Raw genomic sequence first — 56,517 nt, forward strand, 5'->3', positions numbered from 1 at the left:
CCAACGCGTGATCAGCCGGCTCGGCCGCAGCGCTGCCGCCCGGCGGCTCGACCTGCGTGTGACTGTCCCGGCGGGCGCCAGCGGCGTGCTGATGTGCACCGGCGGCACGGAGATTTCATGTCCGTCAGTCCGGAGCGAACTGTCCGCCTACCCAGATTTTTGCGTGTCCGCTGGCAGTCGACGGCGGGTGTCCGGAGTGCGGCACACAGGGCCGTTGCTGGACGTACGCCATGGCGTTCGGAAACCTCGTTGCCCGAGGCGGGTCGATATGAGCATCCCCGCACACGTGGCGCTGTGCCTGTCCTGTGCGCTTGCCCGCGAGCGCCACCTCACGTCGCACCAGCGGTGTACCGACACCGCCGGCCATCAAGGCAATTTCGTGCCCTGCTCTCGCCAACAGCGCTGGCCGGACGGTGGCCAGCCGACGCCGCAGGGAATGCCCGAGTTCCGGCCGACCCATGCCCAGACCCGACGAGTCCGGCGCAGCAACGGCCCAGCCCGGGCTGATAGGTCGGCGGCATGAGCGCCACCGAGCCGGAAGATCGGCGACGTATCCGCACCGAGTTGTGCGAGCTGCGGCGGTTGTGCGGCATGACCCGGCAACAGGTCGCTGACAGCATGGATTGCTCCGTCAGCAAGATTCGCCACATCGAGGTCGGGAACGTCGGCGTCGACCAGATCACCCTCCGGGCCCTACTTGACGTGTACCGCGTCAGCGACCGGGCCCTCATTGCCGAGCTGGTCGACCTGGCCCGTACCCACCGGGGCCGAGTCCGCGCGGCGATGCGACCTCGGCGCCAGACATGACCGTCATCCGCCGACCGGCACCGGCCGAGATTATCGCCCGACTCGTGCTGATCGGCCACCTCACCGTCCAGCAGCACCCCGACGATTGGTGCCACATTTGCCGGCAGTCGGCGTGCGGGATGCGGCGGGCAGCGCTCGAATTCCTGGCGCTGTACGACCCGCCCGCCGCAGTCGCCGAGGACGCCCCGATGTGCCTACCGTGCGCGGTCGGGACTGCCTTTGGGCTCGTCGAGCATCCCGAGTGCGCCGGCCTGTTTGATGGCGATGACGGGCCAGCCGCCTGCCGCTGCCCGACCTGCCGGCCAGGGTGGTGGCCATGACCGTGCCGCGCTGTCCGACCGACGAGATGGACGGACGGCGACCCGGCCCGCCTTTTCCAGCTCATGCCCAGGCAGACCGGTCGCTACCGGGCGAACTTCCGGTTCACCTTCACCACCTGCGCCTGCGCCTGCGCCTGCAACCCGAGCTGGTACTACGAGGACTGACTCGTTCTCGTGGCCAACGGCCAGATCAAGACCGACGGGTTCCTCCGGCGTGACCCCGACCATGACGTTGACCACGGAGTCCACCTCTACGGCAGGTCGCGACGGCGGTAGCACGTCTCCGCCAGCAACGCTCTGTCCGCGGCAGTTGAGGATGCTCATCTCACTGGTACGAAACCCCAGCCAAGTGTTCGGCCAGTTCAAATCCGGTGCCGCAGTTTGGACAGTTGAGCCGGCCAAAAAGGTAGGTGAATGCGGTTGCCACCGACTCCCGGCCCGCCTGAAGGGCCTCAGCATGCAGGCGGACCGCCAGATCTGAGGAGAGCCCGGGCTGAATCGGAGGGTCCTCCGATGGCAGGTCGAGCAGCAGTTCCTCCTCGCATTCGGGGCACTCTACGTCGACCTCCCCGTCGTTGATGCGGTCGAGTTCTTTACCCCAAATCTCGTCACCCTCGAAGGCGAGGACGGCCTGTTGGAGGTACACGAACATGCTGTCATTGGACGCGCACGGCAGGCGGTCCAATGCGAGCGCGCCTGTGATCTCATCCGCGTATGCGGCGCGGTCGGTGTCGCTGGCATCCACGGCGATGGACCCAGCAAGCACCACCGCATTCTCTCGGTTCTCTGGTATGAAAGCGGCGCAGGTCTGCGCCAGCCAAGGCAGCAGAACCACGCTGGCGGGGTCGCACGTGCCCTGGTGACACGACTCTTGCCAGATATGGTCCCAAGCTGGAGACGCCGGGTCGGCGGCAGCAGAATCCAGGACCTCCGAGGGAATCGTCACGTGACGAAGCTTCGCATGCCCCGATATCCGACGCACTCTTCTCGGCACGGCCGGACGGCTTCGGCACGGCAGCCGGTCACTCAGCGCGACGCCCGATCGGCGGCATGAGCGTGCGTCCAACCTGAAGCGCCAAGTACGCCACCACGACCGGCCACACCTGAGGCGGCGTGTCCCGCCCGAGGTGGTGCATGATGATGCCCTTATGTTCGTGGATCAGCAGCAGTTCGCCTTCTTGGCCGATATTCGAGCGCGGTGGGAGTCCATCCGGGCCGAATGCCTCGCTCTCCCGCGTGAGACCTATCAGCCGTGGGTGCAACGCAAGATGTACGGCCAGGGCTGGAGCGTGTACGGCCTGGTCGCCTTCGGGGAACGAATCGAGGAAGCGCTCGAAGCCTGCCCGAACACCGCCTCCGCCTTGACGAAGATCCCTCATCTTACGACCGCCGGGTTCTCCCGGATGGCTCCTGGCACGCACATCAAGCCACATCAGGGATGGGTCACCACGGTTTACCGCGCACATCTCGGACTGGTCGTGCCGCAGGACTGCGCGCTGCGGGTAGGCGACGAGATCCGGCCGTGGCGCGAAGGCGAGACCTTCGTCTTCGACGACACCGTCATGCACGAAGCGTGGAACTACGGCGCCAGCGACCGCGTCGTGCTGCTGTTCGACTTCGCCCGTCCTGGCTGCGAGGACCTGCCACAGGACCATCTGCCAGCCTCCGTGGCGGGTTTCGTCCGCCGTGGTAAATGAGCGAGGCACCTCGGAACGCTCTTGCACGCCTGTACGCCGTTGGACGCCCTCCTTCGTCACCTACCGTGACGCTCGGTTCGCGGCAGATGCGTGCGCCTGAACTTGGTTGGCGTGCGTCGACCGGCAGGGGTTGCCCGCCCGATACCCTGCGTTTGTGATCCGACCTCGACCTCATGACACACGCCGCTCACATCGGACTCGGGTGCGCCGTGGATGAGGTGGAGGAGGTGTGGATGCGCGCCGGCCAGGATGAGCTAAACATCATCTGGAATCGTGCCGCTGACTACGGCGCAGATGGCGAGGCTCCCGAGGGCACTCCACGAGGCATCGTGCAGCTCTCGTACTTGCTGCGTGTCTACAACTCAGCGATGGGTGGTGGCTTGGGCTTCGCCGTCGAGGTGAACGAGCCCTTCCGTCTGAAACGAGCCCTGGACGCGCTGCGGTACTTCGGATTGGCGGAACTCGCCGAGCTAGTAGCAGACCTCATCGAGCACGACTTGGACGGTGACCACGCCGAGTCCAGGCAAGATGATCTGGATATCCTCCTCGGCCACCAAGACGAGACCCTAGAGACTGCGTTCAGAGTCAAAGCTGCCGAAAGGCCCGCCGACTTCGGCCTGTAATGACGGGTCTCCACTTCCTGCTTGGTGAGCGGACGAACTCAAGTCGGCTATGAGAGTGAACCCCGACCGACGAGTTGCGACGCGCGTTCGGCCACGACACTGACGGCGTCCAGAGGCGTGCCTGCCGCTCAGCCCTCCAGACAGTCGACGGCGGCGCCAGCACAAACCTGACCAGGCAAGTCAGGATGGCCCGGGGTGCCGACGGGAAGAACCGGCCACGCCGGACGGACAGGAGCAGCCGGTCACCGGATTCCCGCACGATCTTGTGAACCCCGCTGGCAGAGAGTCCGGCGGAAGACGCTCGGACCGCCTGAATCAGATGGGTCGTCGTCACCACGGCCACCCCGGGGGCGCGGGCGCGGGACCGCCTCCAGGCCGAATCCGGCCGCAGGTCAGCGGCGGCCGGCCGCCCTGGAAGCACCCCGCCAGCGAAGATCGACGAGCATGACCATGGTGGACAGACACGGAGAGTCAGCGCGCCCTCTCCCCAATCATGATCCAGACCAGGCGACACGGAAACGCACTGGTCAGCACGGGCGAGCACCCAACCCCGGCCGAACAGCACGGTGACAACGGAGCACCAACCGAGCACCAACGTCCCACCATGTGGAAGACCGCGGCACATCCCGGGAAACAATCAAGGCCGCAACCTGCGTTTCCGCTGGTCACGGCCTTGAACGTACTGCGCGCCCGAAGGGACTCGAACCCCTAACCTTCTGATCCGTAGTCAGATGCTCTATCCGTTGAGCTACGGGCGCAGGTGCCCGGCCAGTTTACACACCCGGCCGAACCGCGGAGACTCCGGGATTCGAACCCGGGAGGGGCGGTTAACCCCAACCGCATTAGCAGTGCGGCGCCATAGACCAGACTAGGCGAAGTCTCCCCGGTGGCGACACACCACCGACGCCCGAGGATACAGGGCGTCCGGCGACCTGAGCAAAGCACCTCCCCGACCACCAAGACGATCTTGATCTCATCAGGGTCATCGGCACATCCCGTGGCCGAGGGCGTCGTCGCCGGCAACCCTTTCTATCTCTGGGGAGGTGGGAACGGCCGCCTGATATTAGGCTCCTGCCATGGAGGAGCAGCCGGGCACCGATCCGCCCGACCGACCGACCCCACGATCGCGACCCCGAGGCCCGCAGCCGGCGTTCACCCCGCCTCCCGCACCGCCCCCACCCACTCCGGCCGAGCCGCCCCCACCCAACCGGCCACGCCGCCGGGGCGCCCCACCGGCTGTCCTCTTCCAGCCCCCTTCCGGCGACGAGGCCGCGACCCGCCCAGCCGAGGCCGCTACACCGGGCGGCCGGAATGACGACGCCCCACCGCCCGGCCGGAACCACAGCACCTCGACCGGGGCTCGCCGGTCCGGTCGGACGACGCTGCCCGCTCCCCGATCGCCCGCCGATGCGGAAGGCCACGGGCGGACACCGTCAGGCGTCGACCGCCGACCAGCCGCGCCCGAGGCCGAGTCGACAAGCGCCGCGCAGGAGCCACCGCCGACAAGCCCGCCAGCGAAGGAGGCAGTTCCAGGGAAGGCGGCAGTTCCAGGGAAGAAGACAGCTCCAGCGAAGAAGGCGACCGCTGGCACGAGAACGACCGCCGCGAAGAAGGCGACCGCTGCCAAGAAGATGGCCGAGACGGCGGCACCGACCGACCAGCCGGACCCGACGACGACACCGGTCCGGGAGCCGGCGCCCGCGAAGAAGGCCCCCCGCGCAAAGAAGGCGGCGCCGACAAAGAAACCGGCGCCCGCGAACGAGGCCACGCCGACGAACGAGGCCACGCCGACGAAGAAACCGGCGCCCGCGAACGAGGCCACGCCGACGAACGAGGCCACGCCGACGAAGAAACCGGCGCCCGCGAAGAAGGCGGCGCCCGCGAAGAAAACGACCCCCACGAGCAAGGTCGTCGCCAGGGGTACGTCCGCGAGGAAGACCACCGAGCCGGTCGACCCCCACGAGCCGGCGCCGCTGGCGGGGACGGCGCCGCCCACTGACTCGCCGGCGCCCGAAGCGACACGCGAACACACACCCCCACCCGAACCGGCAAGCCCACCCGGCCCAGCACGCGAACACGGACCAGCACACCCACCCGAATCGACACGCGAACACGAACCGGCAGCGTCGGTACGGCCGAGCACGGCAACCCCCGCCGAGGTGGCACCAGCCACGGCCCGACCCGCCAGTGAGGCCACCCGCCCCGCGGGGGACACCGCACCGCGTACCCGGACCTCGGCAGCGTTGCGCGTACTCGACGATCCTGGTCGGGCTCCAGAGCTGATCGCGCTCGCGGCGGTCGACCTGCTCGGTCCCCCCGCCCGGAACTGGGTCGAACGGACCCGCGCGGCGCGTCCGGAGGCCGGCCCGGACGAGCTGACCCGGTTGGCCGCCGCCCGGTTCACCCGACTGGTCGGCGTCGGGGGCGCCCTGGCAGCCCGCACCGGCGTCCTCGCACCGGTCGCCGAGATCGCAACGGTGACCTGGGCGCACGCCAGCCTGGTGCTGCACGTCGCCGCCGCCCACGGACACGATCCCACCGATCCGGAACGCGCGGTCGACCTGTTGGTGCTGACCGGCGTACATCAGGACGCGCCGGCCGCGCGGGCAGCGCTCGGGGCGGTGGACACGGATCATCCGGTGCTCGAACCGCCGCTGCTCCGGCTGGCGGTGGCGGGTCGCCGGCTGGCCGGGCCGTTCGTCAACCGGCTCGCCGGCTGGTTGGCTCTGCGATTCGTGGTGCGCGGAATACCGGGGGCCGCGCCGTTTACGGCCGCCGTGGGTTACTCGATGTCCGCACGCCGGCTCGCGGCCCGCGCGGCCACCCGATTTCAAACCACCGCCTCACCGAGGTGATAAACCCATCCTTCAGCGTTGATCTTGCATTTCTGGCTGCGACAAAACGGCATGAAAGTCGCATAGAGCCAACCCAGAATGCAAGATCGCGCGACCAGGGGGCTATAGCCAGTCGAGCCAGTCGGGCGGGACCAGGGCGTAGCCCACGAACGCCACGATGTCCAGCAGCGTGTGGGCGATGACCAGCGGCAACACCCGGCGGGTGCGGAGGAACACCAGCGCGAACACGACGCCCATCACGGCGTTTCCAACGAATGCGCCGATGCCCTGGTAGAGGTGGTAGGAGCCGCGAAGCACCGCGCTCGCCGCGATCACTGTGGCGGTCCGCCACGCCAGTTCCCGGAGCCGGGTGACCAGATAGCCGACCACGACGACCTCCTCCAGGATGGCGTTCTGCGCTGCGGCCAGGATCAGCACCGGCACCGCCCACCACAGGTCCGGCAGCCCGGCGGGCACCACGGTGGCGTTGATGCCGAGCCGCGCTGCGGCCCAGAACAGCGCCAGTCCCGGTAACCCGATGGCGGCGGCCAGCGCCGCGCCGAGCGCCAGATCCGTGCCCGGCCGCCGGGCGTCCAGGCCGAGCAGCCGCCGCGCGTCGCCGGGGTCCCGGTTGAGCAGGTGTACGGCGAGCAGCACGGGCACCAGCGCGAATCCGATACCGAGCAACTGGTATGTCAGGTCGAGCCAGGGTCGGTCGGACTGGGACGCGTTGAGGGTGGCCGTCTGCTGGGAAAGGGGCCGGTCCTCGGTCAGCCGGGCGATGATCCGGACCAGGGCGTAGATCGCCGACTGGCCCAGGGACACCCCGAGTACCAGCAGCACCTCGGTGTTGCGGGTCCGCCGGGCCATCGGTCCGTGGAGATCAACGGTCACCCTGTCACTCTGCCCGACAGCAGGTCTTCCCGGCGACCGTCGGCGCACTTAACGGACAGATCAGGCGAATGTGACGGACACGATGTGCCATCCCGTGAACGGGACTCTCGATCGCACAGCCTGTGCGACTCCGGTCCGCCACCCGTACCCATCCTTGCAACGAGCACCCAACGGAACCATCTCGTCACTCACCGCGAACTGATCGACCAGTCCGTGCGCGCATCGACGCACCACGATAGCGAGAAGGACATCAATGGACAACCTTGCGCGGTCACTGAAGGAGAGCTGGAGTCTCGTCGAGGACCGCAGGGACCTGCTCGCGAAGCAGTTCTACGCCCGGCTGTTCGTTATCAGTCCGTCCCTGCGGCAACTGTTCCCGGTGCAGATGACCGACCAACGGGACCGGCTGCTCGAGGCCATCGTCCGAGCCGTCCAGACGATCGAGGATCCCGTCCATTTCGACGACTACCTCCGCGGCCTCGGCCGGGACCACCGCAAGTACCACGTCCAACCCGAGCATTACGACGTCGTCGGTCGCGCCCTGCTGGACGCCCTGCGCGCCCTGACCGAGGGGCAGTGGAACCTGGAGTACGACCAGGCTTGGCGGGAGGCGTACGCGGTCATCGCGGAACGGATGATCGCGGGCGCGGCGGAGGATTCGAACCCGCCGTTCTGGCACGCCGAGGTGATCACCCACGAACGGCTCGGATCCGAGATCGCCGTACTGACCTGTCAGCCGCTGCAGTATCCGCTGCCCTACCTGGCCGGTCAGTACGTGAGCGTCGAGGCCCCCAGACACCTGCCGCGGGTGTGGCGGACGTACTCGGTCGCCAACGCGCCGACCGAGGACAACCTGCTGGAGTTCCACGTCCGGGCGAAGAGTTCCGGCTGGCTCTCCGGAGCCCTGGTGCGTCGGGTCCGCGCCGGTGACCTGCTCCGTGTCGCCTCCCCGATGGGCACCATGACGCTGGATCCGCGATCGACCCGGGACGTGCTCTGCGTCGCGGGTGGGGTCGGACTGGCGCCGATCAAGGCGCTCGTGGAGGAGTTGGCGCGATACAACCGGACCCGCTGGGTGCATGTCTTCGCGGTTGCCCGCACCGAGGCCGACATCTACGGCCTGGAACCGCTGTACCGGCTGGCCGCCCGCCATCCCTGGCTGTCCGTGCTGCCGGTGTGCACCGACGACCCGCACTACACCGGCGATCGCGGAACGATCAGCGACCTGCTGGACCGGTACGGCCCGTGGACCGGGCACGACTGCTTCGTGTCCGGCTCGACGGCGACGGTCGGGGCGACCCTGCGCGTCCTCGCCGCCCAGGACGTGCCGGCCGAGCTGATCCGGTACGACGTGTTCGGCGACACCTGAGAGACAGCGGTTCCCAAGACCTCCCTCCCCCCAAAAACCGGGTCCCGGGTCCTGCTCGCGGGCAGGGCCCGGGACCCGGCCCCCGATACGACGCCCGGTCAACCGGGGATGCCGGGTCGGGCCCGATACCCGGCGGATGGATCAGTAGTGCCAGGGCTGGCCGGTCTCCCGGTACTCCTCCACCGACACCAGCGGCACCCCGGCGGCCATCCGGTCGACGTACAGCCGCCCCTCCAAGTGGTCGATCTCGTGCGCCACGAGCCGGGCCATGCCGAGGTCGAACGATGTGATGACCGGTGAGCCGTCGTACTGCACATGTTCGACGTCCACCCGCAGCGCCCGCGGGACCAGGCCACGGACATCGAAAAAGGACAGGCAGCCCTCGTACTGCTCGTCGGTCTCCGGCCCGGCGTCCACCACCCGCGGGTTGAGCAGGACCACCGGTTCCGCCTCCCGATCGGGTGGGTGGATGACCGCCGCCGAGCGGGCCACCCCGATCTGCGGTGCGGACAGGCCCACTCCCTTGCTGAACGGGTGCAACTCGTCCACCTTGTCGAGCACCGTCAACAGCCGGGACACGACCGCCCGGGCGGCCGGTTCCTCGCGCGGCAGGTCGAACCGGGTGGTGGGCCGGTGCAGCATCTCGCTGCCGCGTTGCAGGATGCCGGCCGACCGCATCCGGTCGCTGGCCCGTTCCCCAGGCTGCTCGTCCGGCACTCCCTCGACTTCCGGTGCCCGGAACCGCCACTCCAGCTGGTAGCGGGAATGCATCTGTGGGTAGTCGGTGCTCCACTCGAACCTGACCCGCTCTCCCTCGACTCGACGGTCGATCGGGGTCCGCAGCGGCGTCTCCTCCGTGGACAGTGACGCCTCCACCCCCCAGACCTGCGGGTCCAGGCCGGCGGGTAGGTCGAGCGCGATGGTGAGCCGGCCGGTGGGCAGGCGCACGGCTCGCTGGAACCACTGCCCCCATTTCTCCTCGGAGACCGCGTACGTGTACTCGATGGTGGCCCGGCGCCGCGGGTAGAGCGGGAAACGCCCCTCGTTGTTCTCGAACAGCAGCCACGCCTCCTTGAAGGCGTCCCGGTCGCGTTTCACCCGGCACTCCATGGCCTCGACCCGGCCGTCGTCCTTGCACCAGGCTCGCAGGCCCAGTTCGTCGAAGCTGAGCGGGTGCTCCCGGTGATGTCGGTTGGAGCGGTCAGGTTCGTGCGGGAACCTGTCCACGGCCACCCGGATGAGATAACGGCTGACCGGTTCGTTGCCACCGTTGTAGAGCTGCCGGCGAATCCGGCAACGGTACTGCCCGTCGGCGTAGGTGAGGGTGGCCGTCTCGTGCTCCACGAGCAGTCCGGTGCCGGGCGGCAGCCACTGCTCGGGCGACACGGTGGGCCGCCGCTGGCTGGGCACGGGTCGGGACTGCCGCAGTTCGTCGTACTCCTGGAAGCGCTGCCATATCGCGCCGCTCGCGCCGAGTACCGCCTCGGCACGTCGGGCGAAGTCCTCGGTGGGCCGGTGTCGGCGGCCCTCGACGTGGCTGACGTACGACGGGTCGAAGCCCATCCGGGCGGCGAGCTGTTTCTTGGTCATCCCACGGGCCACCCGCCGCCGGGACAGCTCGGCCGCGAACGAGTCGGCGGCCCGATCCAATGGCGAGAGGGTCATCATCGTCCTCAGGTGCCGGGAGTTTCCAGTGTGCTGGCCGGGACGCCCGAGGCGCAGGGAACTGCAGCGTTACCGACATCTATATTGACAAATGGGCCACTGTGTCCGAGACTGGACGCTCCCGTCCGCCCACAGCTCGGGTGCCCACGGACGCGCCTATCTGCCTCCCGCTCGGGTACCCCTCGTCACAGGACGCCGCGCCCGCGCGTCCCGGTTAGGTTTGCCTAACCGAATAGCACGGGTTAGCCTGGCCTAAGTTGCGGTTTCCAGACGGCGAGAGGGCGGAATCGGTGATGGCGAGGACGGCGGCGGGACCTGGTCCCCAGGGCGGCGGTAACCCGTCATGACCGCCCTCACCAGCGGGGTGGCCACCGTCACGTCCGACCTGACCGACCGCCGGACCGGTAGGTTCTCGATCGCCGCACCGCTGACCCCGATCCTCACCACCCTGCGGGGAATGTTCGGCACCGACCGCCTTCCCGGGCTGGCTCCCGGGCTGGTCGTCGACGACGAGTCCGGCTGGACCCCCGTCACCCGACTGATCGACGGAGAAGGGCTACCCGAGCTGCTCGCCGCCGCCGCCCACCGGTGGGACGCCCAGCCACACGCCGCAGCCGCCCTGCTCTGGAAGTCGTACTCGTACTACGCGACCCTGCCGGTGGTGCTCGGATGGGCAGCCGCCCGCCGTGTTCCGCTGCTGGAGCCGGCCGACGTACTGGTGCGCGCCGACGCCGACGGTCCCCTGGTCACCATCGGCCTGCGCCGCCGCGCCCGGGTGGCGGTGCTGCCCAGCGACCCGTTGGCGCTGACCGGCCGGGCCGACGTCCGGGTCGTCCGGGACGACGCCGAACTCCTCACCCTGCTGCGCGAATCCCTGCTCGATCGACACCTGAACCCCCTGATCGAGGCGATCCGCGGCCAGGTCCGGCTCAACGCGCGGACGCTGCTCGGCTCGGTCTCCTCCGCCGTGGCGTACGGGGTGCTGCGAGCCGCCGGCAGCCTCCCCGGCGCGTCGGTGGAGTCGGTCGGGACGTTGCTGGACGCGCTGGGCCTGGCCGAGCTGATCGAGTTGGTCCCCGGCCCCTCGGGTGAACCGACGGTCCAACGCAAGACCTGCTGCCTGGCCTTCACGCTGCCCAAGCCCAAGCTCTGCGCCGGTTGCTGCGTCCGTCCGTCCTGATCCGGTCGACGCTGCCCGCCGGAGAACCGATCGCAGCGAGCCGATCGGCGCAGTCACGTTCGGTCAGTAGAGCAGCGACCGGACATCCCACACCCACACCCCGCCCCGCCATACCGGTTCCCTGCCGATCAGCTCGGTCATCGTCTGGCGCATCGGCTCGGCGCGCCAGTGCGGGGCGAGGATCACCACCCCCGCCTGCCAGAAGCGCAGGTCGTCAAGGGCGTCGGAGCGGTTGGCAGCGGTGATGGGCGGCACCTTGCCGGTCCGGCGGACGTGGAAGAACAGATCGCTTGTGGGCCGCGACGGCGCGGTGAACCGGGCGGTCCGGTCCGTCCCAGCGGATGGTCCGAGGAAGTAGCCGCGCGGCAGCCGCAGGTCCAGCCCGGTGCCGGCGGACCAGCGTATCGGCTCCGGGTATCCCGAGTCAGGCAACGGCAGCGGCACCACCGACCGGTTGCCGTCGACGTACTCGCGCCACATCCCCGCCCGGACGAACTCCGGCACCGGCTCCGGCGCGACCGCCGGCAGCGGAGTGGGCAGCAGGGGCACCAGCGCCACGGCAAGCACGGCGGCCGCCGCGAGGCGGATCCCGCGCCGTCGCTCCGGCCGGGCACGGGCGAGGTCGGCCACCCGGTCACCGCCGTACGCCAGGAGCACCGCGATCAACGGCGCCATCGCCAGCGCCCAGCGGGTGGGCAGCACCGCCTCCAGCACCGGCAGCCGCTCCAGGTAGGCCCACGGCAACCGGATCCCGGTTTCCCGTCCGGCCACGACCACCTGTGGCCCGAGCGAGAACAGCGCGAACACCAGCCCTGCGACGGCCAGGCCGAGCACCTCCGCGCGGCGTCGCAGCCACCAGACCAACGCGGGGAGGAGCAGCAGCAGCGGCAGGCCGAAGAACGAGTTCTCCTCGGTGGCGTTCGGAGCGAGCCGGCCGACACCCCCGGGCAGGGTCAGCCCGGCCGCGCGGGCGACGCCGACCGCGAGGGATTCCCGCGCGTACGCCGCGAAGGACGCCGCGTCGGCCCCGTAATGTCCGACGGACCGCGGCAGGCCGGCGTAGCTGCCCGGCCCGGTGAGCGCGAAGACCAGCGGCCAGCCCAGCACGATGGCCACCCCGAGCACGGCCACCCCGAGGCCCGCGAGGAACCGTGGCATCCGGGCCCGGGCGGTCGGTCGTAGCACCGCCAGCGTCGCCATCACGATGCCCGTGCCCACCGCGGTGACCACCAGCACCTCCGGGTTGATGAAGGCCTGCCCGACGGCCACCAGGGCGAGCAGCAGCCCGTTGCGCCACGCCGGGCCGGGTCCGGCCAGCCGCAGCGTGCGCCAGACGAGCAGCGGTACGAGGAACTGGGACACGATGTTCGGATGGCCGTTGGCGTGGGACACCATGCCGGGGGCGAACCCGGCGAACGCCGCACCGGTCCAGGCCGCGAACCGGGAGCGCACCAGCACCCGGGACAGCAGGAAATACCAGGCGGTGGCGGTGCCGGCCAGGCCCAGGGTGAGGAACGTGAGCAGCGCGACCGCCGGACCGAACAGCAGGGTGACCGGGGTGAGGGGGATCGAGACGGCGAGCACCGAGGTGTTGGCCATCAGGTTGACCCCGTCGGGCACGTTCATCTGGTCGGTGTAGAGCGGGTCGGTGAACCGGGTGACGACCCGTGCGCCGTGGGCCATCATCCACTCGAACAGCGCCTGATCCTTCTGGTTGACGGCCACCCTGCGCTCGGGGTGTCGCCACAGCTGTGCGGTTACCCAGCCCGCGGCGAGGAGGAAGGTGAACACGGCGGCGGCGTCCGGCAGCCAACGGCGCGCAGACCCGTCAGCGGGCGTTTCCGGCCGTTCGCCCGTACCGTCGGGAGATGGCGGCGGGGTGTCGCGTCCCGGGTCGGAGGTTGTCATACCATCGCGGAGCCTATCGGGATGCCGAGCAGGACGTGGGGGCGACCCGGCGACAACGTGAGCAAAACCCGCTTTAGCCCACATTATCCACCTCGATTTCCGTAGAGTCCGGGGTAAATGGTTGACTCTGTCGGTCCAGTGCAGGGCCCTGATCCAGAACGCGAGGCTTCGACGCATGGCAGAACTGACCGGAGATCAGCAGGTCCAGTCCGAGGTACTCGAGGGCCTGGCCACCGCCGTGAACCACCGGCGGTGGTTCGTCGAGCTTGCCCTCCCGTACCTGGGTGACAACCCGATCGAGATTGGCAGCGGGCTCGGGGACTACGCCCTGGAGTGGGCGCCGCACCTGAGCCGGTTCACCGCCACCGAGGCCGACCCGGAGCGCCTGATCGCCCTGAAGGAACGCCTCGCCGTCGAGCCCAAGATCGAGGTGCGGGAGATGCTGTTGCCGCACGCCGAGCGTGCCGACTACAGCGCCGCCGTCTCGTACAACGTGCTGGAGCACATCGACGACCACGTCGGCGCGTTGCGCAGCATGCGGGACCTGGTCCGGCCCGGCGGCGCGGTGGTGCTGATCGTGCCGGCCTTCGAGTTCGCGATGGGGCCCGCCGACATCGCCACCGGGCACGTCCGGCGGTACACCAAGAAGACCATGCGGGACGCGCTGACCGCGGCCGGTCTCCGGGTCGAAACGCTGCACTACGCCAACGCGCTCGGTCTCATCGGCTACTTCATGGCCACCAAGGTGTTCCGGCTGATGCCCAAGGAGGGGCCGATGGTCAAGGTGTACGACACGCTCGTACTGCCGGTGACCAAGGCCGCCGAGCAGCTCGTCCGGCCACCGTTCGGCCAGTCCGTCTTCGCGGTCGCCCGCGTCCCCGACTGAGGTGAGCAGGAAGGGCCCCTTGACGACGCCACACGTCGACCAGGAGCCCTTCCGCGGTTACTCCTTGATCTGGTACGTCGGCCGGATCGTCGCCCGGGCCAGGGTGTGGAACGCGAGGTTGAAACCGACGTAGGCCGGCGTGGCGTCCGGAGTCACGTCCAGCTTGTCCACGTCAAGCGCGTGCACGGCGAAGACGTACCGGTGGGGCCGGTCACCGGGCGGCGGGGCCGCTCCGCCATAGCCGTGCGTGCCGAAGTCGTTGCGCACGCTGAACGCGTCCTCGACCCGGTCACCGACGCCACTGGGCAACTCGGTCGTCGAGGCCGGCAGGTTGACCAGCACCCAGTGCCAGAATCCGCTGCCGGTGGGGGCGTCCGGATCGAAGCAGGTCACCGCGAAACCGCGGGTCTCCTCCGGAAAGTCCGACCAGTTCAACTGCGGCGAGCGGTTGCCCCCGCCGACGCTGCCGTGCGCGAACTCGCTGTCCATCGGCTCGCCGTTGGCGACGTCCGAACTGGTAAGCGTGAACGCCGACACCGGCGGCAGGGTCTCGTACGGATCGGGTGCGATGGGTCGGTCCAGGCTCATGTGGTGATCCTTCCGAAAGATGGGTCCCGCTGACCTTCTTACCCGATCGGTCGTCCGCCGCACGACCAGCGAGGCAACTCCATTGCCGGCTCAGCCAGCCAGCTTTCCTGGCCCGACGACGACGTTCGCCAACGGGTCACCGGTCACGTACCGCCGGGCCTGGTCGACAAGCAGCCGACGGGCCCGAGGAGGATCGATGATCCCGTAGGGCATCGCGTAGCACTCGACGTCGTCCAGTCGCTCCGGCAACGATTGACTGCCGTCGTAGAGAGCGACATCCAGGTCGCCAAGCTCGGCCGCCGCGTCCGGGTGAGAGATCAGGTAACGCATGGTGCCATGATTCTCGTCCGACGATCCGAACCGCGACCGCCCGACGCTCGGCGCGGGGACGCCAGTGATCAGGACTCAGGGCTTGTGGTGCCCGCGACTCGCGGCGTGCCGCCGGGTCGCTGCGCAGTCGGCGGAGGGTGTGGGATTCGAACCCACGAAGACATCGCTGCCTTACCGGTTTTCAAGACCAGCGCCATCGGCCACTAGGCGAACCCTCCCGGCGGTCGACCCGGCTCCCCGCGCCGCCGCGTGCCCTAGTGTGCCATGGCTGCCCCGAGCATCGCCGACCATGGCCGGGACAGACCGGATCACGTCGGGTAAGACTGAGCCATGCGTGCGATCACGATTCCCGAGCCCGGTGGTCCCGACGCCCTCGTCTGGGCCGAGGTCCCCGACCCCGAACCCGCCCCGGGTGAGGTGTTGATCGACGTGCGCGCCAGCGCGGTCAACCGGGCCGACCTGTTGCAACGGCAGGGGCACTACCCGCCGCCGAAGGGCGCGTCGGCGTACCCGGGACTGGAGTGCGCGGGGGTGGTGGCCGCGCTCGGCGCGGGGGTGACCGATTGGGAGGTCGGGGCTCCGGTCTGCGCGCTGCTGGCCGGTGGTGGGTACGCCGAACAGGTCGCCGTGCCGGCCGGGCAGGTGCTGCCCGTGCCGGACGGGGTGGATCCGGTGGACGCCGCCGCGCTGCCCGAGGTGGCCTGCACGGTCTGGTCGAACGTGGTGCGGCAGGCCGGTCTCACGCACGGTGAGACGGTGTTGGTGCACGGCGGCGGCAGCGGGATCGGCACGTTCGCCATCCAGCTCGGTGCCGCGCTCGGCGCCACTGTGGTGGTCACCGCGCGGGCGGCCAAACACGCGAGGCTGCGCGACCTGGGTGCCGCGCACACCATCGACTACACGGATCGGGATTTCGTCGAGGAGACGCGCCGGGTGACCGACGGCCGTGGCGCCGACGTCATCCTCGACATCGTGGGCGCCGCCTATCTGGGCCGGAACGTCTCGGCCCTGGCCACCGGCGGGCGGCTCGTGGTGATCGGCATGCAGGGCGGTCGCAAGGGAGAACTCGACCTCGCCGCGCTCCTGGCCAAGCAGGGCAGCGTCGCGGCGACCGCGCTGCGGTCCCGGCCGGTGGAGCAGAAGGCGATGATCGTCCGAGGCGTCCGGGACCAGGTGTGGCCGCTTGTGGAGTCCGGCGCGATCCGCCCGGTCGTCCACGAGCGTCTGCCCATGGAACGGGCCGCCGACGCACACCGGCTGGTCGAGACGGGCGACCACCTCGGCAAGGTGGTGCTGGTGCGGGGCTAGCGCCGGAACCATCCGGCAACCGGCGGGCAGCGGTCAGGCGCCCGGGCCGGTGGATGGCGCGGGCCGAGGACCGGCCGGCGTCGCCGCGTCCTCGGCCGGCAGGATCCGGCGAGGGCCCGGTCCCTGGGCGGCAAGTTCGTCCTCCGGGTTGTAGAGCTTGCAACGCTGCAGCGACAGGCAGCCGCAGCCGATGCAGCCGGTCAGCTCGTCGCGCAGCCGGTGGAGCAGTTCGATCCGCTGGTCCAGTTCGTGGCGCCACAGCCGGGACAGCCGGGCCCAGTCCGCCCGAGTGGGGGTACGGGAATCGGGCAGTGAGTCCAAGGCTGACCGGATCTTGTCAAGGGACACCCCGACCTGCTGCGAGATCCGGATGAACGCCACCCGGCGCAGTTCGGCCCGCGCGTACCGCCGCTGGTTGCCGCCGGTGCGGTCGGCCCGGATCAGGCCGAGCCGCTCGTAGTAGCGCAGCGCCGACGGAGCCACACCTGAGCGGGCGGACAATTCGCCGATCGTCAGTGCTTCCTGCATCACGCCACCTTGAGCTGAAGTTGACTTCAACTTTCAGGCTACCCGCATGACGAGCACCGCGACCACGGCGTCCGGCCGCCGCGGCGGCTAGCCCCGGCGGCGGGCCGGTCCGGGTTGGCGGCGGGTCCGCTCGCGGCCGAGGATCCACAGCGCCTCGACCCCGTCCCGCCAGGTGATTTTCTTGCCTTCCTCGCGGTTGCGCGCCCGATAACTGATCGGCACCTCGTACGGGCGGATCCGGCGGCGGAGCAACTTGCCGGTTACTTCCGCCTCCATGCCGAAGCCGCGCGACCGGACGTCCAGCGACCGGTACAGCGCCACCGGCATCAGCTTGAAGCAGGTCTCCAGGTCGCCGATGTAGGAGTTGTAAAGAACATTGGCGGCCGTCGTGACGGCCTTGTTGCCCATCACGTACCAGAAGCTGTAGGCGCTGTGGCTGCCGAATGTGCGATTCCCGTAGACCACGGTGGCCCGGCCGTCCAGCACCGGGGCGAGCAGTCGCGGAATGTCCTTGGGGTCGTACTCAAGATCGGCGTCGAGAATGACCATGTACTCACCCTCGGCGCTGTCGACGGCGGTGCGGATGGCCGCTCCCTTGCCCGCGTTCCGGGGATGCGTGATCACCCGGACCCGGCCGTCGTCCGCCGCCGCGAGGACCTCCTTCGTGCCGTCACGGCTGCCGTCATCGACGACCACCAGCTCGATCTCGCACGGGTAGTCCACCGCCAGCGCCTGCTTGAGCGCGTCGGCGATGCGTTCCGCCTCGTTGTAGACCGGCATCAGGATCGAGAGCTTCACAGGAGTCTCCGCAGTGGGTGTGGCAGATCGTCCGTAGCGTATCCCGAACCCGGCTCCCCGCTCCGATCGGAGCCGACAACGGTGCATCCGGGACGCGGGCGGCGACCCCTGAACTTTTCCGAAGTCTATTCACATTCATCACTCCGAGCGTTACCGTCTGGTAACTCGATCGTCACATCGCGATCGATGGAAGGAGTGCGTCGATGTCCGAATCCCCCGCCCCCGGGGGACGGCACGCGCTCCGGGCGCCCCGGCGGCGATCGCTCGCCGCCGCGGCACTCGTCGCGGGTCTCGTCCTCCCGTTGCTCCCTGGCCTGGCCACCCCCGCCAGTGCCGTCGACCGCCCGGCAGTACAGCCGCTGCCAGCTAACCTGGAGACCATCCGGGCGGCCGAAGCAACCGCGCTCTACGGCAGTCCACAAATCCGCCCCCTCGACCAACGCAGGGTCTCGCTCGTCACGATGGGAGACAGCGAGATCTCCGGCGAGGGGGTGGGGAACTACATCCCCGGCACCCACCAGGACGGCAACTGGTGCGACCGGTCCTACGACCAGGCGGTGTTCCGCACCGGCATCGCGTCGGACGTGCAGTACAACATCGCCTGCTCGGGCGCGACGCCGTGGAACCTGATCGCCGGCGGCCCGAGCCAGTGGAACGAACTCAACCAGGGTGACTACCTCTCCATCAAGGCCCGGAACACCAAGATCAAGCTGATCTGGGTGGTGGTCGGCGCCAACGGCGACGGCACCATCCAGTTCGGTCCGGTGGCCACCGACTGCGCGATCAGCCGGGTCTTCTTCCAAGGCCCCTGCTACCCGCGGTACACCGACGAGTGGACCATCCGGACCAACGGCAGCCGGCAGGCCGTCGAGCAGGCCCTCACCTCGATCCGACAGACGATGACCGGCGCCGGCTACCTGGCCAGCGACTACGAGCTGGTGCTCCAGTCGTACCCCAGCCCCGGCAGCCCGGACGTCGAGGACAACCCCAACTTCCCCGGCTGGTACGGCGGCGGCTGCCTGCTCTACCTGCACGACCAGGCGTTCGCCCGGAACAAGGCGGTCCCGCTGTTCGAGACCGCGCTGCGGGCGGCGGCGGCCAACACCGGCACTCGGTACCTCGACAACAGCCGGCTGTTCCACGGACACGAGGTGTGCACCGACAACACCTCCGTCCGCGGGCTCTACATCGAGATCGGCATCTGGGACGAGAACGCCGCCCGGCAGTCGTTCCATCCCAACGCCCGGGGCCACGGCATGTTCGCCCAGTGCATGACCCAGTTCTTCAACTCGGGACAGCAACAGGCCACCTGCGTCGACCCGGCCAGCACCGGATCCGGCGTGCTCCAACCCGGGCTCATGGACTTCAAACAGTTGCGGAACGCGGCCACCGGCACCTGTGTCGACGGCAAGGGATACGACTCGCGCAACGGCACCGTACAACAGTCGTACACCTGCCACGGCGGTCGTAACCAGGGATTCTGGTACGACCCGGCCCGCCGCTCGCTGCACTCCGAACTGTCCCACGATCGCTGCCTGGACGTGTCGGGCGGCTCGCTGACCGCTGGCACGGCGGTCAACATCCACGACTGCCACGGCGGCGCCAACCAGCAATGGGTGTTCAACGGCGCCCAGCTACGGGCGGCCGGAAACCAGGCGCTCTGCCTGGAGTTCGACAATCCGTGGTTCGGTACGCCGCGGCTGCGGCTGGCGTCCTGCTCGTCGAGCACCCGCCAGCAGTGGTCGTTCCAGTCCCGCAACTTCGCCAACCCGGTGGGTTACGGGCACGACGACTTCATCGGCTCCCGCGTGTACTGAAAGGTACGGGAAGGGTCTCTTACCAGGGTGTAAGAGACCCTTCCCGCGAGTGCCCGTCACACCCCGTGCCGGCAGCGGGCGCGCAGCCCCGTCAGCGTGACGTCCGGTTCGGGATGATGATCAATCGCGCCACGCCCGCGTCACCGTCCTTGGCACCGGCCACGCCGACCGTCGTACCCACCTTGACCTCGCTCGGTTGGATCGTGGCCCGCCGCTCGACCACCCGCAGTTCCGGACCGAAGGCCCAGCTCATGGTGAAACCATCGGTCGACTTCACAGTCATCGAGTCGCCGTCGATCGCGGTGACCTCACCCCGCTGCACCGCGACGGTCTTCGTCCCGTCCTTGGTCTGCACGACGGCCTCGCCGTGCAGCGTGTTCCGGCGCAGCAGGACTCGGGCCTGATGCCGCTTACGCCACGCCTCCACCCGCTCACCCCGCCGGTCCGCACCGGGAGACGTGCTCGCGGACGGCTCGCCCGCACCCGGCGCCGGGTCGGCCGCGGCGATCTGCGCGGTATCGAAGCCCATCGCGGCCAACGCCTGCCCGTCCGCGCCCATGGCGGCGGCAACCTCCACGGCAGTCCGCTCGATGTCCACGGCCGCTCGATCACCGCCGGCCCGGTCGCCGGCCACACCACAACCGGCGAGCCCGAGCGCACCCACTCCGGCCAGCACGGCGGTGGCGACGGTGCCTCCCCAACGCTTCATGGTCATCCCTTCTCGACGAGGTGGGTCCACCCTGCCCCGCCGCCACCAGGGGATCGTCAAGCCGATGTTCGAACCTGGTAAGAGGTCGCCGCGGACGGGACCGGCACACCGGACCGGCCGTCATGGTGCCGGCGGTAGCCAGACCGTGAACCTGGCGCCGCCCTCCGGCGCGTGGCCCGCCGCGATGGTGCCGCCGAGTCGGCGGACCAGACCGGCGGCGAGCGCCAGCCCGAGACCGCTGCCGACCTTCCGGATCCCCCGGTACCGCTCGTGCAGTGCTCCCCGTTCGAAGGCCACGGCCAGGTCGTCGTCGGTGAAACCGGGACCGCCGTCGCGTACCTCCACCACCCCGCCACCGGCCGGCGCCGGCCGGGTGGCCAGCACCACCGGGGCCCCCGGTGGAACCACCCGCAACGCGTTCTCCAGCAGGCCGTCGACCACCTGCCGGATGCGCCCCGGATCGGTGTACGCGGGCACCGGTCCGTCCGGCAGTTCCGCCCGCAGCGGCACACCGACCGCGGCACACCGGGACGTCCACGGCTCGACGGCCGCGCGGACCAACTCGGCCAGATCGACCCGGGCCGGTTCCAGCGGGAAGTCCGCGGCCTCCAGCCGAGCCAACGCCAGCAGATCGCTCACCAGCCGGTCCAGGTGTTCCGCCTCGCCCAACATGGTCTGCCCGGCCCGCCGCGTGCCGTCGGCCGGAAGGACCCCGTCGGCGAGCGCCTCCGCGTAGCCACGGATGGCCGTCAGCGGCGTACGAAGTTCGTGCGAGACGGAGAGCAGGAACTCCCGCTGCCGGCCCTCGCTGGTGGCCAGCGCCGCGGCGAGCCCGTTCAACGCGTACGCGAGATCCGCCGCCTCCTCCGGCGGTTCGACCGGGACCTGGACGTTGCGGTCGCCGGCGCGCAGCCGGGCGGCGGCGGTCGCCGCGTTCCGGATCGGCCGAGCCAACCGCCGGGCCAGCAGCACACCCGCCACCAGCCCGGCGGACAAGCCCGCCAGCAGCGGCAGCCACAGGCTGGCGGCGATGCTCAGCCACAGCCCCCGGCTGACCGGCCGGGTCAGCACCACCCCGCTGCCACCGGGCAGGGCCCGCGCCTCGATCAGGGACATCCGGCCGTCGACCATTCCCCGACCGGACACGTTGCGGCCGGCGGCGAGCCGCTGCACCACCCGTTCCGGCAACCCACCCCGATCCGGATTGCCGGCCCGGACAAGGTAGGCGTTGATGTCCCGGTCCCGCAGCCGCTGGACGATCCGCACCTCGTCCGCGGTCTGCCCGCGATCGAGCCGCGGACGCAGCAGTTGGGCGGTCAGGGTGGCCTGCGCGGCAAGCGCCTCCCGCGCCTGCCGATCCGCCGCCCGCACCGTCAACGGCACCGCCACCATCACCGTGACCAGCACCGAAACCAGGGCCACCGCGCAGCTCACCAGGACGGCCCGGGCCGTGAGGGTACGCCCGAAGCGCCGCCGCCGGGGCCCGTCGGCGGTCGGCCGTTGGCCGATCACCGGCAACGGCATGGTCAGATGTTCGCTGCGCGACGGACGTCCGGGGCCCACCGGTGGCTCAGCCGACACAGGCGTAGCCCACACCGCGGTGGGTGCGGATCCACTCGGCGGCGGCCGGACCGAGCTTGGCCCGGACCTGGGCCACGTGGACGTCGACCGTGCGGGTCCCGCTGTGCGCGGCGTAACCCCACACGCTGGCCAGCAACTCCTCCCGGGTGAACACCCGCCCGGGCCGGCTCATCAGGTACGCGAGCAGGTCGAACTCGGTCGTGGTGAGGTGCACTGGTGCTCCATCGACGGTGACCGAGCGGCGGCTCGGGTCCAGGCTGATCGGCCCCGCGGTACGCGGCCGGTCGGCGCCGTTCGGCGTTCCCGTGCTGCGGCGCAACACCGCGCGGACCCGGGCCACCAGTTCACGCGGACTGAACGGCTTGGTGACGTAGTCGTCGGCACCGAGTTCGAGGCCGACGATCCGGTCCACCTCGTCGTCCCGTGCGGTCAGGAAGATCACCGGGGTCCAGTCACCGGACTCCCGGAGCCGGCGGCACACCTCGGTGCCGGCCAGGCCAGGGAGTGCGATGTCCAACACGCAGGCCACCGGGCGCAGGCGCTGGGCGGCGGCCAGTCCGGCGATGCCGTCCCGCTCGACGTGCACGCCGAACCCGTCCCGGGTCAGATAGAGCCGGACCAGGTCGGCGATTGCCGGTTCGTCCTCCACCACCAGGACGAGTCCCCGGTGCTGCGCGTCGGAGGACACCGGCCCATGATGACCGATGGGTGACGACAGTGTCGGGTCGGGCCGTGTTCGAGGTGTGTAAGAACCCGCTGCGGGCCGATGCCCGTCGGGACCCGCCGCCGACGGTGTCCCGATCGGAGTCAGGTGACGATGGCGGCACCGAGGGCTCGCCGACGAACGTCGACGGTCGGTGCCGGTCCGGTGCCGGGTACGGTCGCGGTGCCCGGGGCGTACCGGACCGCCCGCCCCGGCACCGGGGTCCGGAACGCCCTACTGAGCAGCGCGTCCAGACGCCACACCTGGTCCGCCCGGTTGGTGCGGATGAGGAACCGCTCGCGGATCCCATCCACCGCCGTGGCGGCGAGTTCGACGGCGCTCAGCCGGGGATCCGCGTTCCACGTCACATTGTCCAGATGCCGCAACTCCGCGTTGAGGTGCAGCCGGAGCCGGCGGAGCAGCCCGGTCTCCTGGGTCACCACCAACCGGTGCTCGGTGAGCAGCAGCAGGTAACCGTGCTGGTTCGGCCGGTCGGGGCGGGTGCAACGGGTGACGAGCACCGTGACGTCGCCGGGGTCGACGCACCGCCGCAACACCGGCATGTGCCGGCTGACGATGGGGATCGCCACCCCGGCTTCGGCGGCGGCGGGCAGGAAGGTCCGGGAGAACACGTCCATGTCAGAAGAAACGATACGTGTGTCCACGATGACGCGGCGTGACATGGATGAAAGTAGAATTACAGAAGTTCCACGATGGTGGCGTTCGCCATTCCGCCGCCCTCGCACATCGTCTGCAGGCCATACCGGATGCCGTTGTCGCGCATGTGGGTAAGCATCGTGGTCATGATCCGTGCCCCCGAGCCGCCGAGCGGGTGCCCCAGGGCGATGGCACCGCCGCGCGGGTTGAGGCGGCTCGACTCCGCCTCCGTCTCGGCCAACCAGGCCAGCGGTACCGGCGCGAACGCCTCGTTCACCTCGTACACACCGATCTCCTCGATGCCCAGCCCCGCGCGGCGCAGCGCCTTCGCGGTGGCCGGGATCGGCGCGGTGAGCATGGTCACCGGATCATCGGCCGCGACCACCGCCGTGTGGATCCGGGCCAGCGGCCGCAGGCCATGGTCCCGTGCCCAGTCCGAGGTGGTCACCGCGAGCGCCGCGGCACCATCGGAGATCTGCGACGCGGATCCGGCCGTCACCACGCCGTCCGGCCGGAAGGGTGTGGGCAGCTCGGCCAGCCGCTCCAGGCTGGTGTCCCGCCGGATGCCCTCGTCCCGGGTGACCTTGCCACCATCGGCCACCGGCACCGGCGCCACCTCGCCGTCGAACGCCCCGGCGTCCTGGGCGGCCGCCGCCTTCTCGTGGCTGGTCAGCGCGAACTCGTCGAGCTGACCGCGGGACAGGTGCCACCGCCGGGCGATCAACTCGGCGCCGACCCCCTGGTTGAACGGGATCGGCTCATCCGCCGCGAATCCCTCCACCGCGCGGTAACGGTCCCGCACCTGGTCGCCGTAGGGCAGGCCGGCCCCGACGCTGGCACCCATCGGCACCCGCGTCATCGACTCCACCCCACCGGCCACCACGAGATCCGCCTGACCGGCGATGACCGCGGCGGCGGCGAAGTGCACGGCCTGCTGGCTCGACCCGCACTGCCGGTCGAGCGTCGTGCCGGGGACCGACTCCGGCCAACCGGCGGCCAGCACCGCGTTGCGGGCAACGTTCCAGGCCTGCTCGCCGACCTGGGACACGGTCCCCCAGACGACGTCGTCGACGTGTGCCGGGTCGATGCCGGACCGCTCGACCAGGGCGCGCAGCACGTGCGCCGACAGGTCGACGGGGTGGACGCCGGACAACGCTCCCCGGCGTCGCCCGACCGGGGTCCGGACCGCTTCGACGATGACCGCGTCTCTCATCTGTACTCCCCGGTAACGTGGCTGCCCCGATCGTACGTCGCCGTCCGCGCGAGCGTCCGCCCCGTACTGGCATGCTGGGCGGATGGAACCAGCGAGGTGGCGGGTGCCGGCGGTGGTCCCCGGACTGAAGCTGGCCGGGGCCGCGGCGCTTGTCGTCCTCGCGGTGCTGCTCGCCGACGGCGACCCGGTTCGACCCGCCCTGGGAGCGCTGGTCGCGGCCGGCCTCGCCGGCTGGGCGGGCCGGGACCTGCTCGCCCCGGTCCGGCTGGCGGTGGACGCGGACGGGATCCGGGTGCCGCGCGGGTACGCCGGTCAGCGCCGGCTGGAGTGGGCGCGGATCGAGCGGATCCGGGTGGACAGCCGGTCGCGGCGCGGGCTGCGCAGCGAGACGCTGGAGATCGACGCGGGGGACTCGCTGCACCTGTTCGGCAGGTACGACCTCGGCGCCGAGCCGGCCGAGGTTGCCGAAGCGCTGCGCGCCGCCTGGCAGGCCGGTGCGCGCGGTGGTCGTCAGCCGAGCAGCTGAGCGGTCCGGGCCACCGTGACCAACAACAGCAGCACCAGCAGCGCGACGCCGCCCACGACCTGGACCGGGGTGCGCCGCTCCCGCGGGGCGTAGGCCAGCACCAGGGCCATCAGGGTGCCGAGGACCAGGCCGCCGAGGTGGCCGGCGATGCTGATGTACGGCACGGCGAAGGTGAAGACCAGGTTGATCACGAGGATCGGCAGCACCCCGGAGGTGTCCCGGCCAAGCCGTCGCATGATGACGAACAGCGCGCCGAACAGGCCGAAGATCGCCGTGGAGGCGCCCACGGTCTGCTGCGCCGGATCGCTGAACAGATAGGCCGCGACGTTGCCGCCGAGCCCGGCCACCAGATAGAGGCCGAGGAACCGGGCCGGCCCGAGCGCCGCCTCCAGCGTGCGGCCCAGCACCCACAGTGCCCACATGTTCAGCAGCAGGTGGAGCAGGCCGTAGTGCAGGAACATCGCGGTGAACAGCCGGTAGTACTCGCCGCTGGCGATGCCGTGCACCGTGAAGTCCTGGTAGCGCGCCAGGCCGAGGATCGAACCCCAGACCGTCAACGGCGTGCCGCTGCCCATGAGCCCGCCCAACCCGCCGCCGGCGAGCGAGCGGCCGGCCCCGGAGGAGGTTATCGACAGCAGCATCATCAGCAGGTTCAGGCCGATGAGGGTCTTGGTGACATAGCCGTGGCGGCCGGCGGCACCACCACCGAAGGCGGTGCGCGCCGGCCGCTGGGTGCGCTTGCCCAGCGCCACGCAGTCGGGGCACTGGTGCCCCACCGAGGCCTCCCGCATGCAGTCCGGGCAGATCGGCCGCTCGCACCGGGTGCACCGGACGTAGGTCTCCCGGGACGGGTGTCGGTAGCAGACCGGCGTCGTCGGGGGAGACTCACTCATGCCGGCAAAAGTACCTCGGGTTCACCACCGTGGTCAGTTGCCGGTCCGCTGGATTTCGACCCGCTCGATGATCACGTCCTGGCGCGGGCGGTCGCCGGGACCGGTCGGGGTGCTGGCGATCGAGTCGACCACCTTCGCCGACGACTCGTCGGCCACCTGGCCGAAGATGGAGTGCTTGCCGTTCAGGTGCGGCTGCGGCCCCACCGTGATGAAGAACTGCGAGCCGTTGGTGCCCTGACCGGCGATCTTGCCGGCGTTCGCCATCGCCAGCAGGTACGGCCGGTCGAAGCGCAGTTCGGGGTGGATCTCGTCGTCGAACTGGTAACCCGGCCCACCTCGGCCGGTGCCGGTCGGGTCACCCATCTGGATCATGAATCCGCTGATCACCCGGTGCGAGATGGTGCCGTCGAAGTACGGCCCCGAACCGGGCTGGCCGGTACGCGGGTCGACGTACTCGCGGGTCCCCTCGGCCAGCTCGACGAAGTTGCGCACCGTCTTCGGGGCGTGGTTGGGAAAAAGCTCCAGGCGGATCGCGCCCATGTTCGTGTGCAGGGTGGCGTAGACAGCCTCAGCCACGGGTACTCCTCAGTTGTTGGTCAGTTCCATGCGGATCCTCCCATGTGCCCGATCTGGCAGTACGGAGGCATCCGGTGGTGGAGGATGACGGAGATACCACACAGGAGGTGGAGACCGGTGTTTGGAATCGGGCGACGCGCGCGCCACCGCGATCTCGTCAAGACCGAGCTGCGGGACGGCATTGGGCACTTCGCGCAGGCCGCCGCCCATGCCCGGGAAGGCGTCGGGTCGACGGTCGCGCCCCGGGTCGGGGCCGCCAAGGACTACGTCGCTCCCAAGGCCGCGAAGGTTCGCGGCGGTGCACAGCGCCGGTGGGGATCCACGATGGCCGCGATCGCGCCCCTGGCGGTCGCCGCCGACGGCGCCGTGCGACAGGCGGGCTCCGCGGCCCGGAAGGGGAATCTGAAGGACATGGGCAAGAAGAAGTCGAAGGGCCGGCTGTCGAAGGGCGCCACGGTGCTGGCGCTGGGCGCGGCGGTCGGTGCCGCGGGCGCCTTCGCCCTGCGCCGCCGCCGGGACAACCAGGAATGGCACGCCTACGACCCGGCCGCCACGCTGACCGGCGTGTCGAAGGATCCGGCCGGCCAGACCGAACGGGACCTGGCCCGGTCCGCGTCGACGGCACGGGAGACGAACACGGCGACCATGGCGCCGGAGAAGGCGCACGGCGACAAGCTGGCCTCGGCGACCGACTCGATCACCGAGACGGCCAAGCAGGGCGCGAGCAAGACCACCGAGAGCGCGAAGCGGGCGGCCGGCGCCAACGGGAAGTCCAGCGACGAGACGACCGCGGTTATCGGCGGGTCGGCCACCACCGCGAGCCGCAAGAGCAACAACTGATCGGGTACGCCCGACCGAGGGTGGCCGGCGCAGCGCGGTCGACGAGAAGGACCCCTTCCTGGCGAAGGGGTCCTTCGCTGTGTCACAGCCAGCCGTTGCGGCGGAACCAGCGGTACAGCAGGAACGACGTGGTCAGCAGGAAGGCCCAGACGCCCGGATAGAAGTAGGGCATCTTCAGCTCGGGCATGTAGTCGAAGTTCATCCCGTAGATACCGGCCACCGAGGTCCACACCGCGGCGATGGCCGCCCACGCGGCGATCTTGCGCATGTCGTTGTTCTGCTCGACGGTCACCTGGGCGAGCCGGGCCTGGAGGATCGAGTTGAGCAGGTCGTCGTACGAGTTGACCTGTTCCACCGTGCGGCTGAGGTGGTCCTGCACGTCCCGGAAGTAGCGCCGGACCTCCTTCGGCACGTCCCGGCTGCCCTGCCCGGTGAGCAGCATGATCGGACGTTGCAGCGGCATGACCGCCCGCTTGAACTCGACCAGCTCCCGCTTCATCTGGTAGATCCGCTGGATCGGCCCGCGGGTCTGCCGGGAGAAGACCTCCGCCTCCAGGCCCTCCAGATCGTCCTCCAGCTTGTCGGCCACCTCCAGGTAGAGGTCGACCACCCGGTCGGTGACCGCGTACGCCACCGCCCAGGGCCCGTCGGTCAACAGGTCCCGCTTGCGTTCCAGGCCGGCGCGAACCGGTGCCAACCGGCAGGCGTCGCCGTGCCGCACGCTGATCACGAAGGTCGGCCCGATGAACAGCATCACCTGACCGGTCTCCACCACCTCGGAGTTCTCGGTCAGTTCGTCGTGCTCGCAGTAGCGGGCGGTGCGCAGCACCAGGAAGTGGATGTCGCCGAACCGTTCCAGCTTGGGCCGCTGCTGAGCCTTCACCGCGTCCTCCACGGCCAGTTCGTGCAGCCCGAACGTCTCGGCGATGCCGGCCATCACGTCCTCGGTCGGCTCGTGCAGGCCGACCCAGACGAACGCGTCCGTCCGCCTCCGGGCGTGGTCCAGGGCGTCGGCGTACTGCCAGGTGCCGGGCTGCCGCTCGCCGTCGACGTACAGCCCGCAGTCGACGACCGACTCGTGGTCCGCCGGTCGTTGGCGGGACGGCTGACGAGAGTGTCCGTCGGCGGCGAGGATGCGGGCGCGCACCTGCGCGGCCCAGGCTCGTGGGCGAGGCCGCGGGCCCCCGTCACCCCGGACTGACCCGATCCGATCGGCCATACGCACCTCCCCCTGAGCGACGCTCGTTGCAGGGTACGCCGACGCGTGCAGGAGGCCTGATCGACAGACGCCGGTCGCCACCCCGCCCCGGGGGAGGTGGCGCCGGGTGGACCGGCCGCGTCGGGGGGGTGAGGTGCGAGCGGCCCACCCGGCGCCGGTGGGGGCGGGGGGTTCATGACGTGGAACCAGTCGTGCCCGGCACGCCAACGGCGATGGAAATCATCCGATCGGCCGCGCCGCGACGACTGATGCTCGGAGCATTGTGAGCCGATCGCCGGCCGGGCGACACCCCTCGGCCGACGATCGTGGAGTTTCTGTCGGGTTTCTGACAGAACTAATTGACCTCAGGCAACGTACGCCGTCATCGCGCGGAGGCGTCACGGACCGAGTGCACGGCGTCGGCCAGCCGCCGGACGCCTTCCTCGATCTGCTCGGCGGTCACCGCCGAGAACGCCAGCCGCAGCGCGTGCTGACCGCCGTCCAGGACGAAGTCGCTGCCCTTCACGACCGCCACCTTCCGCTCGGCGGCCGCCGGCGCCAGATCGTCCACGTGCACGTCCTCGGGCAACTCGATCCAGAGAAAATAGCCGCCGTCCGGCTCGGTGAACCGCGCCTCGGGCAGATGCCGGCGCAACGCTTCGGCCAGCACCCGCGCCCGCTCGCCGAGGGCCGCCGAGACGGTGGCGATCGACCGGTCGATGTCTCCGGAGACGCAGAACTGGTGCACGATCGCCTCGGAGACCATTCCCGGCGAGATGTAGAGGTTCGTCGCTCGCTTCGCGATCGCCGCGATCAGGTCCGGGGCGCCGACCAGGTAGCCCACCCGGACCCCCGGGCAGACCGTCTTGGTGAAGCTGGAGGCGTGCACCACGAGGTCGCGGCGGTCCAGCGACAGCATCGACGGCAGCGGCTCACCCCGGAACCTGATGTCCGCGTACGGATCGTCCTCGAAGATCGTGAAGCCGTATTCGGCCGCGAGGTCGAGCAGTTCGTGGCGCTTGTCGAGGGACAGGGTCACGCCGGCCGGGTTCTGATAGTTGGGGATGATGTGCGCCAACTTCGGGCGTACCCCGGATTCGAGCAGCTTGCGCAGCTCGGCGGTGTCCACGCCGTCCGGTTCGACGGGCACCTGGTAAACCTGGCCGCCCTGCTGCTGGAGGTTGAGCAGCGTCCGGTCGTACGTGGGACGCTCGACCACCACCGGGTCACCCGGCTTCACCAGGTGGTCGAAGAGGAACGCGTCGGCCTGCAGCGAACCGTTCGTCACCAGAACCTGGTCGGACGTCACGCCGTGCTTGCGCGCGATCCACTCGCGCAACGGCGGATAGCCCACCGAGGTCCCGTACGCGGTGATGCCGGACGGGTCGGTGTCGAAGGCCCGCGTCGCCGCGGCCTTGAGCCCGGCGACATCGACGATGTCCAGCGAGGGCGCCCCACGGGCGAAGGAGATCAGCTGCTCGGCAGTCATGACTACCGAGCGTACGGGTGGGCCGGGGCACCGCGGTGCAGGTCCGGCCGTGTCCGCATGCTGAACCGGTCAGGCCGCGACCGCCAGGTGCTCACTGGTCCAGACCCGCACGATGTCGCGCACCGAGATCACGCCGAGCACCTCGTCGCCGTCCAGGACCACGAGATGGCGGAACCCGCCGCGGGCCATCGCCGCGGCCGCCTCCGTCACGGTCCAGTCCGGGCCGGCGTACACCACCTCCGGGGTCAGATGATCCCCGGTGTGCTCGGTGTCGCAGTCCAACCCGTTGCCGATGGCGTTTAGCACATCACGCTCGGTCAGGATCCCGATGCCCTCGGAGTCGGGATCGATCACGACCGCCGAGCCGACCCGCCGCTCCGACATCATCCGGGCGGCCTGCCGAAGCGTGTGGTCGGGACCGACGATCAGCACTTCCTTGGACATCGCGTCGCGCACCTGCATCACGCATCACCCCTGATCGGCGCCGGACCGGTACCGCTATCCTGACCCCGCAGGCATCGATGGACAACCCCCATCGACAAACATCGGAATCGCGTCCGGGTAGCAGCTCCGGGCACCACCCCCGTAATCTCGCCCGGTGACTCCCCTCCGCCGCGTTTGCGCACCTCGCACAACCGAGCCGTGCGCCCTCAACCGGTGAGCGGGCTCCACGCGCCGGACCCGGACGCCGGGTCGGACGACCGGGTGGAGCTGCCGGCGTACCGGGTGGCGCGGCTGGTCGCGCCCGCGGTGGACCGCGTGTTCGTGGCGGCGATGCGCGCGAGCCGGGACGCCGGCGGCGTGGAACTGGGCCGGCGTTACGGCGGGCCGGCCGCGGTCGGCTTCCTGATCGACCTGCGGACCCGGTTGGCGGCTCCCGGCGGCGTGGTGGACCCCGCCGACTTCGCCGCGATCACCCGGTATCAGGACCCCGCGGACTGCGCCCGGGCGTTGGACCGGCAGGTCGCGCACGGCATGATCTTCCGAACGGCCGATGGCCAGCACGCCGCTGGAGGGTTCGGCGCCACCGAGCGCGGTGCCGCCTTCCTCGCCGAACTCTTCGACCTGCACGCCCAGGTGACCGAGCGGCTCTGGGCCGGGCACGAGGCCCGGGTGGTCCGCCTCGCGGGCGTGGCGGCCCGGCTCGTCGCCGCCGCCGGCACCGACCCCGGTCCGGCCTTCGCCGCAGTCGCCCCGCTCCACGAACCGGCCGGTAGTCCCGCGGGTCGGCTGTTGCTCAACCGGCTGGGGGTGCTGCGGTACCACCGGGCCGACGCGCACGCCGCGGCGTGGGCTGAATCAGGACATACCGCCCAGAGTGTTGCCGCCCTACCACCGGGACCGGAGCGTACGGCCATCGAGCGGGACACCGACAATCGAGCCGCCGGACCGTACGCGGCGCTCACCCCGGACGAACGCCTGGAGTTACTGGCCGACCTGGCGGCGCTGCCGGGCTGACCGCGCTCCCGGACCCCGCTCAGCCGCCCGCCTGCCGGCACCGCCCGACGGGAGGCAAACTCACACTGACACCGTCCGGGCGGACGGGCGGCGCTATCCTCCTGCGGACGGCTTCGTCTGCAGGGAGGATCCCCACTCATGATCGGTATGGTGCTCGCCGCCGGTGCCGGACGCCGGCTGCGGCCGTACACCGACACGCTGCCCAAGGCGCTGGTCCCGGTGGACGGCGAAACCACCATCCTGGACATCGCGCTGCGCAACCTCGCCGAGGTGGGGCTGACCGATGTCGCGATCGTGGTGGGCTACGCCGCCTCGGCGGTCGAGGCCCGGCTGGACGACCTCCAGGCCCGGTACGGCGTCAAGATCACGCTGGTGTACAACGACAAGGCCGAGGAGTGGAACAACGCCTACTCGCTCTGGCTGGCCCGGGACTTCTTCGCCGAGGGAGTCCTGCTGGTCAACGGGGACACCGTGCACCCGGTCAGCGTCGAGCGGACCCTGCTCGCCCAGCGCGGCCCGAGCGTCCTGCTCGCCCTGGACACCGTCAAGAAGCTCGCCGACGAGGAGATGAAGACCGTATTCGACTCCGCCGGGCAGCTCAGCCGGATCACCAAGCTGATGGACCCGGCCGAGGCGTACGGCGAGTACATCGGCGCCACGCTTATCGAGCCGCACGCGGCGGACGGCCTGGCCGACGCGCTGGAGGCAACCTGGCGCCGCGACCCCAACCTCTACTACGAGGACGGCTACCAGGAGTACGCGAACCGGGGCGGCGAGGTACGCGGAGCCGCCATCGGCGACGTCGACTGGGTCGAGGTGGACAACCACGACGACCTGGCAAGGGCCCGGGAGATCGCGTGCCACTACTAGCCCGCTCGATCCTCACCCCGCTGCACATCGACGTGCGACGGGGGGCGGTGGCCGACCTCGGCGCGATCCTCTCCGACGGGCGGATCTCGGCGGGCGGGGACGTCGCGGTGGTCGTCGGTCCGGGGCTGGGTGAGAAGATCGCCGACCTGATCCGGCCCTCGCTCGGCTCGGCCGACGTCTTCTTCACCGAGGGCGGCACCCTGGACGCCGCGAACGATCTCGGTGGAAAGCTGCGCGCCCGGTCGTACGACGCGGTGGTGGGGATCGGCGGTGGCCGCACGGTGGACGTCGCCAAGTACGCGGCGATGCGGCGCGGCCTGCCGATGGTCTCGGTGGCCACCGCACTGGCCAACGACGGCATCGCCTCCCCGGTGGCCAGCCTGATCACCGACGGGATCAAGGGCTCGTACGGGGTGCACATCCCGATAGCGGTGATCGTCGACCTGGATTTCGTGGACAGCGGCCCGGAGCGGCACAACCGCGCCGGCATCGGCGACGTGGTGAGCAACTTCAGCGCGCTGGCCGACTGGGAGCTGGCCCGCCAGGTGCGCGGCGAGCCGGTGGACGGGCTGGCCGCGTCACTCGCAAGGGCCGGTGCCGAGGCGGTCATCAACCACCCCGGCGACATGACCGACGACGACTTCCTCACCGTGCTCGCGGAGGCATTGATCTCCAGCGGCCTGGCCATGGCGGTCTGTGGCAGCAGCCGGCCCGCGAGCGGCGGCTGCCACGAGATCATGCACGCCGTCGACACGCTGTTCCCGGGCACCGCCTCGCACGGCGAACTAGCCGGCCTGGGCGCGCTGTTCTGCACCTTCCTGCGCGGCGACGAACGGCGGCTGGCGCAGATGTCGGCCTGCCTGGCCCGGCACAACCTGCCCCGGCAGCCGGCCGACGTGGGATTGACCCACGACCAGTTCGCCGAGGCGGTCGCCTTCGCGCCCCGGACCCGACCGGACCGGTACACCATCCTCGAACACCTGGACCTGGCTCCCGCCGAGATCCGGGGCCGGCTGGCAGACTACGCCGGTGCCCTCGACGACCTCGACAACCTCGACGACTGAGTTGTCCCGCCCGACCGTCCGCGACTTCCACCGCACGAACCGGGGCGGTGGCCTGTTCAGCGAGCCGATCAGCCAGTGGTTCGGCGCGGCGATCGCGCTCGGCGCCCAGCGCCTCGGCCTGCCGCCCACCGCACTGACCCTGACCAACCTGGTGCTCGGGCTGGCCGTCTCGGCGACCGTTATCGCGTTGGCCCCGGCGGTCGCGGCCGGTGACCTGCCGGCCTGGCCGGTGGGCCTGCTCGCGCTGCTCGGCTGGCAGCTCGCGTACGCGCTGGACTGCGCCGACGGCCAACTGGCCAGGGTCACCGGTCAGGGCTCCGCGGCCGGCGCCCGGCTGGACGTGTTGTGTGACGTGGCCGCCCAGATCGCGCTTGTGGCATCGCTGTCGGCGGTCGCGGTGGCGCAGCGGCCGGACACCCCGACCTGGTTGGTCGCGGTCTTCACCGGCACGTGGATGGTCAACCTGGTGACCTCGGTGATGCAGGCCGGCCCGAACGCGGCCAGCATGATCACCTCACGCTCGCTGCCGGTCCGGCTGGTCAAGCTGGTCCGCGACTACGGTGCGGTGATCTTCGTGGCCGGGCTGGTGCTCACCCTCACGCCGGCGTGGACGATCTGGCTGGTCGCGGCATTCACCGTGGTCAACGGCGGCTTCCTGCTGGCCAGCATCGCGTTCTCCGCCCGCGCCGCACTGCGTTAGCAAGGCTCCCTGCCGGCCCCTCCACATGAGGGACGGCCGGCGTGCGACGCCGCACGCCGGCCGTCCCGCCGAGCAACTCAGGGCCGCTGGCCCGCCTTGTTGACGACAGCCACCCGCACCACCGCCGAACCGGCGGTACCGGTGCGCAGGCCGAGATAGGCGTACGTCTTCTCGTCGAAGACGATCACGTTGGTGAAGCCGTCGTTGGACCAGGTGATCCCCACCCCCGGCCGGCCGGCCGGATCCTTGACGTCCTTGACCACCTTCAGTCCCGGAATCTTCGCCGCCGCCCGGAACAGCGCGGCCTTCGACTGAGGCGGCACCAGATGGTCGCTCAGCAGGAAGTCGATGTCCTTGGCGATCGCGTTGACGGCACCCTGCTCGCCCCTCCGGTTGTCCTTCAGGTAGGCCAACATGGCGTCGACATCCCTGGGAAGGTCCGGCAGATAGGCAGGCTCCGGCGTGCACGCTTCGGTGCCGACCACCCGGTCGCCCTTGATCGCCGATCGGCGACCGTCAGCGCAGCCGGGCAACACCACCCGATCCTTGCCCTCGGTCCGCAGGCCGTCCCGGGTTCCATTCACCGAGAGCCACCTCTCCACACCATGGGAATCCCTGACGTAGAGGAACTGGTCGGGCCGCGGCGGGACGTCGGGCAGCTTCAGCGCCTCGGTGGCCGCTCGGTGCAGCACCTCCGCCGCCTGGGCCTCCGCGGTTGGTCCGCCGACCTTGTCGGGCGCCATGACGACGACACCCGCAATCACCGCGGCGAGTCCCGCCGTCGCGACGGCAAGCACGAAGCGACGGGCTCGGCGCGGCCGCCGGACCGGCGCGGGGACGAAGCTTTCGCCGGCCGGCTCGGCGGCCATCGCGGTGGTCAGTCGGTGCCGCACACCGGCGAGTTCGGTGGGACCCGGAAGCGGCGACTCCCGCCGCAGCTCACGGACAAGCTGAAGGTCTTCCATTGCGTTCACGCTCCTATGAATCTGCCATGACGTGGGATCCGCTCAGTGCTCTGCGGACCTTCTTGCGCGCCCGGTTGAGTCGAGACCGGACCGTGCCGACCGGGATCTCCAGTGCCGCCGCCACCTGCTCGTAGGTCAGTTCCTCCCAGGCCACCAGGAGCAGCACGTCCCGGTCGGACGGGGCGAGTTCCGCCAACGCCGCCATCAGGGCGGGCCTGGTCGCCTGGGCACTCGCCATTGCGACGACCCGGTCGGCGTGGCACTCCTCGCCGGTTCTGGTCCCCGCCGCCTGGTGCAGCCGGAACTGGCGCACCTCGTCACGCCGATACTGGCCGACCAGGTTGGTCGCGATCCCGTACAGCCAGGGCCGGGCGTTCGGCTGGTCGGGGGCGTACCGGTGCCGGCGGCGGAACGCCACCAGGAACGTCTCGGCGGTCAGGTCGTCGGCGGCCCCCGGACCGAGCCGACGGGCGACGTACCGGTGGATGTGCGGGGCGTGCCGGTCGAAGATCAGCCCGAAACACTCCGGGTCGGGCTCGGACCGTTTGATCACCGCGGCGTCGTCCGACGTCCGCAGTTCGTCGCTGAACTGCCCAGCTGGGTTCATATGTGATCCTTCGCGCCACGGATACTCGTCTGCTATCCGTTGCTCGCGCGGATCTGGTTCACGCCCGCAGCGCTACCGTGCCCGGGAAGCGCCCTCCGCCAGGTCGGCGTAGATGTCGACCAACCTTCTGGTGACCACGTCCGGGTGGAAGACCGTCTCGTAGCGGGCGCGGGCGGCCGGGGCCAGGGCCGCCGCGTCGGCCCGCGCCACCGGCAGCGCCGCGGCGAGCGCACCCGGTTCCGCCGGTACGACCCAACCGGCCGCGCCGGCGAGCGGCGTCTCGGTCCCCGTACCCGATGGTGACGGACCGCCCGCAGCGGACCCGGCAGCCGCCGACGGACCGCCCCCGGCCGGCCCGGTGCCGGCGGGCGCGGCCGGTTGATCCGCACCCACCAGGTACGGGACGCCACCCAACGCGGTACCGAGCACCGGGCGGCCGGCGGCCAGCGCCTCGATCACCACCGTGGGCAGCACGTCGTGCCAGGTCGGCACGGTCAGCACCACGGCGGTGTCGCGCAGCGCGGCGGCCACCCTGGCCCGGTCCAGCGGTCCGAGGTAGTCGATGTCCGCCCGGTGCACGGCCGCCGCCTCGGCCAGCGGTCGAAGCTCGCCGTCGCCGGCGATGCGCAGCCGGCCGAGCGAGCCGTCCGGGTGCCGCTGCCAGGCGTCGAGCAGCAGGGCGAGGCCCTTCTCCGGGGAGAGCCGGCCGAAGTACAGGAAGCCCTCGCCGGGCGGGGCGGGCGGCCCCGGATCCGGCATGGCGTTCGGCTTGACCACGATCCGGTCGGCGGGGATCCCGTAGTCGCGCAGATGTCCGGCTATTCCCCCGGTGAGCGCGATGTACCGGTCCACCGATCGCCAGGTCGGGCGGTGCAGCGCCAGCGTGGTGGCCATCAGGGCGCTCTGCGCCCGGGACCCTCGGTAGCAGCGGTGCACGACAGCCGGCAGGCCGAACGCCCGACCGCGGCAGTCGGTGCAGATCCGCCCGTCCCGGAAGTAGAGCCCGGAGGAGCAGACCTGGCGGTAGTTGTGGACCGTCTGCACCACCGGCACGCCGTACCGGTGGGCGGTCCGCACCACCCACGGCGAGATCAACGGGTACGGGTTGTGCAGGTGCAGGACATCCGGCCGGTGCGACTCGATCAACCGGCTCAGTTCCCGCTGGGCCCGCGGGGCGTAGATCGGGGAGACCGGCAACAGCGCCTTGGCCGGTGTCGACAGCTCCTCGATCTCGTCCGAGCTGCGCAGGAACGGCAGCACCTCGACGCCGGCGGCGGTCAGCTGATCGATCTCCGTATCGACGATGGTGTTCTCACCGGACGGCTGGGCCGCCCGGTAGCGGTTGTGCGCCACCACCACCTTCACCGGGGCCACCCTTCGTGCCGCTCGCAACCGGCCGGACTCGCTCGCTCCGCACTGACGGCCACAAACGCTACCGTTGACGGCGTGCCTGAACTACCCGAGGTGGAGGCGCTCGGCGCCTATCTGCGTGAGCGAGCGGTCGGCCGGCGGGTCGAGCGGATCGAGGTCGCCTCGCTGTCCGTGCTGAAGACGTACGATCCGGCGCCGTCCGCCGCCGCCGGCCGGACGGTGTCCGGTGCCGGACGGTACGGCAAGTTCCTCGATGTGATCTTCGATGGCGACCTGCACCTGGTGGTGCACCTGGCCCGTGCCGGGTGGCTGCACTACCGCGAGACATTCGCCTCAAAGGCGCCGCTCAAGCCCGGTAAGGGACCGATCGCCCTACGGGTACGCCTCGACGACGGTTCCGGTTTCGACCTGACCGAGGCCGGCACCCAGAAGAGCCTGGCCAGCTACCTGGTCACCGACCCAGAACAGGTCCCCGGTGTCGGCCGGCTCGGTCCCGACGCGCTCGCCGCCGACGCCGCCACCTTCGCCGAGCGGTTGCGCAGCCGCCGCGGGCAGGTCAAGGGGGTGCTCACCGACCAGCAGGTGCTCGCCGGCATCGGCAATGCGTACTCGGACGAGATCCTGCATGCCGCGAAGCTGTCCCCGTTCGCGCTCACCAACCGGCTCTCCGACGCTCAGCTGACCGCCCTGTACGAGGCCACCCAGCGGGTACTGACCGACGCGGTGCGCCGCTCGGTCGGGCAGCGGGCGGCCGAGCTGAAGAGTGAGAAACGTTCGGGCCTTACCGTGCACGCGCGGGCGGGGCTACCCTGCCCGGTGTGCGGCACGACGATCCGGGAAGTTTCCTTCGCCGATTCGAGCCTGCAGTACTGCCCGGGATGCCAGACCGGAGGCAAGCCATTGGCTGACCGTCGGTTGTCCCGGCTGGTGCGCTGAGTGACAAGGGATCGTCCCCACCCGCATTCCACCCAACCAGCCACGAATCAGTCAGGACTCGCACCTTCCGGAGGCCCCATCCATCGGTATAGTGACCCGGTCCGTGGCTCCGCGGACCGCGCCGACCCGTTGGCCGGCGACCCAGCGGACGGACGTAATGTCTCCTGGCGGGACTATCCGCAAGGTCATGCGTGGGAGACTGGGACGGTGGGCGACCCGAGCCGTTACGGCGAGTGGGCGGCACGTGTCATGCGGGAGGACACAGTCGAGGTGACCACGAGCCTCTATCGCCCGACGGGGAGCACCAACCAGAGCGGACCCATGCGGCACGTCGACAGCTTCGAGATCCAACCACCGACGCCGCCGGTGCCGAACGGGGTACCCCGCTCCGCGTGGGCCCGAGCCAGCCGCCGGGCCTCCCGCTGGCACCGGCCGTACACCATCGCGTTGGTGTTGCTGGACTTCGCGGTGGTGGCGTTCACCAGCTTCGTCGCGATCCAACTGTTCGACAAGGCGACCGCCGGCTTCGACGCCCAGCGGGGCGGCGACCCCACCTTCTTCTACACGGTCGCCTACCTGCTGCTGCCGCTCGGCTGGTTGGTCCTGCTCTGGGCCAACGGCGCCTACGACCGGCGCTATCTGGGGCTGGGCACCGACGAGTTCCGCCGGGTGGTTCGCGCCGGGATCATGGTGGCGGCCAGCGTCTCGTTCATCGCCTTCGCCACCGTGACGAAGTTGTCCCGTTTCACGGTCGGCACGGCGCTGCTCGGCTCCATGATCCTCATCCTGTTGATCCGCTATGTGGCCCGGTCCGTGCTGCACCTCGTCCGCACCAAGGCCGGGCACGCCGGACACCGGATGGTGTTGGTCGGCACGCTGCCGGACGCGCTGGAGGTCTACAAGGCGGTCACCCGCAACCCGTCGGCCGGTCTGGTGCCGGTCGCCATCCACATCACCGATGGCATCGCCGCCGCCCGGGGCATCCGCACGCCGGTCCCGGTGTACGCGGGACGCGACGTGCTGGCCTTGGTCCGTGAGGTCGGTGGGGACACCATCGCGGTCTGCGGCTCGGCCAGCGCCGAACCCGGTGAGTTGCGCCGGCTGGCCTGGCAACTGGAGGGCTCCGGCATCGATCTGGTGGTGGCGCCGCAGCTCACCGACATCGCCGGCCCCCGGGTGCACATCCGACCCATCGAGGGTCTGCCCCTGCTGCACGTCGAAGAGCCGACGCTGTCCGGCCCGGCGTTGCTGGCCAAGAACCTGCTCGACCGGGCCGCCGCCGCGGTGGGCCTGCTGCTGCTCGTCCCGCTGTTCATCCTGATCGCCGTGGCGATCCGGACGTCCGATCCCGGTCCGGTCTTCTTCCGGCAGCCCAGGGTCGGGTACGAGGGCCGCACCTTCCGGGTGTGGAAATTCCGCACCATGTACACGAACGCCGAGGAGCGGTTGGCGGGGCTGGTCGACCAGAACGAGACCGACGGCATGTTGTTCAAGATCAAGCAGGATCCGCGGGTCTTCCCGGCCGGCCGCTTCCTGCGGGCCAGCTCGCTTGACGAGCTACCGCAGTTGATCAACGTGCTCAAGGGGGAGATGTCGCTCGTCGGGCCGCGACCGTTGCCGGCCGACGACGGCGACTTCCTCGGCGACGTCCGCCGACGGTTGCTGGTCCGTCCCGGTATGACCGGGTTGTGGCAGGTCTCCGGCCGCTCCGACCTGTCCTGGGACGAGGCGGTCCGGCTCGACCTCTACTACGTCGACAACTGGTCGCTGGCATACGACCTGAGCATCCTCTGGCGGACGGTCGGCGTGGTGCTGGCCCGCAAGGGCGCCTACTGACCCACGGCGGCGAGGACCCCGAGGCGACGCTGTGCCTGGCGCGGACGGCCGGCACCCGACAGGATGCTGGGCGTGGCTGCCAACCTGTCGTCGGTCCTGGCCGTCGTCGCGCTGCTCGGCGCGCTCGGCGCCGCCGTGCTCGCGGTGATCAGGCTGCGGGCCCGTCGCGGCATCGTGACGGCCGGGCAGCGGGCCACCTACGACGTCCTGCACACCGCCGGGCTGGCCGCCGAGCCGCTGCGCAGCGGGCTGACCGAGGCCAGCGCGACCAAGGCGGTACGCCATCTGCGTACGCTTGTCGGGGCGCCCGGCGCGGCGCTGGTGGACGGCACCGACACGCTCGCCTTCGACGGACGCGGCAGCCACCACCTGGAGCAGGTGGTCGAGGCGGCACACCGGGCAATCGCCACCAACCGGTCGACCGTGCTGGGTGAGGCCGAGTTGCGGTGCGACCGGGTGGACTGCCTGGTCCGCGGGGCGGTGGTGGCCCCGCTGAGCGGTCCGGACGACCGGCCGGTCGGGGCGCTGGTGGCGATCTCCGACGGGCAGCCGGCACCCGGTCTGTTGCAGGCGACACTGGAGACGGCCTACTGGGCCGGCGCCCAACTCGCGCTGGCCGAGCTGGAGTCGTCCAGGGAACGGTTGGCCCGGGCCGAGGTACGTGCCCTGCGCGCCCAGATCAGCCCGCACTTCATCTACAACGCGTTGACCGCGATCGCCTCGTTCGTCCGGACCGATCCGGAGCGGGCCCGCGAACTCATCCTGGAGTTCGCCGAGTTCACCCGGTATTCCTTCCGCGCGCATGGAGACTTCACCACACTCGCCGAGGAGCTGCGGTCGATCGACCGTTATCTCACCATCGAACGAGCCAGGTTCGGCGACCGGCTCCAGGTGCGGTTGCAGATCGCGCCTGAGGTGCTGCCGGTCAGTCTGCCGTTCCTCTGCCTGCAACCGCTTGTGGAGAACGCCGTCCGGCACGGGTTGTCGCGCAAGACCGGGGTAGGCATGGTGAGCATCGAGGCCCGGGACGCCGGCGCCGAATGCCATCTCACCGTGGAGGACGACGGGGTGGGCATGGATCCGGCGGTGCTGCTGGGAGGATCGACCGGGCCGGCGTCCGACGGCGTCGACGACGGGGGGCAGCACGTCGGGCTTTCCAACGTCGACGAGCGGCTGCGTTCGGCGTTCGGCGACCAGTTCGGCCTGGTCGTGGAGACGGCACCGGGTGCTGGTACGAAGGTGAGCATGCGGGTGCCGAAGTTCCACCGCCACGTCCGGGCCAGCACGTCATGAGCGAACGCACCGAGCGAAGCGAGGGCCGTGAGCGCATGCCCAGCCAGCACGTCATGAGCGAACGCACCGAGCGAAGCGAGGGCCGTGAGCGCATGCCCAGCCAGCACGTCGTGACGGCCTTCCTGCGGGTCCTCGCCGTCGACGACGAGCCGCCGGCCCTCGACGAGTTGGCCTACCTGCTCCGGGCCGACCCCAGAGTGAGCCGGGTGCACACCGCCGGGGACGCCACCGAGGCCCTCCGGGTACTGCGGGACACCGATGTCGACGCGGTCTTCCTGGACATCCGGATGCCGGGGCTCGACGGCATGGAACTGGCTCGGGTGCTGCGCCGGTTCGCCCGCCCGCCCGCGATCGTCTTCGTCACCGCGTACGACGACGCGGCGGTCGACGCGTTCGACCTCGGCGTCACCGACTACGTCCGCAAGCCGGTGCAGACGGAGCGGTTGGCCGAGGCGGTCCGCCGGGTGACCGGTTCCCGGGTGGTGCCCAGCCATCCCGCCGCGCTGGCCCTATCGGAGGAGGATCCGGCGATCCCGGTCGAACTGGCCGGCAGCACCCGCATGTTGCCCCGCTCGGCGGTGCGGTGGGTGGAGGCGCAGGGCGACTACGCGCGGCTGCACACCGCGGACGGCTCACACCTGGTCCGGGTGCCACTGGCAACCCTCTCCGAACGCTGGGCCGATGCCGGATTCGTTCGGATCCACCGCTCCTACCTGGTGCAGTTGCGGCTCATCGCCGAACTCCGGTTGGCCAACTCCGGCTACGTGGTGATCATCGACGATGCCGAGCTGCCGGTCAGCCGGCGGCACACCCGGGAGCTGAAGGACCGGCTGGTGCGCGCGGCGAAGCAGGACTGGACCCGCTGAGGCCGGTCCGCCGCCCGGCTGGTCCACCTTCAGAAGATGGCGGCAAGATCGACCGACAGCGGGAACGGTTCGTCGCTGGTCAGGACGTCCCCGACCGTGACCACCGCCGCCTCACGGTAGACCCGGCCGACATTCTCCAGGATGGTGAGGTTCTGCTTGCGCGGCTCGACCAACCAGTAGTGGGGGATGCCGACCGCGGCGTACTCGTGCCGCTTGAGGACCAGATCCCGACCGGCGTTGCTCGGCGAAATCACCTCGATCACCAGCAGGACGTCGTCCGGGTGCAGGGCGGGGCCGCCCTTGTCGAGCGCGCTCTCTCGTGCAACGAAAAGATCCGGGACGAAGTATGACGAGCGGTTGGCGCTGACCCCGATGTCCTGACCGACGAGCAGTCCCGCCGGAGCCTGCCGATCCAGGAGCCGGCGGAGCCGGTTCGCCACCCCGCCGTGGAAGACATCCGCATGCGGCGACACGATCAGGCTCCCGTCGAAGATCTCGTACTGCTGGCCGTCTCGGGTCAACTCCTGGAGGTCATCCACCGTCCAGGCATCACCGTGCCGCGGATGAGCAACGGGGCCACTACTCACGGTCATGCCTCCTCTCTACCGGTTCACCCTGACAGCTTTGTCCAACGACCGCTACGGCCGCGAGGGCTCGCACTGATCGGAGCGCTGCTGGCACACCCGGGAACTGAAGGGCCGGCTGGGTGCGCGCGGCGAAGCAGGACTGGACCCGCTGACGAGCGGGCACGGTGGACCTGCGGTCGGCCGTCTGTCAGCCGAACGGCCAGGCACCGGCCGGGCATTGACGATCTAGGATCACGTCATCGATCAGGCAGCGGGGGCCGATCGGGGAGACGGCAGTCGACCGTCAGCGGGCCGCCCCCGCCTCCCCTCAGAAGGAACTCCATGCGCCTTACCGGGCTCCTGCGCGGCACGACAGCCGCGATCCTCCTCCTCGGTGTGCTCGCCACACCGGCCGCCGCCGCACCCGGGCGGCCAGACACGACGCCCGACCGGGCGTCCACCACGACCGGCTCGGCGGCACCCGACGGCACCGCGTCCGGGCAGTCGACGCGCCCCTCGTCCACGGCATACGCCGGAGTGGCGGTCCGCGCCGCCCGGCTCGCCGCCACCCCCGAGCAGGATCGGAGGACCCGCCCGCCACGGGCGACGGCCGCTGGTCCGGCACGGACGGCGACCGGCGACCCGGCGACCACGGCCACCGGCGGAATCTCCGGCCGCTTGACTCTCGAGAGCGGCGCCGCCGCGTCATACGCCCAGGTGCTTGTCCGCAACGCCGACACCTGGGACATCGCCGATACGTGGGCCGACGAGGACGGCCGGTTCGCCTTCGGTGGGCTGCCGGTCGGCAACTACATCGTGTCCTACCGGTCCGGCGGCCCGGAGCAGTTCTACCGGCAGCGAAAGTATGACGAGGACGCCGACCTGGTCGCCGTGACGACCGGGCAGACCACCACGGTGAACGACCAGTTCCTGCCGACCAGCACCATCACCGGTCAGATCCGGGACGGCGCCGGCAATCCCGTACCGGACCTTTTGATAAGCGCGAACTCGGTCGACCGTGGCGGGTGGAACTGGGGGATGACCGACGCCGACGGCCGGTACGCCGTCGCGGTCTGGCCCGGGACCTACACGGTCTCCTTCGACCCGATCGCCGACTCGTACCAGACCCAGTTCGTTCCGGGGGAGATCAGCGAGACGGCAGCCGGCCGGTTCACCGTGCCGGAGAACGGCACCGTGGTGGCCAACGACACGCTGCTGCCCACCGGCACGGTCACCGGCCGGCTCACCACGGCGAGCGGCCAACCCGCCGCCGGTGCGGAGGTCCACCTGAGCGCGTTCGACGGTCCCGGTGGCGGACCGGAATGGCAGCACACCGACGGCACCGGAAGCTTCACCTTCCCGACGGTGCTGGTCGGCACCTACCGGGCCGGCTTCTCCGACAGCGAGAACCGCTCCCAGTACTACAAGGGCACCATCGACGAAGCCGCCGCGACGCCGGTGGTGGTGACGGCCGGAAACACCACGACGGTCAACGACAGTTGGCTGGGCACGGGCTCCGTGCGGGTCCGGGCGACCGACTCCGTCACCGGCGCGCCGGTCCCGAACTTCTGCGTCCAGGACGGGTGCAGCAACGGCACCGGGGTCGTGGTGGCCGAAGGACTCCCCCAGGGCCGGCACGAGTTGTACCTCTACATCCCAGACAAGGACTACTGGTGGGACAGCCTGACGGTCGATGTGGTCGCTGGCGAGACGGTCGAGGCCACCATCCGGCTCCGGCCCGCCGCGCGGATCACCACCACAATCGTCGACCGGTCCACCGGCAAGGGAGTCGCCGACATCTGCCTCGACGCCCTGGTGCCCATGAACATCCGGGAGCCGGAGGGCCGGGGTGACTGCAGTGACGCCACCGGAAAGATCGTTGTTGGTCCGCTGGAGTCGGGGAGCTACCGGTTGTTCGCGGTTCCGATGTCGTTCGATTCGCCGTACGGGCGGCAGTGGGTCGGCACGGCCGGCGGCACGGGCGACGAGCGGGAGGCGGTGACGGTGACGACCGCCGCCGGCTCGATGGCCGGGGCGCCGAAGGTGCTGCTCGACCGGGCGGGTTCGATAACCGGCCGGGTGCTCGACGGTGCCGGTGCTCCCCTGCGTGACGCACAGGTGAGCGTCGTGCCGCGGTACTACCTGGGCGAAGGGGAAGCGTGGACCGGCAGCGACGGCCAGTATCGGATCGACAGGCTCGGTCCGTACCGGTGGCCGCTGTTCTACTCCGCTGACGGGTTCGCCCCCCAGTGGTCCGGTGGCGCCGGCAACCGGTACGAGGCACAGACCATCCAGGTGACGGTGGGCGGCACCGCCAGCTTCGACACGAGGCTCAGCACCGGGACCGAGGTCACCGGCACCTTCACGATCGCGGGTGGGGTCGTACCGGAGGGTGGCACCGTGTTCGCCCGGAACGCCGCCACCGGCGACTCCGTCGGCATGGATGGCCTCCGGAACGGCAGGTACACCATGCGGGTACTCCCGGGACAGAAGATCAGGTTCAGCTACGAGGTGGATGTGGACGGGGAGCGGCACCGGGGCTGGTTCAGCCCGCCGGTCACGTCCACCCCACCGCCGCCGCCCGGCCGGCGCCCCACCGGCAATAGCGCCGCCGGTGCGACCGCGCCGGCTCCGGTCGACCCGCCGACGGCTACCGCCGGAGCAGCAGTGGAGGCCGGGTCCGGCGGGCCGATCGCGACCGCGACCCGGCCGCCCGTCTCGGGGAACCCGACGCCGACTGAGCGTCGGGTCGGCGGGGTCTACGTCGTCCCGGCCACCGGACCGCTGATCGTCAACATCACGGTCAGCCTGAACTGACTCAATCCGGAAAGGGGCCGGTAGCGTACTCGCCACCGGCCCCGCTCCGTACCCGGGGGCCAACGGTCCGGTTATCCACAGCCGAAACGAGATATCCACAGGCTGTGCACAAGGTGGCCGGGTTATCCACAGCCCGGTTGTCCACAGCCCCGGTGCCGAGGGACGCCGGCTCCGCTTGACAATCGGGCCTGGGTGGCGAGACTGCCGAGGTGGCCATCGACCAACCGCCGCCGCCCGGGCCCCCGCGCCGGGCGCGGATCGTGCTGGCCGAGGCCGGGCGGCGGCTCACGGTGCGGGAACACACCAGGGCCGAATTGACCGAGGGGACCCGGATCGGCGACGCCATGGTGCGCGGACTGGTCCGCGCCCAACTCGCCCTGGCCCTGCGGCTGTCGCTAGTCGTCGTGATCGGCCTCGGTGGTCTGCCGCTGCTCTTCGCGATCGCACCGACGCTGGGCGGGGTCACCGTCTTCGGGGTCAACCTGCCGTGGGTGCTGCTCGGCATCGCCGCCTTCCCGTTCCTGGTCGCGGTCGGCTGGCTGCACGTGCACTGGGCGGAACGCAACGAGCAGGACTTCACCGATCTGGTGCAGCGGCCGGAACGCTGATGGCCACGCCGTACGCAGCGCCGGCGATCGTCGCGGTCACCCTGGTGACCGTCGCCATCGGCTTCTACGGCCTGCGGCTGGCCCGGACCACCTCCGACTTCCTGGTCGCGTCCCGGATGGTCAGCCCGACCTGGAACGCGGCGGCCATCGGCGGCGAGTACCTGTCGGCCGCGTCGTTCCTCGGGGTCGCCGGGCTGGTCCTCAAGTACGGCGTCGACGTGCTCTGGTATCCGGTCGGGTTCGCCGCCGGCTACCTCGCCCTGCTGCTGTTCGTGGCCGCCCCGCTGCGCCGCTCCGGCGCCTTCACGCTGCCGGACTTCTGCGAGGTGCGGCTCGGTTCCCGCCGGTTGCGCAAGCTGGCCACCCTGTTCGTCATCTTCATCGGTTGGCTCTACCTGGTGCCACAGTTGCAGGGGGCCGGGCTCACCCTCACCACGGTCACCGGCCTGCCGTACGCCGTGGGCGCCCTGCTGGTCGGCGCGGTGGTCACCGCCAACGTGGCGCTCGGCGGGATGCGGGCGATCACCTTCGTCCAGGCGTTCCAGTACTGGCTGAAACTGACCGCGCTCGCCGTACCGGCGATCTTTCTGATGCTGCACTGGCAGGCCGACGGGCGGCCGGCGGTCACTCCGGAGGCCGGCACGGCCTTCCGGGTGGCCACCACCGTCGAGGTCCGGGACGCCGCCACCATCACCTTCGCCGACGGCACCCGGACGGAGGTACGCCCCGGCGAGGAACTGACCTTCGCCGCCGGGGATCCGGTGCCCGCCGTGTCAACGGTCGGCGCATCCGACGGAGCCGACTGGCTGCTGCCCAGCGCGGCCGGCCGGGACGACAAGGGGCTGTTCGCGACGTACTCGCTGATCCTGGCGACGTTCCTCGGCACGATGGGGCTGCCGCACGTACTCGTGCGGTTCTACACCAACCGGGACGGCGCGGCGGCCCGGCGTACCACCCTGGTGGTCCTCGCCCTGGTCGGCGCCTTCTATCTGCTGCCCACGCTGTACGGCGTGCTGGGCCGGATCTACACACCGCAACTGCTGGTCAGCGGGCAGACCGACGCCGTCGTGGTGCTCCTCCCGTCGGCGGCGCTCGGCGACACGCTCACCGCCCACCTGCTCTCCGCCCTGGTCGCCGCTGGTGCCTTCGCTGCCTTCCTGTCCACCTCGTCCGGGCTGCTGACCAGCGTCGCCGGCGTGATCTCGGCGGACGTGCTGGGCCGGGGCTCGGTGCGCGACTTCCGGTTGGCCGCGGTGACCGCCGGACTGGTGCCGGTCGTCCTGGCCCTGAACCTGCGGGACCTGGACGTCTCCCAGGTGGTCGGGTTGGCGTTCGCGGTGGCGGCGAGCAGTTTCTGCCCGCTGCTGGTGCTGGGCATCTGGTGGCGCGGCCTGACCGCGGTCGGGGCCACGGCGGGAGTGCTGGCCGGCGGCGGCGCCGCCGTACTGGCCGTGTTGGTCACCGTGGTCGGGCCGCCACTGGCAGGGTGGCCCGCGGTGCTCGTCGCGCAGCCGGCCGCGTGGACGGTGCCGCTGGCGTTCACCGTGATGGCGGTCACTTCGATGCTCACCCGGCGCCGCGCCCCGGTCGACGTGGGGGCGACGATGCTGCGCCTGCACGCGCCCGAGGCCCTGCGGCTCTGAGAGCCTTCCATCTCCTGCCCGAGGAGGAGCCAGGAATCGTCCGGCGGCCGGACGGCGGTCTGGCGCCGAACCGATACGGTTTCCGGCATGACTGGTGGTGAGCACCCTGCGCTGGCGCTGCGCGGGCTGGTGAAGCGGTTCGACAGCAAGGTGGCGGTCGCGGGAGTCGACCTGGACGTGCCGGCGGGCTCCTTCTACGGTCTGCTCGGGCCCAACGGCGCCGGCAAGACCACCACCCTGTCGATGACGGTCGGCCTGCTCCGGCCGGATGCCGGTGGTGCCTGGGTGTTGGGGCACGACGTCTGGGCCGACCCGGTGCGCGCCAAGCAGGTGCTCGGCGTGATGCCGGACGGGGTCCGGCTGTTCGACCGGCTTACCGGCGCCGAACTGCTGGCCTACCAGGGACTGCTGCGCGGCATGGATCCCGCGGTGGTCGACCAGCGGGCCGGGGAGCTGCTCGACGTCCTGGCGCTGACCGACGCCGGACGGACCCTGGTGGTGGACTACTCCGCCGGCATGAAGAAGAAGATCGGACTGGCCAGCGCGCTGCTGCACGGCCCGCGGCTGCTGGTGCTCGACGAACCGTTCGAGGCCGTCGACCCGGTCTCCGCCGCGCTCATCCGGGACATCCTGCAGCGGTACGTCGGCGGTGGCGGCACGGTGATCTTCTCGAGCCACGTGATGGAGGTCGTCGAGCGGCTCTGCACGCACGTGGCGATCCTCGCCGAGGGAGTCATCAAGCGGGTCGGCACGCTGGACGAGGTTCGTGGCGACCGTTCGCTTGAGGAGACCTTCGTGGCGGTCGTCGGCGGTCGCACCGCTACCGGGGAGGAGCTGGCGTGGCTGTAGACCAGGTGACCGCCCCCGCCGGCACGGCGGTCCAACCCGCCCGCCAGGTCACGCCGTGGCACTTCGTCCGGCTGAAGCTACGGGTGATGGGCAACAACTTCCGCGGGCAGCGCTGGCGGATCGCGCTGTACGTCATCGGCCTGCTGTTCGGGCTCTGGTTCGCCGCCATGGGGTTCCTGGGGTTCGCCGCCCCCGGCCTGGCGGACCGGGCCGACATCGCCATGCTCGTCGCCGCCCTGGGTGGCGCCGTCCTGGTGCTGGGCTGGCTGTTCCTGCCGCTTGTCTTCTTCGGTGTCGACGAGACCCTCGACCCGGCCCGCTTCGCGCTGTTGCCGCTGCGCCGCCGGACCCTGATCCCCGGGATGCTGGCCGCCGCGCTGGTCGGCGTACCGGCCCTGTGCCTGCTGCTGGCCACGGTGGGGCTGGTGGTGTCGGCCTGGGCGCTCGGCGGCGTCCCGGCCGGCCTGGTCGCGGTCGTCGGCATGGTGCTCGGGCTGGTCCTGTGCGTCGCGGTGAGCCGGGCGGTGACAAGCGCCTTCGCCACCATGCTGCGGTCCCGCCGGATGCGCGACCTGGCCGCCGTGGCGCTTGCGGTGCTCGCCGCGCTGCTCGGCCCGCTCCAGATCGCGGTGATAAGCGCGGTGGAGCGGGCCGACTGGGACCGGTTCACCGGGCCGGCCACCGTGCTCGGGTGGACCCCGCTCGCCGCGCCGTACACGGCGGGTCTGGACGTGGCCGCGGGCCGCGCCTGGGCCGCGCCGCTGAAGTTGCTGATCACGATTGCCGCCATCGGGCTGCTGCTCTGGTGGTGGTCGCGGTCGGTGGAGTCGGCGATGATCGGGGCCGCCGGTGGCAGCGCCGGTGCGACCCGCAAGGGCACCGCCGGTTCCCCGGTCGAGCAGCTCTTTCCCCGGGTGTTGGGCCGGCTGGCGCGCAACCGGTACGGGGCACTGGTGGCCAGGGAGGCCCGGTACTGGTGGCGGGACATGCGCCGGCGGGCCGGTCTGATCACCTTCGCGATGGTCGGCATCTTCCTCCCGGTGATGCTCAACATCCGCAGCCTGGGCTTCGCCGGCAAGGGCGGCACCGAGGAGCCGTCTCCCGTCGTCCTCGGCCTGTCCATGCTCTTCGTCGGCGTGCTGGCCGCGGTCAGCCTGGCCAACCAGTTCGGGTACGACGGCAGCGCGTACGCCGCAAACGTCATCGCCGGGGTGCCGGGCCGGCAGGAGCTGCGCGCCCGGGTGACGGCGTTCTCGCTCTACATCGTGCCGCTGCTGGTGCTCATTCCGGTGGTGGTCGGGTTGCTGCTCGGTGAGCCGGGTTGGATAGGCATGGTGGCCGGCACGGTGTTCGCCGCGTACGGTGCCGGTCTGGCGGTGAACCTGTACGTGTCGATCTTCGGCGCCTACGAGTTGCCGGAGACCAGCAATCCGTTCGCCATGAACAGCGGTGCCGGGGTGGCCAAGAGCTTCCTGAGCTTCCTGGCGATGGCCGCCTCGGCGGTGCTGGCGCTGCCGATGGTGGTGGCCAACGCGCTGCTCGGCGACGTCTGGCTGTGGCTGGCTCTGCCGGTCGGGCTGGCCTACGGCCTCGGTGCGATCGTGCTCGGCACCTATCTCGCGGGCGATGTGCTGGACCGGCGGATGCCCGAGCTGCTCCAGGCTGTCACGCCCCGGCGTTGAGCGGCCGTCGACTTCGCCGCGGGTCCGAGGGGGAGAATGTCCGGCGTGACGTCTGAGCCGGGTGCCGAGATCCACCACACCGACCCGTTCGCGACCCCGGAGCACGCGCGGTCCCCCGTACGCCGGCTGCGCGGCCGGCTGGCGGCGGCGGTGACCCTGTGGACGGCGCCGGGTCCGGCGGGGCTGACCGTCTCGTCGACCGTGGTCGCGGACGGTGACCCGGCACGGTTGCTGGGCATCGTCGACGACGAGTCGGACCTGTGGGACGCCGCGTCGGCGGCTGGCCGGTTCGCGGTGGCACCGCTCGGCCCGGCCCATCGACAGCTGGCCGATCAGTTCGCCGGGCAGTTCCCGGCGGCCGGCGGGCTGTTCGCCGGCGATCGCTGGCTGGCCACGGAGTACGGTCCGGTCCCGGCGGACGCCGGGGGTTGGGTGGGCTGCCGGCTCGACGGCTCCCGCCGGTTCGGCTGGGGCCTTCTGGTGGAGGCCACCATCGAGTCCGTGAGCCTGTCGGCCGACGCCCAGCCGCTGATCCACCATCGGGGGCGCTACCGGGAGCTGCGGGACTGACCCTCGCGCCGTGGCGGCACCGGGCGGTGCGGTCCGACCCTCCCGCGAACTTTTTGCGACTCAGACTGCCATCGCGGGCGATTTGCCTGTTTTACCGGGGCCGGACTTGACGATCGCGAGGAGTGGGGGCGTCGGTGAGCGGCGTGACCGAGGTCACTCGGCGCAGCCAGCGAGCCGTTCGGCGCACCCGGTGACCGGGCCGGTCCGGGCCGCTTCCGCACCGCCGTACCGCTTCCTACCGTGCGCGCTACCGCGCTGGTTCCCGGCGCGAACCGCACACCTGTGGAGGTGGTGACACGCATGTCCACGGATACCCCGGCCGGGACGCCGGCTCCGGCCGACTCACCCGGCCCGACCGATTCCCCCAGGGACCGCTATATTGCCGTGGCCCGTTCAGACGAGTTCGCTGGCCTGCGCAAGGCACTGCGCGGCTTCGTCTTCCCGATGACCGTGGCGTTCTTTCTCTGGTACGCGCTGTACGTGATCATGTCCGCGTACGCCCGCGGCTTCATGGGTCAGGTCCTGTTCGGCCACATCAATGTCGCGCTGATCTTCGGGCTGCTCCAGTTCGTCACGACGTTCCTCATCGCCTGGCTCTACGCGCGCTACGCCGATCGGAAGCTCGACCCGGTCGCCGACAAGATCCGTGGCGACCTCACCGGGGGTGACTCATGAGTGCCATCCTGGCAGCCGAGGCGTCTGGCGGCGGCACCGCACGCACCCTGACCATCACGCTGTTCGTCCTGCTGGTGGCGGTGACGCTGGGGATCACCATCTGGGCCAGCCGGCAGACCCGGACGGCGACCGACTTCTACGCCGGGGGACGGTCGTTCTCGGGCTTCCAGAACGGTCTCGCGATCGGCGGCGACTACATGTCGGCGGCGTCGTTCCTGGGCATCGCCGGCCTGATCGCGCTGTACGGCTACGACGGCTTCCTCTACTCGATCGGCTTCCTGGTCGCCTGGTTGGTGGCCCTGCTGCTGGTCGCGGAGCTGCTGCGCAACTCGGGCCGGTACACGATGGCCGACGTGCTGGCGTTCCGGATGCGGCAGCGGCCGGTCCGCACCGCGGCGGCCGTTTCCACAATCACGGTGTCGATCTTCTATCTGCTGGCCCAGATGGTCGGAGCCGGCGCGCTTGTCGCGCTGCTGCTCGGGATCAAGCCGGGAACCACCTTCCTCGGCATGGACGCCGACACCGCGAAGGTCGCCACGATCATCCTGGTCGGCGCCCTCATGATCATCTACGTCACGGTCGGCGGGATGAAGGGCACCACCTACGTCCAGATCATCAAGGCCGTGCTGTTGATGGGCGGCACGCTGATCATCACGCTGCTGGTGCTCGCGAAGTTCAACTTCAACCTCTCGACGCTGCTCGGCGCGGCGGCGGAGAAATCCGGCAAGGGCGCCGCGTTCCTCGAACCCGGACTTCGGTACGGCGTGGAGAGCGCCGACGCGACGAAGACCTTCTACAGCAAGATGGACCTGTTGTCGCTGGGCATCGCCCTGGTGCTCGGCACCGCCGGGCTGCCGCACATCCTGATCCGCTTCTACACGGTGCCGACCGCCAAGGCGGCCCGGCGCAGCGTGATCTGGGCGATCGGGATCATCGGTACCTTCTATCTGTTCACCCTGGCCCTGGGGTTCGGCGCGGCGGCACTGGTGGGCGGCGACGCGATCCGGGAACAGGACGCGGCGGGCAACACCGCGGCGCCGCAACTCGCCGAGTCACTCGGCATCGACTTCCTCGGCGGGGAGACCGGCGGGGCGGTCATGCTCGCGTTCATCGCGGCGGTTGCCTTCGCCACCATTCTCGCCGTGGTCGCCGGGCTCACCCTGGCCTCGTCGTCCAGCCTGGCGCACGACTTCTACGCCAACGTCATCAAGCGCGGTGAGGCGTCGGAGCGTCAGGAAGTCAACGTCGCGCGGATCTCCGCCTTCGGGATCGGCGCCGTCGCGATCGTGTTGTCGATCTTCGCGCAGGGCCTCAACGTGGCCTTCCTGGTGGCGCTCGCCTTCGCGGTGGCCGCCTCCGGCAACCTGCCGGCGATCCTCTACAGCCTGTTCTGGAAGCGGTTCAACACCTCCGGCGCCGTCTGGGCCATCTACGGTGGCCTGTCCGCCGCGGTGGTGCTTGTCTTCTTCTCGCCGGTGGTCTCCGGCTCGCCGACGTCAATGTTCCCCGACGCGGACTGGCACTGGTTCCCGCTGTCCAACCCGGGCATCATCTCGATCCCGTTCGGGTTCCTCTGCGGGTGGCTCGGCACCATCCTGTCCAAGGAGCACGACGAGGACAAGTACGCCGAACTGGAGGTCCGCTCCCTCACCGGGGCTGGCGCGCACTGACGCCGTCGGTGCGGGGCCCCCTCGGGGGCCCCGCACCGTGAATCCGTCGCGGGTCACGGCTCCCGCTTCGTCCGGTTACCGTCACTCATGAGCGGCGTCGCTCGATGAACAGGAACGGCCGGCGCCGCGCTTCCGGTCGCCGCCCGATGCTTTCGAGATCGCGATTCCGGGTACGCTCCCCGCATGGTGATTTCGCAGCGGTTCGGCCCCGGACACCGAATCCTCGTCACCGGTGGCGCCGGCTTTGTCCCCTCGCACGTCGTCGATGCCCTGATCGCCCGCGGGTGCACCGTGGTCGCCGTCGACAACTTCGTCACCGGTTCCAAGGAAAACCTGGCGCAGCTCGCCGACGAGCCCCGGTTCACCCTTGTCGAGGCGGACGTCTCGGAGGGGCTGCCCGGTCACCACCCGGCGCTGGCCGAGCGATTCGACGCGATCATGCACCTCGCCTCCCCGGCCAGCCCCACCGACTTCGCCACGCTTCCGGTCGAGATCCTGCGCGTGGGCTCGCTGGGCACGCTGCATCTGCTCGACCGGGCGGTGAGCGACGGGGCCCGGTTCCTGCTCGCCTCGACCTCCGAGGCGTACGGCGATCCGCAGGTCCACCCCCAGCCGGAGAGCTACTGGGGGAATGTGAACCCGATTGGCGTCCGCAGCGTGTACGACGAGGCCAAGCGCTTCGCCGAGGCCGCCACCATGGCATACCACCGGCTGCACGGGCTGGACGTGGGGATCGTCCGGATCTTCAACACGTACGGTCCCCGGATGCGCCCGGACGACGGGCGGGCCATCCCGGCGTTCATCACCCAGGCGCTGCGCGGTGAGCCGCTGACGGTGCACGGCACCGGCAGCCAGACCCGGTCGATCTGCTATGTGGACGACCTGGTCCGGGGGATCCTGCTGCTGCTCGACTCCGCCGAGACGGGTCCGGTGAACTGCGGCACCGAGCACGAGGTGTCGATGCGGGAGCTGGCCGAGCGGATCGTTTCGATGACCGGAAGCAGCTCCACTGTGACGTACGTCACCCGTCCGTCCGACGATCCCGAGTTGCGTCGCCCGGACCTCACATTGGCCCGCGAACGTCTCGGATTCGAGCCCCAGGTCAGCCCCCAGGAGGGGTTGAGGCGCACCATCGAGTACTTCAGCCAACGGTTGGCCTGACGCCAGGCGAGACGGGACCGGTCGTCACATATCGGTCACGCAGCGGTCATCGCATCCCGGCCTTCTTGGCTCCGCTACGTACCCTGATTTACATGTCAGCGACCACGCCCTGGATGTCCGGCAATGCCCACCGGCACCCCGCCGGGGACGCTTACCGGCGTACCCCCGGCCCTCGCTCGGCCGATGGCGGAGCGGGCCGGGCCAGCGTGCCCGGTGCCGCCGGGCGCGGGCGCAGTGCCGGGCGGGCCTCGATCCCCCGCCCGGGAGGCCCCTCGTCCCGGTCCGGCTACCACCCGGATTCCGGCTACGACGATCGACGCGGTTACGACGACGAGCCCGGCTTCGGGCGTCGTACCCGCCGTCCCGGCTCCGGCGGCGTGCCGGGCGGGCCCGGTGGACCGGGTACGTCCGGCGACGGCCGCCGTCGCCCCCGGTGGAAGCGCATCGCCCTGGTCGCCGGCGTGACCCTGCTCGTTCTCGCCCTGCTCGGTGGCGTCGGAGGATGGGTCTACGCGCGCAACCTCAACGACGACCTCAAGCGCACCGACCCGTTCTCCCAGATCACCGGCGGTCGGCCGGTCAAGGGCGTGAGCGGGGCTCTGAACATTCTGATGGTCGGCAGCGACTCCCGGGATCCGGACGCCCCGGTGAACGAGGCAAGTAAATGGCGGGCCGACGCGATCATCCTGATGCACGTCCCAGCCAGCCACGACAAGGCGTACCTGGTGTCCATCCCGCGTGACCTCTACGTGCCGGTGCCGGACAGCGCGTCGGCCAGTTGCGACAGCGGGGGGCGCAAGAAGATCAACGCGTCGTTCGCGCTGGGTGGGCTACCGCTCGCGGTCCGCACGGTGGAGTGCTTCAGCGACGTCCGCATCGATCACGTGATGGCCATCGACTTCGCCGGCTTCAAGGAGGTCACCGACGCCCTCGGCGGCGTCGACCTACCCGTCGAGCGGAGCATCACCTCGATCCACAAGCCGTACCGCACGTTCACCAAGGGCACCATGCACATGGACGGCGCGACGGCGCTCGACTGGATCCGGCAGCGCAAGCAGTTCCCCCAGGGTGACTTCGCCCGGATGCGGCACCAGCAGGAGTTCATGCGCGCCCTGATGGACAAGGCGGCCAGCACGGGAACGCTGTCCAATCCGGGCAAGCTGAACGCGTTCCTCACGTCGGTGACGAAGGCGGTGACCGTTGACGAGGGCTTCTCGTTGATCGACATGGGGGTGCAGTTCCGCAACCTGCGCGGCCAGAACCTCCAGTTCATCACGAGCCCGCACAACGGCAGCCAGACGATCGACGGGGAGTCCGTGGTGGTCTCCGACCGGGAGAACGCCCTCAAGATGTACCAGGCGATTGCCGCCGACAAGATGGGCGAGTGGGTCGGTGCGAATGCCTCACCGTCTCCGACCAACGGCGGTTCAAACTAGCCAAAAGGACGATTCGGAGCAGGTCGCCCCGGAACGACATGGCCGGGTTGGGGCGATCCTGGTCCGGTTCAGGTGAGAACCTGGCCGTGCGGGGCTTCGCGGGAACCGCCCGAGGTCCGTAAAGTGGGCTCGCCTCGGACGGACAGAGCCCTCGCACGCTGACCTGGAGCACGAATGTCGGTTGATACCCGCGGTCGTCCGCCATCGGTGACGGCCCGCGCGGCGAACGTGTACGGGTCCCCGGGCGGTCATCCGCCCACCGGGCGTGCCGGGCAGCCGTCCACGGCTGGAGGCGGCGGCAACCCGCCCACCGGCCGCGGAGGGAAGGCGGGCCGGCGCAAGCGCCGTCGTGACCCGTTCTGGGCCCGGGCCCTGGTGGTCTTCGGCGCGACGTTGATGATGCTGAGCGGCATCGCGATCGTCGGCAGTAAGGCAATGATCAGCCAGGCGACCGGCAACATCGACCGGGAGAATCTGCTCGGCGGGGCCGGAAAGTCCGAGGCCGAGGGCGGCCGGAACCTCGACGGTCCGATCGACCTGCTGCTGCTCGGGGTGGACGCGCGGACCGGGTGGAAGGAGGACGAGACCCGCCCGGACACCATCATCATCCTGCACATCCCGGCCACCCACGACCGGGCCTACCTGCTCTCCATCCCGCGGGACACGGAGGCGCGGATCCCTGCGTTCGGGCAGAGCCGGTATCCCGGCGGGATCGACAAGATCAACGCCGCCTTCCAGCACGGTGCGCAGAACGGCGGCGGCTACAAGGGCGGCACTCAGTTGCTCGCCCAGACGATCAAGAACATGTCGGGAATCAGCTTCGACGGGGCCGCCATCATCAACTTCCAGGGCTTCAAGAGCGTGATCGACGCCCTGGGCACCGTGCGGATGTGCGTGGACCAGCGGGTGGAGTCGTACCACATGCGGATGGTCGACG

At 70.5% G+C, this 56,517-nt stretch carries 52 protein-coding genes, 3 tRNA genes and 2 pseudogenes (1 of these 57 only partly in view); 30 read left to right on the forward strand and 27 right to left on the reverse strand.

The genetic code is table 11. From position 1 onward, the window contains the following. Positions 1–97, reverse strand: a pseudogene (locus ACFQUZ_RS11700) (IS5/IS1182 family transposase); the annotation flags it as partial. Between the two features lie 422 nt (positions 98–519). On the opposite strand from ACFQUZ_RS11700, the gene ACFQUZ_RS11705 reads away from it, so the two are divergent. After that, the gene (locus ACFQUZ_RS11705; RefSeq protein ID WP_377441150.1) at positions 520–807 is read left to right on the forward strand and encodes a helix-turn-helix domain-containing protein; all 288 of its coding nucleotides are present in this window, start codon (positions 520–522) and stop codon (positions 805–807) included. A 645-nt stretch (positions 808–1,452) separates the two neighbouring features. Here the strand turns inward: ACFQUZ_RS11705 and ACFQUZ_RS11710 are convergent. Next, a complete protein-coding gene (locus ACFQUZ_RS11710) occupies positions 1,453–2,073 on the reverse strand; it encodes a hypothetical protein (protein ID WP_377441152.1) in 621 nt (206 codons plus the stop codon). Between the two features lie 202 nt (positions 2,074–2,275). On the opposite strand from ACFQUZ_RS11710, the gene ACFQUZ_RS11715 reads away from it, so the two are divergent. Both ACFQUZ_RS11715 and ACFQUZ_RS11720 read left to right on the forward strand, forming a co-directional pair. Continuing rightward, on the forward strand, positions 2,276–2,824 hold the full coding sequence (locus ACFQUZ_RS11715; RefSeq protein ID WP_377441153.1) for an aspartyl/asparaginyl beta-hydroxylase domain-containing protein: 549 nt from the start codon (positions 2,276–2,278) through the stop codon (positions 2,822–2,824). Between the two features lie 209 nt (positions 2,825–3,033). Beyond that, on the forward strand, positions 3,034–3,447 hold the full coding sequence (locus ACFQUZ_RS11720; protein ID WP_377441155.1) for a hypothetical protein: 414 nt from the start codon (positions 3,034–3,036) through the stop codon (positions 3,445–3,447). Between the two features lie 685 nt (positions 3,448–4,132). Here the strand turns inward: ACFQUZ_RS11720 and ACFQUZ_RS11725 are convergent. From ACFQUZ_RS11725 to ACFQUZ_RS11735, 3 genes are all read right to left on the reverse strand, one after another. After that, positions 4,133–4,205: transfer RNA gene (locus ACFQUZ_RS11725), tRNA-Arg, on the reverse strand. Between the two features lie 35 nt (positions 4,206–4,240). Then, positions 4,241–4,330: transfer RNA gene (locus ACFQUZ_RS11730), tRNA-Ser, on the reverse strand. Between the two features lie 180 nt (positions 4,331–4,510). Then, positions 4,511–5,479 (reverse strand): hypothetical protein, encoded by a 969-nt coding sequence (locus tag ACFQUZ_RS11735; protein WP_377441157.1) that lies wholly within the window; start codon positions 5,477–5,479, stop codon positions 4,511–4,513. A gap of 127 nt (positions 5,480–5,606) precedes the next feature. Between ACFQUZ_RS11735 and ACFQUZ_RS11740 the strand changes: the two genes are divergently transcribed. After that, positions 5,607–6,302, forward strand: coding sequence for a hypothetical protein (locus tag ACFQUZ_RS11740; protein WP_377441159.1), 696 nt, complete (start codon positions 5,607–5,609; stop codon positions 6,300–6,302). A 102-nt stretch (positions 6,303–6,404) separates the two neighbouring features. On the opposite strand, the gene ACFQUZ_RS11745 is transcribed toward ACFQUZ_RS11740, so the two are convergent. Then, positions 6,405–7,175, reverse strand: coding sequence for a CPBP family intramembrane glutamic endopeptidase (locus ACFQUZ_RS11745; RefSeq protein WP_377441161.1), 771 nt, complete (start codon positions 7,173–7,175; stop codon positions 6,405–6,407). 253 nt (positions 7,176–7,428) lie between these two features. On the opposite strand from ACFQUZ_RS11745, the gene ACFQUZ_RS11750 reads away from it, so the two are divergent. Then, positions 7,429–8,544, forward strand: a complete 1,116-nt coding sequence (locus ACFQUZ_RS11750) for a globin domain-containing protein (RefSeq protein WP_377441163.1) — start codon at positions 7,429–7,431, stop codon at positions 8,542–8,544. A 141-nt stretch (positions 8,545–8,685) separates the two neighbouring features. Here ACFQUZ_RS11750 and ACFQUZ_RS11755 read toward each other — a convergent pair whose 3' ends face one another. Continuing rightward, the gene (locus tag ACFQUZ_RS11755) at positions 8,686–10,209 is read right to left on the reverse strand and encodes a peptide deformylase (RefSeq protein WP_377441165.1); all 1,524 of its coding nucleotides are present in this window, start codon (positions 10,207–10,209) and stop codon (positions 8,686–8,688) included. Between the two features lie 457 nt (positions 10,210–10,666). Between ACFQUZ_RS11755 and ACFQUZ_RS11760 the strand changes: the two genes are divergently transcribed. Further along, positions 10,667–11,389 (forward strand): IucA/IucC family C-terminal-domain containing protein, encoded by a 723-nt coding sequence (locus tag ACFQUZ_RS11760; RefSeq protein ID WP_377441585.1) that lies wholly within the window; start codon positions 10,667–10,669, stop codon positions 11,387–11,389. 63 nt (positions 11,390–11,452) lie between these two features. On the opposite strand, the gene ACFQUZ_RS11765 is transcribed toward ACFQUZ_RS11760, so the two are convergent. Beyond that, positions 11,453–13,297, reverse strand: coding sequence for a hypothetical protein (locus ACFQUZ_RS11765; RefSeq protein WP_377441167.1), 1,845 nt, complete (start codon positions 13,295–13,297; stop codon positions 11,453–11,455). A gap of 175 nt (positions 13,298–13,472) precedes the next feature. Here ACFQUZ_RS11765 and ACFQUZ_RS11770 point away from each other — a divergent pair, with 175 nt between their 5' ends. Beyond that, entirely contained in the window at positions 13,473–14,183 is a 711-nt protein-coding gene (locus tag ACFQUZ_RS11770; RefSeq protein ID WP_377441169.1) for a class I SAM-dependent methyltransferase, read from the forward strand. 57 nt (positions 14,184–14,240) lie between these two features. Here ACFQUZ_RS11770 and ACFQUZ_RS11775 read toward each other — a convergent pair whose 3' ends face one another. The 3 genes from ACFQUZ_RS11775 to ACFQUZ_RS11785 form a co-directional block, all read right to left on the reverse strand. After that, positions 14,241–14,771 (reverse strand): YbhB/YbcL family Raf kinase inhibitor-like protein, encoded by a 531-nt coding sequence (locus ACFQUZ_RS11775; RefSeq protein WP_377441171.1) that lies wholly within the window; start codon positions 14,769–14,771, stop codon positions 14,241–14,243. Positions 14,772–14,861: 90 nt separating this feature from the next. Continuing rightward, positions 14,862–15,101, reverse strand: a complete 240-nt coding sequence (locus ACFQUZ_RS11780; RefSeq protein WP_377441173.1) for a hypothetical protein — start codon at positions 15,099–15,101, stop codon at positions 14,862–14,864. A 131-nt stretch (positions 15,102–15,232) separates the two neighbouring features. After that, positions 15,233–15,319, reverse strand: a tRNA-Ser gene (locus tag ACFQUZ_RS11785). Positions 15,320–15,431: 112 nt separating this feature from the next. Between ACFQUZ_RS11785 and ACFQUZ_RS11790 the strand changes: the two genes are divergently transcribed. Continuing rightward, positions 15,432–16,409, forward strand: a complete 978-nt coding sequence (locus ACFQUZ_RS11790) for an NAD(P)H-quinone oxidoreductase (RefSeq protein ID WP_377441175.1) — start codon at positions 15,432–15,434, stop codon at positions 16,407–16,409. 33 nt (positions 16,410–16,442) lie between these two features. Here the strand turns inward: ACFQUZ_RS11790 and soxR are convergent, their stop codons facing one another. Next, entirely contained in the window at positions 16,443–16,937 is a 495-nt protein-coding gene (gene soxR / locus ACFQUZ_RS11795; RefSeq protein WP_377441177.1) for a redox-sensitive transcriptional activator SoxR, read from the reverse strand. 87 nt (positions 16,938–17,024) lie between these two features. Beyond that, entirely contained in the window at positions 17,025–17,735 is a 711-nt protein-coding gene (locus ACFQUZ_RS11800; RefSeq protein WP_377441179.1) for a glycosyltransferase family 2 protein, read from the reverse strand. A 203-nt stretch (positions 17,736–17,938) separates the two neighbouring features. On the opposite strand from ACFQUZ_RS11800, the gene ACFQUZ_RS11805 reads away from it, so the two are divergent. Then, positions 17,939–19,552 (forward strand): ricin-type beta-trefoil lectin domain protein, encoded by a 1,614-nt coding sequence (locus ACFQUZ_RS11805; RefSeq protein WP_377441181.1) that lies wholly within the window; start codon positions 17,939–17,941, stop codon positions 19,550–19,552. 91 nt (positions 19,553–19,643) lie between these two features. Here the strand turns inward: ACFQUZ_RS11805 and ACFQUZ_RS11810 are convergent, their stop codons facing one another. The 5 genes from ACFQUZ_RS11810 to ACFQUZ_RS11830 all read right to left on the reverse strand — a co-directional run bounded on the left by ACFQUZ_RS11810 (position 19,644) and on the right by ACFQUZ_RS11830 (position 24,415). After that, on the reverse strand, positions 19,644–20,261 hold the full coding sequence (locus ACFQUZ_RS11810; protein ID WP_377441183.1) for a hypothetical protein: 618 nt from the start codon (positions 20,259–20,261) through the stop codon (positions 19,644–19,646). 120 nt (positions 20,262–20,381) lie between these two features. Beyond that, complete coding sequence (locus tag ACFQUZ_RS11815) at positions 20,382–21,785, reverse strand: sensor histidine kinase (protein WP_377441185.1); 1,404 nt, start codon at positions 21,783–21,785, stop codon at positions 20,382–20,384. Between the two features lie 46 nt (positions 21,786–21,831). Continuing rightward, on the reverse strand, positions 21,832–22,530 hold the full coding sequence (locus ACFQUZ_RS11820; RefSeq protein WP_377441188.1) for a response regulator transcription factor: 699 nt from the start codon (positions 22,528–22,530) through the stop codon (positions 21,832–21,834). A 119-nt stretch (positions 22,531–22,649) separates the two neighbouring features. After that, on the reverse strand, positions 22,650–23,183 hold the full coding sequence (locus ACFQUZ_RS11825; RefSeq protein ID WP_377441190.1) for a hypothetical protein: 534 nt from the start codon (positions 23,181–23,183) through the stop codon (positions 22,650–22,652). Positions 23,184–23,242: 59 nt separating this feature from the next. Further along, positions 23,243–24,415, reverse strand: a complete 1,173-nt coding sequence (locus ACFQUZ_RS11830) for a thiolase family protein (protein WP_377441192.1) — start codon at positions 24,413–24,415, stop codon at positions 23,243–23,245. A gap of 82 nt (positions 24,416–24,497) precedes the next feature. On the opposite strand from ACFQUZ_RS11830, the gene ACFQUZ_RS11835 reads away from it, so the two are divergent. Beyond that, on the forward strand, positions 24,498–24,941 hold the full coding sequence (locus ACFQUZ_RS11835; protein ID WP_377441194.1) for a PH domain-containing protein: 444 nt from the start codon (positions 24,498–24,500) through the stop codon (positions 24,939–24,941). Here ACFQUZ_RS11835 and ACFQUZ_RS11840 read toward each other — a convergent pair. Continuing rightward, the gene (locus ACFQUZ_RS11840; RefSeq protein ID WP_377441196.1) at positions 24,926–25,834 is read right to left on the reverse strand and encodes a rhomboid family intramembrane serine protease; all 909 of its coding nucleotides are present in this window, start codon (positions 25,832–25,834) and stop codon (positions 24,926–24,928) included. The two genes, ACFQUZ_RS11835 and ACFQUZ_RS11840, sit on opposite strands and share 16 nt — an antisense overlap. A 33-nt stretch (positions 25,835–25,867) precedes the next feature. After that, positions 25,868–26,410 carry a peptidylprolyl isomerase gene (locus tag ACFQUZ_RS11845; RefSeq protein ID WP_377441199.1) on the reverse strand — a complete coding sequence of 181 codons (543 nt, stop codon included), beginning with the start codon at positions 26,408–26,410 and terminating at the stop codon, positions 25,868–25,870. Positions 26,411–26,527: 117 nt separating this feature from the next. Here ACFQUZ_RS11845 and ACFQUZ_RS11850 point away from each other — a divergent pair, with 117 nt between their 5' ends. Then, positions 26,528–27,250, forward strand: a complete 723-nt coding sequence (locus ACFQUZ_RS11850) for a hypothetical protein (RefSeq protein WP_377441201.1) — start codon at positions 26,528–26,530, stop codon at positions 27,248–27,250. Positions 27,251–27,332: 82 nt separating this feature from the next. Here the strand turns inward: ACFQUZ_RS11850 and corA are convergent, their stop codons facing one another. The 3 genes from corA to ACFQUZ_RS11865 form a co-directional block, all read right to left on the reverse strand. Beyond that, entirely contained in the window at positions 27,333–28,469 is a 1,137-nt protein-coding gene (corA, locus tag ACFQUZ_RS11855; protein ID WP_377441203.1) for a magnesium/cobalt transporter CorA, read from the reverse strand. Positions 28,470–28,830: 361 nt separating this feature from the next. Beyond that, positions 28,831–29,937, reverse strand: coding sequence for a PLP-dependent aminotransferase family protein (locus tag ACFQUZ_RS11860; protein WP_377441205.1), 1,107 nt, complete (start codon positions 29,935–29,937; stop codon positions 28,831–28,833). 69 nt (positions 29,938–30,006) lie between these two features. Continuing rightward, entirely contained in the window at positions 30,007–30,399 is a 393-nt protein-coding gene (locus tag ACFQUZ_RS11865) for a cyclic nucleotide-binding/CBS domain-containing protein (RefSeq protein WP_377441207.1), read from the reverse strand. Positions 30,400–30,594: 195 nt separating this feature from the next. Here ACFQUZ_RS11865 and ACFQUZ_RS11870 point away from each other — a divergent pair, with 195 nt between their 5' ends. The 4 genes from ACFQUZ_RS11870 (at position 30,595) to ACFQUZ_RS11885 (ending at position 34,029) form a co-directional block, all read left to right on the forward strand. Next, positions 30,595–31,395 carry a hypothetical protein gene (locus ACFQUZ_RS11870; RefSeq protein WP_377441209.1) on the forward strand — a complete coding sequence of 267 codons (801 nt, stop codon included), beginning with the start codon at positions 30,595–30,597 and terminating at the stop codon, positions 31,393–31,395. A 138-nt stretch (positions 31,396–31,533) separates the two neighbouring features. Next, positions 31,534–32,265 (forward strand): sugar phosphate nucleotidyltransferase, encoded by a 732-nt coding sequence (locus ACFQUZ_RS11875; protein ID WP_377441211.1) that lies wholly within the window; start codon positions 31,534–31,536, stop codon positions 32,263–32,265. After that, positions 32,253–33,329, forward strand: a complete 1,077-nt coding sequence (locus ACFQUZ_RS11880; protein ID WP_377441213.1) for an iron-containing alcohol dehydrogenase family protein — start codon at positions 32,253–32,255, stop codon at positions 33,327–33,329. Before ACFQUZ_RS11875 ends, ACFQUZ_RS11880 begins: the two co-directional genes overlap by 13 nt. Beyond that, positions 33,295–34,029, forward strand: coding sequence for a CDP-alcohol phosphatidyltransferase family protein (locus ACFQUZ_RS11885; protein WP_377441215.1), 735 nt, complete (start codon positions 33,295–33,297; stop codon positions 34,027–34,029). Before ACFQUZ_RS11880 ends, ACFQUZ_RS11885 begins: the two co-directional genes overlap by 35 nt. Before the next feature lie 77 nt (positions 34,030–34,106). Here ACFQUZ_RS11885 and ACFQUZ_RS11890 read toward each other — a convergent pair whose 3' ends face one another. The 3 genes from ACFQUZ_RS11890 to ACFQUZ_RS11900 form a co-directional block, all read right to left on the reverse strand. Continuing rightward, positions 34,107–34,994, reverse strand: coding sequence for a CU044_5270 family protein (locus ACFQUZ_RS11890; RefSeq protein ID WP_377441217.1), 888 nt, complete (start codon positions 34,992–34,994; stop codon positions 34,107–34,109). Positions 34,995–35,007: 13 nt separating this feature from the next. Next, entirely contained in the window at positions 35,008–35,601 is a 594-nt protein-coding gene (locus ACFQUZ_RS11895; protein WP_377441219.1) for an RNA polymerase sigma factor, read from the reverse strand. A gap of 72 nt (positions 35,602–35,673) precedes the next feature. Beyond that, positions 35,674–36,966 (reverse strand): glycosyltransferase, encoded by a 1,293-nt coding sequence (locus tag ACFQUZ_RS11900; RefSeq protein ID WP_377441221.1) that lies wholly within the window; start codon positions 36,964–36,966, stop codon positions 35,674–35,676. A gap of 81 nt (positions 36,967–37,047) precedes the next feature. On the opposite strand from ACFQUZ_RS11900, the gene ACFQUZ_RS11905 reads away from it, so the two are divergent. From ACFQUZ_RS11905 to ACFQUZ_RS11920, 4 genes are all read left to right on the forward strand, one after another. Next, entirely contained in the window at positions 37,048–37,908 is an 861-nt protein-coding gene (locus ACFQUZ_RS11905; protein ID WP_377441223.1) for an Fpg/Nei family DNA glycosylase, read from the forward strand. 321 nt (positions 37,909–38,229) lie between these two features. Continuing rightward, complete coding sequence (locus ACFQUZ_RS11910; RefSeq protein ID WP_377441587.1) at positions 38,230–39,744, forward strand: sugar transferase; 1,515 nt, start codon at positions 38,230–38,232, stop codon at positions 39,742–39,744. Between the two features lie 72 nt (positions 39,745–39,816). Then, on the forward strand, positions 39,817–41,037 hold the full coding sequence (locus tag ACFQUZ_RS11915; RefSeq protein WP_377441225.1) for a sensor histidine kinase: 1,221 nt from the start codon (positions 39,817–39,819) through the stop codon (positions 41,035–41,037). A 110-nt stretch (positions 41,038–41,147) separates the two neighbouring features. Beyond that, positions 41,148–41,903 carry a LytR/AlgR family response regulator transcription factor gene (locus tag ACFQUZ_RS11920; protein WP_377441589.1) on the forward strand — a complete coding sequence of 252 codons (756 nt, stop codon included), beginning with the start codon at positions 41,148–41,150 and terminating at the stop codon, positions 41,901–41,903. A gap of 29 nt (positions 41,904–41,932) precedes the next feature. Here the strand turns inward: ACFQUZ_RS11920 and ACFQUZ_RS11925 are convergent, their stop codons facing one another. Continuing rightward, positions 41,933–42,442 carry a Uma2 family endonuclease gene (locus ACFQUZ_RS11925; RefSeq protein ID WP_377441227.1) on the reverse strand — a complete coding sequence of 170 codons (510 nt, stop codon included), beginning with the start codon at positions 42,440–42,442 and terminating at the stop codon, positions 41,933–41,935. 369 nt (positions 42,443–42,811) lie between these two features. On the opposite strand from ACFQUZ_RS11925, the gene ACFQUZ_RS11930 reads away from it, so the two are divergent. The 11 genes and pseudogenes from ACFQUZ_RS11930 to ACFQUZ_RS11980 all read left to right on the forward strand — a co-directional run. Further along, positions 42,812–45,286: a carboxypeptidase regulatory-like domain-containing protein gene (locus ACFQUZ_RS11930; protein WP_377441229.1), complete on the forward strand. Its 2,475-nt coding sequence runs from the start codon at positions 42,812–42,814 to the stop codon at positions 45,284–45,286. Positions 45,287–45,501: 215 nt separating this feature from the next. Further along, positions 45,502–45,894 (forward strand): hypothetical protein, encoded by a 393-nt coding sequence (locus ACFQUZ_RS11935; RefSeq protein WP_377441591.1) that lies wholly within the window; start codon positions 45,502–45,504, stop codon positions 45,892–45,894. Next, positions 45,894–47,537, forward strand: a complete 1,644-nt coding sequence (locus ACFQUZ_RS11940; RefSeq protein ID WP_377441230.1) for a cation acetate symporter — start codon at positions 45,894–45,896, stop codon at positions 47,535–47,537. Before ACFQUZ_RS11935 ends, ACFQUZ_RS11940 begins: the two co-directional genes overlap by 1 nt. A gap of 87 nt (positions 47,538–47,624) precedes the next feature. After that, positions 47,625–48,386 (forward strand): ABC transporter ATP-binding protein, encoded by a 762-nt coding sequence (locus ACFQUZ_RS11945; RefSeq protein ID WP_377441232.1) that lies wholly within the window; start codon positions 47,625–47,627, stop codon positions 48,384–48,386. Positions 48,387–48,391: 5 nt separating this feature from the next. Continuing rightward, positions 48,392–50,068, forward strand: coding sequence for an ABC transporter permease (locus ACFQUZ_RS11950; protein WP_377441593.1), 1,677 nt, complete (start codon positions 48,392–48,394; stop codon positions 50,066–50,068). A gap of 24 nt (positions 50,069–50,092) precedes the next feature. Continuing rightward, a pseudogene (locus tag ACFQUZ_RS11955) lies at positions 50,093–50,638 on the forward strand (flavin reductase family protein); the annotation flags it as partial. 300 nt (positions 50,639–50,938) lie between these two features. Beyond that, positions 50,939–51,313: a DUF485 domain-containing protein gene (locus ACFQUZ_RS11960; protein ID WP_377441234.1), complete on the forward strand. Its 375-nt coding sequence runs from the start codon at positions 50,939–50,941 to the stop codon at positions 51,311–51,313. Then, entirely contained in the window at positions 51,310–52,983 is a 1,674-nt protein-coding gene (locus tag ACFQUZ_RS11965; RefSeq protein ID WP_377441236.1) for a cation acetate symporter, read from the forward strand. Before ACFQUZ_RS11960 ends, ACFQUZ_RS11965 begins: the two co-directional genes overlap by 4 nt. Positions 52,984–53,166: 183 nt before the next feature. Then, the gene (locus tag ACFQUZ_RS11970) at positions 53,167–54,144 is read left to right on the forward strand and encodes a UDP-glucuronic acid decarboxylase family protein (RefSeq protein WP_377441238.1); all 978 of its coding nucleotides are present in this window, start codon (positions 53,167–53,169) and stop codon (positions 54,142–54,144) included. Positions 54,145–54,236: 92 nt separating this feature from the next. Next, positions 54,237–55,580, forward strand: a complete 1,344-nt coding sequence (locus ACFQUZ_RS11975; protein ID WP_377441240.1) for an LCP family protein — start codon at positions 54,237–54,239, stop codon at positions 55,578–55,580. Positions 55,581–55,754: 174 nt separating this feature from the next. Then, on the forward strand, positions 55,755–56,517 hold the 5' portion of the coding sequence (locus ACFQUZ_RS11980) for an LCP family protein (protein WP_377441242.1). Its footprint extends 491 nt past the window's final position; only the first 763 of its 1,254 coding nucleotides appear in the window; the start codon lies at positions 55,755–55,757; its stop codon lies off the right edge, out of view.

The sequence above is a fragment of the Plantactinospora sp. GCM10030261 genome, from assembly GCF_042666615.1.
GTDB lineage: Bacteria > Actinomycetota > Actinomycetes > Mycobacteriales > Micromonosporaceae > KBS50.

Bases quoted from the DNA above. Each gene is read 5' to 3' on its own strand.
- ACFQUZ_RS11865 (WP_377441207.1), bottom strand. From the start codon at position 30,399: ATGCAGGTGCGCGACGCGATGTCCAAGGAAGTGCTGATCGTCGGTCCC.
- ACFQUZ_RS11805 (WP_377441181.1), top strand. From the start codon at position 17,939: ATGTCCGAATCCCCCGCCCCCGGGGGACGGCACGCGCTCCGGGCGCCC.
- ACFQUZ_RS11860 (WP_377441205.1), bottom strand. From the start codon at position 29,937: ATGACTGCCGAGCAGCTGATCTCCTTCGCCCGTGGGGCGCCCTCGCTG.
- ACFQUZ_RS11790 (WP_377441175.1), top strand. From the start codon at position 15,432: ATGCGTGCGATCACGATTCCCGAGCCCGGTGGTCCCGACGCCCTCGTC.
- soxR (WP_377441177.1), bottom strand. From the start codon at position 16,937: ATGCAGGAAGCACTGACGATCGGCGAATTGTCCGCCCGCTCAGGTGTG.
- ACFQUZ_RS11840 (WP_377441196.1), bottom strand. From the start codon at position 25,834: ATGAGTGAGTCTCCCCCGACGACGCCGGTCTGCTACCGACACCCGTCC.
- ACFQUZ_RS11825 (WP_377441190.1), bottom strand. From the start codon at position 23,183: ATGGACGTGTTCTCCCGGACCTTCCTGCCCGCCGCCGCCGAAGCCGGG.
- ACFQUZ_RS11930 (WP_377441229.1), top strand. From the start codon at position 42,812: ATGCGCCTTACCGGGCTCCTGCGCGGCACGACAGCCGCGATCCTCCTC.
- ACFQUZ_RS11975 (WP_377441240.1), top strand. From the start codon at position 54,237: ATGTCAGCGACCACGCCCTGGATGTCCGGCAATGCCCACCGGCACCCC.
- ACFQUZ_RS11875 (WP_377441211.1), top strand. From the start codon at position 31,534: ATGATCGGTATGGTGCTCGCCGCCGGTGCCGGACGCCGGCTGCGGCCG.
- ACFQUZ_RS11755 (WP_377441165.1), bottom strand. From the start codon at position 10,209: ATGACCCTCTCGCCATTGGATCGGGCCGCCGACTCGTTCGCGGCCGAG.
- ACFQUZ_RS11965 (WP_377441236.1), top strand. From the start codon at position 51,310: ATGAGTGCCATCCTGGCAGCCGAGGCGTCTGGCGGCGGCACCGCACGC.
- ACFQUZ_RS11715 (WP_377441153.1), top strand. From the start codon at position 2,276: ATGTTCGTGGATCAGCAGCAGTTCGCCTTCTTGGCCGATATTCGAGCG.
- ACFQUZ_RS11780 (WP_377441173.1), bottom strand. From the start codon at position 15,101: ATGCGTTACCTGATCTCTCACCCGGACGCGGCGGCCGAGCTTGGCGAC.
- ACFQUZ_RS11970 (WP_377441238.1), top strand. From the start codon at position 53,167: ATGGTGATTTCGCAGCGGTTCGGCCCCGGACACCGAATCCTCGTCACC.
- ACFQUZ_RS11940 (WP_377441230.1), top strand. From the start codon at position 45,894: ATGGCCACGCCGTACGCAGCGCCGGCGATCGTCGCGGTCACCCTGGTG.
- corA (WP_377441203.1), bottom strand. From the start codon at position 28,469: ATGGCCGATCGGATCGGGTCAGTCCGGGGTGACGGGGGCCCGCGGCCT.
- ACFQUZ_RS11815 (WP_377441185.1), bottom strand. From the start codon at position 21,785: ATGCCGTTGCCGGTGATCGGCCAACGGCCGACCGCCGACGGGCCCCGG.
- ACFQUZ_RS11770 (WP_377441169.1), top strand. From the start codon at position 13,473: ATGGCAGAACTGACCGGAGATCAGCAGGTCCAGTCCGAGGTACTCGAG.
- ACFQUZ_RS11960 (WP_377441234.1), top strand. From the start codon at position 50,939: ATGTCCACGGATACCCCGGCCGGGACGCCGGCTCCGGCCGACTCACCC.
- ACFQUZ_RS11830 (WP_377441192.1), bottom strand. From the start codon at position 24,415: ATGAGAGACGCGGTCATCGTCGAAGCGGTCCGGACCCCGGTCGGGCGA.
- ACFQUZ_RS11765 (WP_377441167.1), bottom strand. From the start codon at position 13,297: ATGACAACCTCCGACCCGGGACGCGACACCCCGCCGCCATCTCCCGAC.
- ACFQUZ_RS11705 (WP_377441150.1), top strand. From the start codon at position 520: ATGAGCGCCACCGAGCCGGAAGATCGGCGACGTATCCGCACCGAGTTG.
- ACFQUZ_RS11775 (WP_377441171.1), bottom strand. From the start codon at position 14,771: ATGAGCCTGGACCGACCCATCGCACCCGATCCGTACGAGACCCTGCCG.
- ACFQUZ_RS11810 (WP_377441183.1), bottom strand. From the start codon at position 20,261: ATGAAGCGTTGGGGAGGCACCGTCGCCACCGCCGTGCTGGCCGGAGTG.
- ACFQUZ_RS11910 (WP_377441587.1), top strand. From the start codon at position 38,230: ATGCGGCACGTCGACAGCTTCGAGATCCAACCACCGACGCCGCCGGTG.
- ACFQUZ_RS11835 (WP_377441194.1), top strand. From the start codon at position 24,498: ATGGAACCAGCGAGGTGGCGGGTGCCGGCGGTGGTCCCCGGACTGAAG.
- ACFQUZ_RS11760 (WP_377441585.1), top strand. From the start codon at position 10,667: ATGTTCGGCACCGACCGCCTTCCCGGGCTGGCTCCCGGGCTGGTCGTC.
- ACFQUZ_RS11895 (WP_377441219.1), bottom strand. From the start codon at position 35,601: ATGAACCCAGCTGGGCAGTTCAGCGACGAACTGCGGACGTCGGACGAC.
- ACFQUZ_RS11945 (WP_377441232.1), top strand. From the start codon at position 47,625: ATGACTGGTGGTGAGCACCCTGCGCTGGCGCTGCGCGGGCTGGTGAAG.
- ACFQUZ_RS11890 (WP_377441217.1), bottom strand. From the start codon at position 34,994: ATGGAAGACCTTCAGCTTGTCCGTGAGCTGCGGCGGGAGTCGCCGCTT.
- ACFQUZ_RS11750 (WP_377441163.1), top strand. From the start codon at position 7,429: ATGGACAACCTTGCGCGGTCACTGAAGGAGAGCTGGAGTCTCGTCGAG.